Origin of the sequence: Kitasatospora sp. NPDC051914 (genome assembly GCF_040680995.1) — a bacterium.
Lineage (GTDB): Bacteria > Actinomycetota > Actinomycetes > Streptomycetales > Streptomycetaceae > Kitasatospora.
The window spans coordinates 113,336-169,623 of the sequence record NZ_JBFAXX010000006.1; the positions used below are offsets into that span (position 1 = coordinate 113,336).

General features: G+C 74.8%; 50 protein-coding genes and 1 riboswitch (2 of these 51 running past the window's edge). Of the genes, 29 read left to right on the forward strand and 21 right to left on the reverse strand.

Going from position 1 to position 56,288, the window contains the following annotated elements; all coding sequences use genetic code 11:
• The 7 genes from AB0M03_RS06450 to AB0M03_RS06480 form a co-directional block, all read left to right on the forward strand.
• A protein-coding gene (locus AB0M03_RS06450) for a hypothetical protein (RefSeq protein WP_363489062.1) crosses the window boundary here: on the forward strand, nt 1-568 show its final stretch. 806 nt of this gene lie to the left of the window's left edge; only the last 568 of its 1,374 coding nucleotides appear in the window; its start codon lies off the left edge, out of view; its stop codon occupies nt 566-568.
• Nucleotides 565-1,512: a glycosyltransferase family 2 protein gene (locus tag AB0M03_RS06455; protein WP_363489064.1), complete on the forward strand. Its 948-nt coding sequence runs from the start codon at nt 565-567 to the stop codon at nt 1,510-1,512. Before AB0M03_RS06450 ends, AB0M03_RS06455 begins: the two co-directional genes overlap by 4 nt.
• Entirely contained in the window at nt 1,509-2,321 is an 813-nt protein-coding gene (locus tag AB0M03_RS06460) for a polysaccharide deacetylase family protein (RefSeq protein ID WP_363489066.1), read from the forward strand. The genes AB0M03_RS06455 and AB0M03_RS06460 overlap by 4 nt, the downstream gene beginning before the upstream one ends.
• 54 nt (nt 2,322-2,375) lie before the next feature.
• A complete protein-coding gene (locus tag AB0M03_RS06465) occupies nt 2,376-4,289 on the forward strand; it encodes a glycosyltransferase (protein ID WP_363489068.1) in 1,914 nt (637 codons plus the stop codon).
• A complete protein-coding gene (locus AB0M03_RS06470; protein ID WP_363489070.1) occupies nt 4,289-5,560 on the forward strand; it encodes a glycoside hydrolase family 16 protein in 1,272 nt (423 codons plus the stop codon). The genes AB0M03_RS06465 and AB0M03_RS06470 overlap by 1 nt, the downstream gene beginning before the upstream one ends.
• Before the next feature lie 266 nt (nt 5,561-5,826).
• On the forward strand, nt 5,827-7,146 hold the full coding sequence (locus AB0M03_RS06475) for a hypothetical protein (protein ID WP_363489072.1): 1,320 nt from the start codon (nt 5,827-5,829) through the stop codon (nt 7,144-7,146).
• A gap of 260 nt (nt 7,147-7,406) precedes the next feature.
• Entirely contained in the window at nt 7,407-8,627 is a 1,221-nt protein-coding gene (locus AB0M03_RS06480; protein ID WP_363489074.1) for an ATP-grasp domain-containing protein, read from the forward strand.
• A 48-nt stretch (nt 8,628-8,675) separates the two neighbouring features.
• Here AB0M03_RS06480 and AB0M03_RS06485 read toward each other — a convergent pair whose 3' ends face one another.
• The 4 genes from AB0M03_RS06485 to ribA all read right to left on the reverse strand — a co-directional run bounded on the left by AB0M03_RS06485 (nt 8,676) and on the right by ribA (nt 12,768).
• Nucleotides 8,676-9,884 (reverse strand): NAD(P)-binding domain-containing protein, encoded by a 1,209-nt coding sequence (locus tag AB0M03_RS06485; RefSeq protein ID WP_363489076.1) that lies wholly within the window; start codon nt 9,882-9,884, stop codon nt 8,676-8,678.
• Between the two features lie 87 nt (nt 9,885-9,971).
• Nucleotides 9,972-10,646 carry an FxLYD domain-containing protein gene (locus AB0M03_RS06490; protein ID WP_363489078.1) on the reverse strand — a complete coding sequence of 225 codons (675 nt, stop codon included), beginning with the start codon at nt 10,644-10,646 and terminating at the stop codon, nt 9,972-9,974.
• A 198-nt stretch (nt 10,647-10,844) separates the two neighbouring features.
• Nucleotides 10,845-11,960 (reverse strand): chemotaxis protein, encoded by a 1,116-nt coding sequence (locus AB0M03_RS06495; RefSeq protein ID WP_363489080.1) that lies wholly within the window; start codon nt 11,958-11,960, stop codon nt 10,845-10,847.
• A 148-nt stretch (nt 11,961-12,108) separates the two neighbouring features.
• Nucleotides 12,109-12,768 (reverse strand): GTP cyclohydrolase II, encoded by a 660-nt coding sequence (gene ribA, locus AB0M03_RS06500; protein ID WP_363489082.1) that lies wholly within the window; start codon nt 12,766-12,768, stop codon nt 12,109-12,111.
• Nucleotides 12,769-12,959: 191 nt separating this feature from the next.
• Between ribA and AB0M03_RS06505 the strand changes: the two genes are divergently transcribed.
• Complete coding sequence (locus tag AB0M03_RS06505) at nt 12,960-13,871, forward strand: NADP-dependent oxidoreductase (protein WP_363489084.1); 912 nt, start codon at nt 12,960-12,962, stop codon at nt 13,869-13,871.
• On the forward strand, nt 13,871-14,638 hold the full coding sequence (locus tag AB0M03_RS06510; protein WP_363489086.1) for a VOC family protein: 768 nt from the start codon (nt 13,871-13,873) through the stop codon (nt 14,636-14,638). The genes AB0M03_RS06505 and AB0M03_RS06510 overlap by 1 nt, the downstream gene beginning before the upstream one ends.
• A gap of 6 nt (nt 14,639-14,644) precedes the next feature.
• Here the strand turns inward: AB0M03_RS06510 and lnt are convergent, their stop codons facing one another.
• From lnt to AB0M03_RS06525, 3 genes are all read right to left on the reverse strand, one after another.
• On the reverse strand, nt 14,645-16,213 hold the full coding sequence (gene lnt, locus AB0M03_RS06515; protein WP_363489088.1) for an apolipoprotein N-acyltransferase: 1,569 nt from the start codon (nt 16,211-16,213) through the stop codon (nt 14,645-14,647).
• A gap of 99 nt (nt 16,214-16,312) precedes the next feature.
• Nucleotides 16,313-19,921 (reverse strand): cobaltochelatase subunit CobN, encoded by a 3,609-nt coding sequence (gene cobN, locus AB0M03_RS06520; protein ID WP_363489090.1) that lies wholly within the window; start codon nt 19,919-19,921, stop codon nt 16,313-16,315.
• Nucleotides 19,918-20,118, reverse strand: coding sequence for a hypothetical protein (locus AB0M03_RS06525; protein WP_363489092.1), 201 nt, complete (start codon nt 20,116-20,118; stop codon nt 19,918-19,920). Before AB0M03_RS06525 ends, cobN begins: the two co-directional genes overlap by 4 nt.
• 50 nt (nt 20,119-20,168) lie before the next feature.
• Nucleotides 20,169-20,240, reverse strand: a riboswitch (cobalamin riboswitch).
• Nucleotides 20,241-20,380: 140 nt separating this feature from the next.
• Here AB0M03_RS06525 and AB0M03_RS06530 point away from each other — a divergent pair.
• Genes AB0M03_RS06530 through AB0M03_RS06540 form a run of 3 tightly spaced genes read left to right on the forward strand, consistent with a single transcriptional unit; the run spans nt 20,381 to nt 23,723 of the window.
• Nucleotides 20,381-21,598 (forward strand): hypothetical protein, encoded by a 1,218-nt coding sequence (locus AB0M03_RS06530; protein WP_363489094.1) that lies wholly within the window; start codon nt 20,381-20,383, stop codon nt 21,596-21,598.
• Nucleotides 21,595-22,221, forward strand: a complete 627-nt coding sequence (locus AB0M03_RS06535) for a precorrin-8X methylmutase (RefSeq protein WP_363489096.1) — start codon at nt 21,595-21,597, stop codon at nt 22,219-22,221. Before AB0M03_RS06530 ends, AB0M03_RS06535 begins: the two co-directional genes overlap by 4 nt.
• The gene (locus AB0M03_RS06540; RefSeq protein WP_363489098.1) at nt 22,218-23,723 is read left to right on the forward strand and encodes a precorrin-2 C(20)-methyltransferase; all 1,506 of its coding nucleotides are present in this window, start codon (nt 22,218-22,220) and stop codon (nt 23,721-23,723) included. The genes AB0M03_RS06535 and AB0M03_RS06540 overlap by 4 nt, the downstream gene beginning before the upstream one ends.
• A 167-nt stretch (nt 23,724-23,890) precedes the next feature.
• On the opposite strand, the gene thrS is transcribed toward AB0M03_RS06540, so the two are convergent.
• The 3 genes from thrS to AB0M03_RS06555 all read right to left on the reverse strand — a co-directional run bounded on the left by thrS (nt 23,891) and on the right by AB0M03_RS06555 (nt 26,800).
• A complete protein-coding gene (gene thrS / locus AB0M03_RS06545; RefSeq protein ID WP_363489100.1) occupies nt 23,891-25,111 on the reverse strand; it encodes a threonine--tRNA ligase in 1,221 nt (406 codons plus the stop codon).
• Between the two features lie 217 nt (nt 25,112-25,328).
• Entirely contained in the window at nt 25,329-26,168 is an 840-nt protein-coding gene (locus AB0M03_RS06550; protein ID WP_363489102.1) for an SDR family NAD(P)-dependent oxidoreductase, read from the reverse strand.
• 32 nt (nt 26,169-26,200) lie between these two features.
• Nucleotides 26,201-26,800 (reverse strand): TetR/AcrR family transcriptional regulator, encoded by a 600-nt coding sequence (locus AB0M03_RS06555; protein WP_363489104.1) that lies wholly within the window; start codon nt 26,798-26,800, stop codon nt 26,201-26,203.
• A gap of 57 nt (nt 26,801-26,857) precedes the next feature.
• On the opposite strand from AB0M03_RS06555, the gene polX reads away from it, so the two are divergent.
• Nucleotides 26,858-28,576 carry a DNA polymerase/3'-5' exonuclease PolX gene (gene polX, locus AB0M03_RS06560; protein ID WP_363489106.1) on the forward strand — a complete coding sequence of 573 codons (1,719 nt, stop codon included), beginning with the start codon at nt 26,858-26,860 and terminating at the stop codon, nt 28,574-28,576.
• A 28-nt stretch (nt 28,577-28,604) separates the two neighbouring features.
• Here polX and AB0M03_RS06565 read toward each other — a convergent pair whose 3' ends face one another.
• On the reverse strand, nt 28,605-29,351 hold the full coding sequence (locus tag AB0M03_RS06565; RefSeq protein WP_363489108.1) for a cobalt-precorrin-6A reductase: 747 nt from the start codon (nt 29,349-29,351) through the stop codon (nt 28,605-28,607).
• A gap of 20 nt (nt 29,352-29,371) precedes the next feature.
• Here AB0M03_RS06565 and AB0M03_RS06570 point away from each other — a divergent pair, with 20 nt between their 5' ends.
• Entirely contained in the window at nt 29,372-30,514 is a 1,143-nt protein-coding gene (locus AB0M03_RS06570) for a cobalt-precorrin-5B (C(1))-methyltransferase (RefSeq protein WP_363489110.1), read from the forward strand.
• A gap of 31 nt (nt 30,515-30,545) precedes the next feature.
• On the opposite strand, the gene AB0M03_RS06575 is transcribed toward AB0M03_RS06570, so the two are convergent.
• Genes AB0M03_RS06575 through AB0M03_RS06585 form a run of 3 tightly spaced genes read right to left on the reverse strand, consistent with a single transcriptional unit; the run spans nt 30,546 to nt 32,799 of the window.
• Nucleotides 30,546-30,953 (reverse strand): RidA family protein, encoded by a 408-nt coding sequence (locus AB0M03_RS06575; protein ID WP_363489112.1) that lies wholly within the window; start codon nt 30,951-30,953, stop codon nt 30,546-30,548.
• A gap of 35 nt (nt 30,954-30,988) precedes the next feature.
• Nucleotides 30,989-31,732, reverse strand: coding sequence for an IclR family transcriptional regulator (locus AB0M03_RS06580; RefSeq protein ID WP_363489114.1), 744 nt, complete (start codon nt 31,730-31,732; stop codon nt 30,989-30,991).
• Complete coding sequence (locus AB0M03_RS06585; RefSeq protein ID WP_363489116.1) at nt 31,729-32,799, reverse strand: sugar kinase; 1,071 nt, start codon at nt 32,797-32,799, stop codon at nt 31,729-31,731. The genes AB0M03_RS06580 and AB0M03_RS06585 overlap by 4 nt, the downstream gene beginning before the upstream one ends.
• A 142-nt stretch (nt 32,800-32,941) precedes the next feature.
• Here AB0M03_RS06585 and AB0M03_RS06590 point away from each other — a divergent pair, with 142 nt between their 5' ends.
• Nucleotides 32,942-34,543 (forward strand): D-aminoacylase, encoded by a 1,602-nt coding sequence (locus AB0M03_RS06590; protein WP_363489118.1) that lies wholly within the window; start codon nt 32,942-32,944, stop codon nt 34,541-34,543.
• Entirely contained in the window at nt 34,540-35,232 is a 693-nt protein-coding gene (locus AB0M03_RS06595) for a bifunctional 4-hydroxy-2-oxoglutarate aldolase/2-dehydro-3-deoxy-phosphogluconate aldolase (RefSeq protein WP_363489120.1), read from the forward strand. Before AB0M03_RS06590 ends, AB0M03_RS06595 begins: the two co-directional genes overlap by 4 nt.
• Nucleotides 35,233-35,249: 17 nt before the next feature.
• Here AB0M03_RS06595 and cobM read toward each other — a convergent pair whose 3' ends face one another.
• From cobM to AB0M03_RS06615, 4 genes are all read right to left on the reverse strand, one after another.
• Nucleotides 35,250-36,011, reverse strand: a complete 762-nt coding sequence (gene cobM, locus AB0M03_RS06600; RefSeq protein WP_363489122.1) for a precorrin-4 C(11)-methyltransferase — start codon at nt 36,009-36,011, stop codon at nt 35,250-35,252.
• Nucleotides 36,008-37,240 carry a precorrin-6y C5,15-methyltransferase (decarboxylating) subunit CbiE gene (gene cbiE / locus AB0M03_RS06605; RefSeq protein ID WP_363489124.1) on the reverse strand — a complete coding sequence of 411 codons (1,233 nt, stop codon included), beginning with the start codon at nt 37,238-37,240 and terminating at the stop codon, nt 36,008-36,010. The genes cobM and cbiE overlap by 4 nt, the downstream gene beginning before the upstream one ends.
• Nucleotides 37,241-37,372: 132 nt before the next feature.
• On the reverse strand, nt 37,373-38,743 hold the full coding sequence (locus AB0M03_RS06610) for an ABC transporter substrate-binding protein (RefSeq protein ID WP_363489126.1): 1,371 nt from the start codon (nt 38,741-38,743) through the stop codon (nt 37,373-37,375).
• On the reverse strand, nt 38,734-39,357 hold the full coding sequence (locus tag AB0M03_RS06615; RefSeq protein WP_363489128.1) for a hypothetical protein: 624 nt from the start codon (nt 39,355-39,357) through the stop codon (nt 38,734-38,736). The genes AB0M03_RS06610 and AB0M03_RS06615 overlap by 10 nt, the downstream gene beginning before the upstream one ends.
• Before the next feature lie 214 nt (nt 39,358-39,571).
• Between AB0M03_RS06615 and AB0M03_RS06620 the strand changes: the two genes are divergently transcribed.
• The 5 genes from AB0M03_RS06620 to AB0M03_RS06640 all read left to right on the forward strand — a co-directional run bounded on the left by AB0M03_RS06620 (nt 39,572) and on the right by AB0M03_RS06640 (nt 43,865).
• Nucleotides 39,572-40,105: a hypothetical protein gene (locus AB0M03_RS06620; RefSeq protein WP_363489130.1), complete on the forward strand. Its 534-nt coding sequence runs from the start codon at nt 39,572-39,574 to the stop codon at nt 40,103-40,105.
• Nucleotides 40,102-42,015, forward strand: coding sequence for an ABC transporter permease (locus tag AB0M03_RS06625; RefSeq protein WP_363489132.1), 1,914 nt, complete (start codon nt 40,102-40,104; stop codon nt 42,013-42,015). The genes AB0M03_RS06620 and AB0M03_RS06625 overlap by 4 nt, the downstream gene beginning before the upstream one ends.
• Before the next feature lie 127 nt (nt 42,016-42,142).
• Nucleotides 42,143-42,901, forward strand: a complete 759-nt coding sequence (locus AB0M03_RS06630) for an ABC transporter ATP-binding protein (protein ID WP_363489134.1) — start codon at nt 42,143-42,145, stop codon at nt 42,899-42,901.
• Nucleotides 42,898-43,557, forward strand: coding sequence for an ATP-binding cassette domain-containing protein (locus tag AB0M03_RS06635; RefSeq protein ID WP_363489136.1), 660 nt, complete (start codon nt 42,898-42,900; stop codon nt 43,555-43,557). Before AB0M03_RS06630 ends, AB0M03_RS06635 begins: the two co-directional genes overlap by 4 nt.
• A gap of 38 nt (nt 43,558-43,595) precedes the next feature.
• Nucleotides 43,596-43,865, forward strand: coding sequence for a hypothetical protein (locus tag AB0M03_RS06640; protein ID WP_363489138.1), 270 nt, complete (start codon nt 43,596-43,598; stop codon nt 43,863-43,865).
• Nucleotides 43,866-43,899: 34 nt separating this feature from the next.
• Here AB0M03_RS06640 and AB0M03_RS06645 read toward each other — a convergent pair whose 3' ends face one another.
• Together AB0M03_RS06645 and lpdA are read right to left on the reverse strand one after the other, a co-directional pair.
• Entirely contained in the window at nt 43,900-45,396 is a 1,497-nt protein-coding gene (locus tag AB0M03_RS06645; RefSeq protein WP_363489140.1) for a carboxyl transferase domain-containing protein, read from the reverse strand.
• Between the two features lie 128 nt (nt 45,397-45,524).
• On the reverse strand, nt 45,525-46,931 hold the full coding sequence (lpdA, locus tag AB0M03_RS06650; RefSeq protein ID WP_363489142.1) for a dihydrolipoyl dehydrogenase: 1,407 nt from the start codon (nt 46,929-46,931) through the stop codon (nt 45,525-45,527).
• Nucleotides 46,932-47,098: 167 nt separating this feature from the next.
• On the opposite strand from lpdA, the gene AB0M03_RS06655 reads away from it, so the two are divergent.
• Nucleotides 47,099-49,237 carry an MMPL family transporter gene (locus AB0M03_RS06655; RefSeq protein WP_363489144.1) on the forward strand — a complete coding sequence of 713 codons (2,139 nt, stop codon included), beginning with the start codon at nt 47,099-47,101 and terminating at the stop codon, nt 49,235-49,237.
• Between the two features lie 84 nt (nt 49,238-49,321).
• Here the strand turns inward: AB0M03_RS06655 and AB0M03_RS06660 are convergent, their stop codons facing one another.
• Nucleotides 49,322-50,944, reverse strand: a complete 1,623-nt coding sequence (locus AB0M03_RS06660; RefSeq protein WP_363489146.1) for an FAD-dependent monooxygenase — start codon at nt 50,942-50,944, stop codon at nt 49,322-49,324.
• A gap of 324 nt (nt 50,945-51,268) precedes the next feature.
• On the opposite strand from AB0M03_RS06660, the gene AB0M03_RS06665 reads away from it, so the two are divergent.
• The 7 genes from AB0M03_RS06665 to AB0M03_RS06695 all read left to right on the forward strand — a co-directional run.
• Nucleotides 51,269-52,366, forward strand: coding sequence for a SchA/CurD-like domain-containing protein (locus AB0M03_RS06665; protein ID WP_363489148.1), 1,098 nt, complete (start codon nt 51,269-51,271; stop codon nt 52,364-52,366).
• Nucleotides 52,367-52,442: 76 nt separating this feature from the next.
• Nucleotides 52,443-52,862, forward strand: a complete 420-nt coding sequence (locus AB0M03_RS06670) for a cupin domain-containing protein (RefSeq protein ID WP_363489150.1) — start codon at nt 52,443-52,445, stop codon at nt 52,860-52,862.
• Entirely contained in the window at nt 52,859-54,124 is a 1,266-nt protein-coding gene (locus tag AB0M03_RS06675; RefSeq protein ID WP_363489152.1) for a beta-ketoacyl-[acyl-carrier-protein] synthase family protein, read from the forward strand. Before AB0M03_RS06670 ends, AB0M03_RS06675 begins: the two co-directional genes overlap by 4 nt.
• The gene (locus AB0M03_RS06680) at nt 54,121-55,368 is read left to right on the forward strand and encodes a beta-ketoacyl synthase N-terminal-like domain-containing protein (RefSeq protein ID WP_363489154.1); all 1,248 of its coding nucleotides are present in this window, start codon (nt 54,121-54,123) and stop codon (nt 55,366-55,368) included. Before AB0M03_RS06675 ends, AB0M03_RS06680 begins: the two co-directional genes overlap by 4 nt.
• A gap of 30 nt (nt 55,369-55,398) precedes the next feature.
• Entirely contained in the window at nt 55,399-55,653 is a 255-nt protein-coding gene (locus AB0M03_RS06685) for an acyl carrier protein (protein WP_363489156.1), read from the forward strand.
• Nucleotides 55,654-55,657: 4 nt separating this feature from the next.
• Entirely contained in the window at nt 55,658-56,113 is a 456-nt protein-coding gene (locus AB0M03_RS06690) for an SRPBCC family protein (RefSeq protein WP_363489158.1), read from the forward strand.
• Nucleotides 56,110-56,288, forward strand: partial view of a TcmI family type II polyketide cyclase gene (locus AB0M03_RS06695; RefSeq protein ID WP_363489160.1) — the 5' portion only. Its footprint extends 160 nt past the window's final position; 179 of the gene's 339 nt are visible here — the first part of the coding sequence; its start codon is at nt 56,110-56,112; the stop codon falls past the right edge of the window. Before AB0M03_RS06690 ends, AB0M03_RS06695 begins: the two co-directional genes overlap by 4 nt.

The window sequence follows — 56,288 nt, forward strand, 5'->3', positions numbered from 1 at the left end:
CGGCATCACCACCTACACGGTGCTGCCGCTGACCGTGCTCGCCCACCTCGGCGCCGCCCAGAACGCGTACTACTCGCTGGCCTGGATCATCGCCGACACCTTCAACATCGCCGTGCTCAGCATGGGTTTCTCCCTCGTCGTCGAGGGCGCCCACGCTCCGGAGCGGCTCCCCGAGCTCGCCCGGCGGATGCTCCGCCACGCCGGGCTGCTGGTGCTCGCCGCCACCACCGTCGTGGTGGTCACGGCGCCGTGGATCCTCTCCCTCTTCGGCCCGGACTACGCCCGGTACGGCACCCCCGTCCTGCGGCTGATGGCCGTCGCCTCGCTGCCCACCGTCCTGATCATCGTCGCCATCGACGTCGCCCGGGTCCTGCGAGACCTCCGTCTGCTCATCGGTGTCCAGGCCGCCCAGTGCGTCCTGACCGTCGGCCTCACCTTCGTCCTGCTGCCGATGTACGGGCTCGCCGGCGTCGGTCTGGCCTGGCTGCTCGCCTGCTGCGCCGTCGCCGTGCCGTTGCTGCTCACTCTGCCACGCTGGATGAGGGCCCCTGAAGGGAGTCGGGCATGACCACCGCCCCGGACGCACGGACCAGCCTGTCGGTCGTCATCTGCGCCTACACCCTGGACCGGTGGGACGACCTGTGCGCCGCCGTGGACTCCGTCCGCGGCCAGTACCGGCCCCCGGAGGAACTGCTGCTGGTCGTCGACCACTGCCCCGAGCTCGCCCGCCGCGCCGAACGGCAGTGGCCCGGCGTCCGGGTCGTCCGCAACGAGCAGCGCCGCGGCCTGTCCGGGGCCCGCAACACCGGCGTCCGCGCCGCCCGCGGAGACGTCGTCGCCTTCCTCGACGACGACGCGGCGGCCGCGCCCGACTGGAGCAGCCGCCTGCTGGCCGGCTACCGCGACCCGGAGGTGCTCGGCGTCGGGGGGCTCGTCCGGCCGCGCTGGGAGACCGGCCGGCCCGGGTGGTTCCCCGGCGAGTTCGACTGGGTGGTCGGCTGCTCCTACCACGGCCTTCCCGAACGGCCGGCCGCGATCCGCAACTTCACCGGCGCCAACATGTCCTTCCGGCGCGCCGAGACGGTCTCCGCCGGCGGCTTCCGGCTCGACCTCGGCCGGATCGGCACCCGACCGGTGGGCTGCGAGGAGACCGAGTTCTGCCTGCGGCTGGCCGCCCGCCACCCCGAGGCGGTGCTGCGCTACGAACCGGCCGCCGTCGTCCACCACCACGTGCCGCCCGGTCGGGCCACCTGGGCCTACTTCCGGGCCCGCTGCTACGCCGAGGGCCGCTCCAAGGCCGTCGTCGCCCGGCACACCGGCCCGCGGCCCGCCCTGGCCTCCGAGCGCCGTTACCTGCGGCACACGCTGCCCTCGGCCGTGCTGCGCAGCCTGCGCCGGGCCGACCTCCGCTCCGCGGGTGCGCTCTGCGCCGGGACGGGGATCACCCTGCTGGGCTACACCGTGGGACGCGCCGCCCTGCTGCTGCCCCGGCCGGCGAGGAGCCAGCGATGAGAGCCGTCCCCGTCTTCCTGTACCACTCGGTCTCGGACGACCCGCCGGACTGGCTCGCGCCGTACACCGTCTCCCCGCGGATCTTCCGGGAACAGCTCGACCGGATCGCCGACGCCGGCCTGACCGTCGTCCCGCTGCGCCGGCTGGTCGCCGCCCTGCACGGCGGCCCGCCGCCGCCCCCGAACGCCGCGGTGCTCACCTTCGACGACGGCTACGCCGACTTCTACTGGACGGTCGCCCCGATCCTCACCGAACGCGGCCTGCCGGCCACCCTCTACGTGACCGTCGGTGCCGTCCACCCGCCCGGCGGCCGCCCCACCGGCAGCCTGCTGCCCGACACGCAGATGCTCAACTGGCGGCAGGTGGGCACCCTCGACGCGATCGGCGTGGAGATCGGCGGCCACTCCCAGACCCACGCCCAGCTCGACACGGTCTACGGCCAGCGGCGCACCGACGAGATCGTCGGCAGCAAGAAACGCCTGGAGGACGCGGTCGGGCACCCGGTGACCGCCTTCGCCTACCCGCACGGCTACTCCAGCCCCGCGGTGCGCCGCCAGGTCCGCGCTGCCGGCTGGACGTCCGCCACCGCCGTGGAGAACAAGTTCAGCTCCGCGACCGACGACCCGATGCGGATCTGCCGGCTGATGGTCCGCAGCGACACCCCGGAGAGCGTCTTCGACGACTGGACGGCCGGTCGCGGCAGCCGCATCGGCCCGATCCGGGAGAGCCTCTACACCCGCGGCTGGCGGGCCTACCGCCGGTTCACCCGTGCCATCGGCACCCCGGTCGGAGGTCCGCCCAAGGACTGACCACCGCCCGCGCCCACCACGCCACCGTGCCCACTGTCCGGAGAGGGCCCCTCGATGGTTGACCAGCAGATCGCCGGAGCCGCCGGCCCGGCCGCCCCGCCGGCCCGGCGCCGCCCGCCGTCGGCGCTGCTGGCCCGGGCGGTCGGCGGACGCGGCCCGGCGGCCTGGCTCACCGTCGGCGCGCTGCCCGCGGCGATCGTGTTGTGGGTGCTGGCCCTGCGCGGCGCCCGCCTCGACCGGATGGGCGACCTCGGGCTGCTCCAGGTCCTGCCGCCGTTCTACTGGGCGAGCTGCGCCCTGCTGTTCACCGGCTTCCTCGCGGTGCTCCACCGGCCGCGCGTCCCGCAGGCCTGGGCCGCGGCGTACGTGGTCGCGCTGATCACCGTGATCCACGCCACCCCGAGCGTGCTCTACCCCACCCTCCGCTACGCCTGGGCGTGGAAGCACGTCGCGGTCGTCGACGCGATGCTCCGGCACAACGGCACCGTGCCGGACGCCGGCGGGCTGGAGATCTACAACGAGTGGCCCGGCTTCTTCCAGCTCAACGTGTTCTTCCTGCGCGCCACCGGTCTGCACTCCGCGCTCGGCTACGCGTCCTGGTGGCCGCTGCTGACCAACCTGCTGCTGCTCGGCCCGCTGCTGCTGCTCTACCGCTCGCTCACCGACAGCCGGCGCCTCGTCTGGGGCGGCGTCTGGCTCTTCTACTCGATCTCCTGGGTGGGTCAGGACTACTTCGCGCCGCAGGCCTTCGCCTTCCTGCTGTTCGTGCTGCTGCTCGCCCTGGTGCTGGGACGGCTGGCAGAGGCCCGCCGGGCCGCCGAGGCCGCGGCCGAAGGGCGGCCGGCGGCCACCGCGCTCACCCCCCGGACACCCTGGCTCGGCTGGTACGCCATGGTCGTGGTGATGCTCGCGGGCATCGTCGTCTCGCACCCGCTGAGCCCGGTGATGACGATCAGCGTCCTCGCCATGCTCTGCCTGCCCCGCCGCAACCGCCGCACGGTGTGGCCGGTGCTGGCGGCCGCCGTCGGGATGACCTTCGCCTGGGACGTCACCGTCGCCCGCCCCTACCTGTCGGAGAACGTCGGCGACCTGATCGCCGGCCTCACCACGGCCGGCAGCAACGTCCGCCCGCCCGAGCAGCTGAAACTCGGTACCGTGGCGCCGGCCCAGGCGACGGTCGACCTGCTGTCCCTCGGCATGTCCGGTACCGTCGGCCTGCTCGCCCTGATCGCGCTGATCAGCCACCGGTGGGTGCGCCGCACCGGCCTGACGGCCGTGCTGTTCGGCCCGCTGCCGCTGCTGCTCGGCAACGGCTACGGCGGGGAGATGATCCTGCGCGCCTACCTCTTCGTGCTCCCGGCCACCGCCTTCCTGGCCGCCACGGTCCTCCTGCGCGACGGCCGGCGCCCCGTCCTGCACCGCGCCCTCGCCGTCGTCGCGGCCGTCGTGCTGACCCTCGGCATGTTCGTCAACTACTACAGCAAGGACGCGCTGAAGTACTTCACCCCGCAGGAGGTCGCGGCGCTGCGACTGGTCACCACGGACACCCCGCCGGGCAGCCGCATCGTCTTCGTCACCGGCGCCGCCCTTCCCGGAGGCGAAATGCACTACGACGACCGGATCCGGATCGCGCTCACCCAGCTCCCGGAGCAGGAGCAGCGCCGCATGCTGGCCGACCCGCTGCCGGTGCTGCGCCGGGAGCTGACCACCCCGGCGGTGCCCGGCCCCTCCTACCTCGTCCTGACCCGGGCCCAGATCGCCGCCTGCCGGCTCACCGGGGTGCTGCCCGAGGACACCGTCCGCCGGCTGGCCGACCTGGCGGCCGGTTCGCCGGAGTTCCGCGCCGTCTACACCAGCCCCGACGCGGTCGTCTACGAGTACGTGGAGCCGTCCGCCGCCGGTTCCACCACGGTCGCACCGGCCGAGAGCCCGGTGGACCGGTTCCGACCCGACGGGAGGCAGCCGTGATGGCCGGCCCCTACCTGCGCCTCGCGCTCCCCTTGCTCGCCTGGGCCGGGGTCGCCGCGACCGTCCTGCCCGCCGGACCGGTGCGGGTCGTCACCGCGGCCGTCGCCCTGCTGGCCGTGCCGGGCACCGCCCTGGTGCTGCGCTGCCGCTGGCCCGCCGACGCCCGGCGCGCTCCCGTGACCGCCGTGGTGCCCGCCTTCGCCTCCAGCGCGGTCCTCGGGGCGGTGGCCGCCGCCCCGATGCTGCTCACCCACACGTTCACCGCCCGCCGGGTGCTGGTGGTGCTCGCGGTCCTCACCACCCTGCTGGTACTGCCCCACGCGCGGCGGTGGCCGCCGCCCGACCCGGCGACCCCGTCCACCCGGCCGGCACCGCCCCCGCCGCCCGGCCGGAACGGCCGCCGGTCGCTGCGGGCCCGTGCACTGGCCGCGGCCTGCCTGCTGGCCGGGGCCGCCTCCTGCGCCGATCCGACCGCCCTGACCTCCCCGGCGTCGAACGCCCGGGCGGAGAGCGAGGGCACCGTGCGGGCGACCGAGCCGCCGGACCTGCCCGGCCCGTGGCACCTGGTCTTCCACGACGACTTCAGCGGCTCCGGTCTGAACACCCGGGACTGGGCCACCTGCTACGACTGGAACGTGGGCGGCTGCACCAACGCCGGCAACCACGAGCTGGAGTGGTACCTGCCCGGCCAGGTGTCCGTCGCCGACGGCGCCCTCACGCTCACCGCCGAGCGCCGGGAGACCCACGGCACCGACGGCAAGACCTACCCCTGGACCTCCGGCATGGTCACCACCGGCCGGGACCACTGGGAGGGCACCCCGCGGCACACCTTCACCTACGGCTACTACGCCGCCGCCATCAAGGTGCCCGCCGAGGCCGAGGGCATGTTCCCGGCCTTCTGGCTGATCCCCGCCGAGACCCGAGGCAGCCCGCCCGAGATCGACATCGCGGAGTTCATCAACACGGCGACCCACGTCTCCGCCAACCTGCACTGGCGCGCCCCCGACGGCAACGACACCCACATCGGCAAGGGCTACGGCCCCCGCGACTTCGCCGACGGGTACCACGTGTACGCCGTCGACTGGCAGCCCGACTCGGTCACCTGGTACGTCGACGGCGTCCAGCGCTTTCAGGTGACCGAGCCGGCCGCGATCCCGCACGTCGCCATGGAACTGGTGATCAACCTGGCGATCGGCTTCCAGGTCGCGCCGCCGCCCGGCGTCGACTCCGCCCGGCTGGACGTCGGCTGGGTCGCCGTCTGGCAGCGCTGATCCGCCCGGCCGAGCACCCCGTCCGACTGATCCGACGGCCCATCACGGCCAGGGCTGACGGGCCGTCGGAGAGGTTCGAGTGCAGACCGACCGGAGATCGGACAAAGGATGAGGAACATGACGAAACTCATGACTTCCGCCGAGCGGTCGACGGAGCGCGGAGTCACCGGTGCCGCTTCCGGCGTGACGCACCGGGCGTTGAAGCCGGCGCCGGAGAAGCGCCCGCGGGCACGCGTGTGCCCGTCGGCTCCGAGAGGCCGCCCGCGATGAGCACCACTCTGCCTGCGCACCCCCTCACCTTCCTGAGGGCCAGGATCAGGGCCGCCCGGCGCTCCGGTGCCGCCGAACCGCTGATCCGCAACGGCCACCTGCTGGCCGGCAGCGCGGTGCTCGCGGCGGTGCTCGGCGCAGCCTTCTGGATCTTCGCCACCCGGTGGTACAGCGTGGAGACCGTCGGACGCAGCTCCGCCGCGCTCTCGGTGGCCGGACTGCTGTCCGGGCTCGGCCGGTTCAACCTCGGCGACGTCCTGGTCCGGTTCGTCCCGGTCGCCGGGCGGCACACCCGCTGGCTGGTCCTGCGCTGCTACGGCGTCAGCGCAGGAGTCTCCGGCCTCGCGGCCGTCGGCTTCCTGCTGCTGGTCCCGTGGATCTCGCCCGAACTCGGCTTCCTGCGGAACCCGGTCCTGGCCGGCTCCTTCATCGTGGCGACGGCCGGTTACTCGATCTTCGTGCTCCAGGACGGCGCGCTCACCGGCCTCCGCCACCCCGGCTTCGTCCTGGGTGAGAACGCGCTGTTCAACGTGGTCAAGGCCGGCCTCCTGGCGGGCTGCGCCGCGCTCGCGATCGGCACCGGCATCCTGCTGTCCTGGTCCCTCGCCCTGATCGTCTCGATCGCCGTCACCAACCTGGTGCTGTTCCGCCGGGCCGTCCCGGCCCATCAACGGGCCGACACGGCCGGTGCGCCCCGGCCGCAGCGGGTGCTCCGCTACGCGACCGCCGACTACGTGGGCAAGGTCGCGGGCGTGGCCACCGGCACCGCCGTACCGCTGATCGTGCTCAACCGGCTCGGGGCCGAGCAGACCGCGTACTACTCACTGGCGTACATCATCGCCAGCACGTTCTACGTGGCCGTGGCGAGCATGGGCGGATCGCTGGTCGTGGAAGGCGCGCACCATCCCGAGCGGCTCGCCGAGCACGGACGCCGGATGCTCCGCCACGCCGGCCTGCTGGTGGCCGCCGCGACCGCGGTGGTGGTCGCGGCGGCGCCGTGGCTGCTCCTGCCGTTCGGCGCGGCCTACTCGGCGCAGGGCACCACGGTGCTCCGCCTGATGGCCCTCTCCGCCCTGCCCAACGTGGTGCTCGGCATCGCCATCGAGGTGGCCCGGGTCCGCCGGGAGCTGCGCCGGCTGGTCGCCCTCCAGATCGCCTTCTCCGTGCTGGTCGTCGTCCTGGTCGTCGGGCTGCTGCCCGTGCTCGGTCTGACGGGCGTCGGCCTGGCCTGGCTGATCGCCGCCTGTGCGCTGGCCGTGCCGCTGCTGGTGGGCCTGCCGCGCTGGCTGCCGGCACCGCAGGGGAGTCCGGCATGACCGTCCTTCCGCGCACGGCAGGCGAGTTCGGCACGGCGCGTGCAACGATGGTCGGGCGGACGGCCGGCGCTCCGGTACGTCGAGGGGCGGCCCGGGTCGGGGCGGCCGACACCACACGCATCCCGAGCGTCGCAACGAGGACCGTCCGCGAGTCCGCGGGGCCTTCGGCAGCCGCTGCCCCCGCCGTCGATCCGGCCCGGACGCGTGCGGACCGGGTCGCCGTCCGGCATCACCGGCCGACAGAACGGAGTGAACCGGTCATGACGCCAATCCTGCCCGACCTCGACCGGGAGGTCCCGGTGGTGATGGTACGGGTCGGCAAGTACCCGTTCTCCCACAGTCCCGTCGCGGCAGTCCGCTCCTTCGGCCGGCTCGGCGTCCCGGTGTACGCCATGGTCGAGGGCCGACACACCCCGACCGCCGCCTCGCACTACCTCAAGGGCGTCTTCGTCCGGCCGACCACCGGCAGCGAGCCGGCCGAACAACTGGTCGACGTGATCCGCGGCGTCGGCCGGCTGGTCGGCCGCCGCAGCGTCGCGGTGGCCACGGACGACGAGTCCGCGGTGCTGCTCGCCGAGCACGCCGAGGAACTCTCCCCGTACTTCCTCCTCTCCCCGGTACCCGCGGACCTGCCGCGGCGGCTCGCCGACAAGGGCGAGCTCTACCGAATCTGCCAGGACCACGACATCCCCGCGCCGCACACCGGCACGCCCGCCGACCACGACGAGCTGCTGGCGACCGGCCGCGCATGGGGCTACCCGCTGGTGCTGAAGAACCTCGCGCCGTTCACCCGGCTGGCCGAGCCCGTGGTCAGCCACAGCACGCTGGTGCGGGACGAGAAGGAGCTGCTGGCCCTCAACCCGCCGGACGGGCCGCTGTCGGTGCTCGCCCAGGAGTACCTGCCGTCGGAGCACGCAGAGGACTGGTTCACCCACCTCTGCTGCGGGCCGGGAGGCGAGCCGCTGGCCGTCTTCACCGGTCTGAAGGAGCGCGACTGGCCGCCCGGCGGCGGCTTCACCACCCTGGCGCGTGCGGTCGACAACCCGGAACTCGCCGACCTGGCAGCAGGGTTGTGCAAGAAGGTGGGCTTCAGTGGCATCGCCGACCTGGACTGGCGGCTGGACCTGCGGGACGGCAGGTACAAGCTGGTGGACTTCAACCCGCGGCAGGGAGCGCAGTTCCGGCTGTTCGAGACCGCGGACGGGGTGGACGTGGTGCGCGCCCTGCACCTCTCGCTCACCGGGCGGCCGGTCCCTCAGGGCCCGCAGCTGCCGCGGAACTTCCGGGCCGGACGGCTGGATCTGCTGTCCGCGCTGGTCACCGCCTGGTCCGAACGCCGGCTGCCGCACGACGTCCTGCCGCGCCGGGCGACCGAACGGGCCTGGCTCTGCCGCGACGACGCGCTGCCCCTCGTCGTCGAACTCGCCCGGACGGCCAAGACCGCCCCGCGCGAGCTGGCCCGCCTACTGCGCCACAAGTGACCACCGGGGTGCGGGGAACGCGCGGTTCCGCGCACCCCGGCGGTCGTCCTAGGCGGCGATGTGACGGCCGATCCGCCGGGCCGCGAAGCGGGTGCCGACGACGAACCGCATCACAGGGCCGAAGGTGTCCGCCGCCGCCAGCCCGGCGAAGTACAGGCCGGGGACGGAGGATTCGAAGCCCGAGGTCAGCCGCGGCGCCCCGGCCGCCGTCCGGCGTACGGCCCGCCGCAGACCCTCGTCCAGGAACTCCAGCCGTGCCACGTCCGCCCGGTAGCCGGTGGCCGCCAGGACGTGGTCCGCCTCCAGGAGTTCGGTCGGGCCTTCGAGGCTCAGCCGGACGGTGCCGTCGACCGCCTCGGCCGCCGCCAGCGGATGCCCGGTGAGCACCGGGAACCGCCCGTCCACCCGGTCCTGCAGCCACCAGGCGCCGGCCGGCCCCAGCACCCGGCGGACCCGGACGGCCCGTGCCTCGTCCGGCAGGAACCGGAAGGCCCACGGGATGTCGGAGTAGGCCCGCAGCCCCCACCCCGGGCCGAGCCCGCTGGACGGCTTGGCCACCCGGGCGGTGAGCGGGCGGGTGGACGGCAGGTCGGCGTCCGGCGTTTCACCGAACACCAGCCGGGGACCGCGCACCACCACGGTGGGGAAGGCCCCCGCCTCGTGCAGCAGGGCCGCGCTCTCCAGGGCCGACTGACCGGCCCCCACCACCGCCACCCGCTGCCCCGCGAACTTCGCCAGGTCGGCGTGCTCACTGGTGTGCGAGCACAGGTCCGTTCCCGCCAGGGCGGCGAGTTCCGGCGGCGTGTGGGCGAAGGGCCGCAGCCCTGCGGCCACCACCACCGAGCGGGCCGTCACCGTCTCGCCGCCCTCCAGGTACACCCGGAAACCGATCGGCGCGCCCTCGACCCCGGTGACCCGCGTCGGCTCCAGCTCGGGCACCCGCTGCCGCTGGAACCACTCGCCGTACTCGACGAACTCGTCCAGCGGGATCGGGTACGTGTCGCCGACCGGGCCTCGGCCGGAGCGGGTGCGGAAGTCGTTGAACCCGTACCGGCCCGACGGGTCGGAGATGCAGGAGGCCCGCGGCGTCGACTTGAGGAGCATCCCCGCGGGCATCCCCTCACGCCAGCCCGCCATCGGATCGCCGAACACGCGGAAGGGCACCCCGGCGCCCCGCAGGTGCGCCGCCGCCGCCAGCCCGTACGGGCCGGCGCCGATCACGACGGCCTCCAGGTCCCCAGTGCCTCGTCCCTGCATGAGTGGCCACCTCCGGCGTGGAAGAACCCCCCGATCCAGGATGCGGCGGGGCCGTCCGCCCGGCACCCCGGCCCGGAGACGGCCTGTTCAGTACCGCTGCGCCCGGGCGACCTTGGCGTTGGCCGCGTCGACCTTCTGGTCGCCGTGCGCCAGCACCGTGCGCCGCTCGCCGGGTGCGACCCCGGTGGTGCCGACCACGACCGTCTCCACGGTGGCGCCCGAGGAGTCGAGGAAGTCCACCTGGACGGCGTAGTTCGCCTTCTGCGAGGTCGAGTTGGTGATGGTGACGGTGGCGGCCGGATAGCCGTCGGTGGCCGTGGTCGGAATTCCGGTCAGTGTGACGTCGCCGATCGCGTTGCCGGTGCCCGGGACGCCGCTCAGGGCGGCGCTCGCGCTCTGCCGGGCGGCCGAGATCTGCGCCGACACCGAGGACTCGAAGGCCGCCGCCCGGGACTCCAGCGAGGCCGCGGCGGCCGAGGCGGAGGCGGCCCGGGCCGAGGCGGCCTGCGAGATCAGCGCGGCGGCGTTCGAGGCGGCGGAGGAGGCCTCCTCGCCCGCCAGTTCGGAGGCCTCGGCGGCCGCGGAGGCGGCGTGCCGGGAGGCCTCGGAGGCCGCCGAGACCACGGCCGGGCTGATCCCGCCCTTCGTCTTCTCCGAGCTGCAGGCCGCGGCCGTTGCGGTCAGCACGGCAGCCGCGGCGAGGATCGCGCCGGCCCTGGCGGTCGGCCCGGTGAGGGAGCGCAGACGGGAGTGCGGGGACATGGCTGCTCCTGGGGTGCTCTGCCGGAGGTCACGACTCGTAGGGGTCACAACTCGTGGGGATCACAACTCGTGGGGGTCACAACTCGTCCAGCCTCCGGCGCCGCCGGGCGCGCCGCGCGCAGGAATGCTCCGGCCGGGGAGTGGCGCGGCCCCCGGCACCGCTCGCGCGGGCCGGGGGCCGGACGGGGCGCGGGAGCGTCAGTAGCGGAGCACGGCGGCGATCCGGTCGTGCCCGCTGAGCTGCTCGTCGGGCAGGAACACCACCTCGGCGCCCTTGTCCAGGGCGGCCTCCACGAGCTCGTCCACGATGTCCTCGCGGACGCCCTCCTCCCAGCCGCCGGCCGATGCGTCCTCCACGGGGGAGAGGTGGCCGTCGGTGACCTTCACCGTCCGCTGGAAGTGCTCCTCGACCGCGACCATCTCGACCCGTCCCTCGCTGACCGCCTCCCAGACCTCGTCCAGGCCGGCCGCGAAGGCCTTGCGGCTGCGCGCCGCGTCCAGCGCGGTGCCCACCCGGTCGGACTCGTGGGCGGCGAACTGGGCCATGGCCGGGGCGAGTTCCTGGAGCAGCACGCGGTCGGGGCCGTCGGTGAGGCCGCCCTTGAGGACGGTCGCGACGGCGGTGCCGGCCGCGGTGCCGACCTCCTGCAGCACCGACACCGCCTGCGCCAGGCCCACCAGGAAGAGCGGCCGCCGGTCGGCGCCGAGGACGGTGCCGAGCGCGGTGTCCACCGTGCGCAGGAAGCGCAGCGTCTCCTCGTCGCGGAAGGTGCTGGGCGAGTCACCCACGCGCTCCTCGCGCTGGACGTCCCAGTCCACGCCCTCCGCCTCCATCGGGAAGCCGTCCGCCTCGTGCTCGTGCAGCGCCTGCCCGGCGCCGCTCCACAGCGTGGCCCGGCCGGCGGCCACCGCCAGCACCCAGTAGGGGCGTTCCTGGGCCTTGGCGGCGACCAGGTTGCGGGTCAGGAAGGTGTCGCTCAGCACGACCCGCTCGGGCACCTCGCGGGGCAGGTTCCAGACCTGGTGCTCGGCGGTGGTCGCGTACAGCACCAGGCCGTCCAGGGAGTGCCGCAGATCGACCTCGGCGACCGCCCGCTCCAGCTGCTTGTGCAGGTCGATGCGGTCCTGCCGGGAGGCCTCCGGGTCGGCGTCGATCCGCCGTTCGGCCTCGGCGAGGAGGTTTCTCAGCCGCACGGCGTCCTGGGCGTTGTCCGGCTCGCGGCGATGCGTCGGCATGGTCAGCGAGACGGCGGGGTACGGCCGGGCGCTGCGCAGGTCGCGCAGTGTGTCGGCGGTGAGGGAGTCGGTGTCCACGGGCGCTCTCCCGGGTCGGTCCGCGCCGGGTGGGGGACCCGGCGGGGCCGCGCGGCGGGGGTGCAGCGACGGATGGCGCGGCCCACCGCCCGACGCTTCCACGCCGCCCCGCCCGCCGCGCGCCCCCTGCGCCGATCGGGTGATGCGGTCAGGCGCCCAGCGACAGGAACTCGATGCCGTGCCCGAGCGTGCGGTCGGTGCCGTCGGCCTTGGTGCGGAGGTAGCGGACGTTGCTCTCGGAGAGGTGGACGCCGGTCGGCACCCGCTCGGCCACCTCGATGCCGAGCCGGGAGAGCTGGCCGGCCTTGTCCGGGTTGTTGCTCAGCAGCCGGATGCCGGTCGCGCCGAGGGTGGAGAGCATCTGGGCGGCGGCGGTGTAGTCCCGGCCGTCCTCGGGCAGGCCGAGCGCGGTGTTGGCCTGGTAGGTGTCGAGGCCGGAGTCCTGCAGTGCGTAGGCGTCCAGCTTGTTGTACAGGCCTATGCCGCGGCCCTCCTGGCGGAGGTACAGCAGGTAGCCGCCGGCCTCGGCGATCCGCTCCACCGACTCGCGCAGCTGCGGGCCGCAGTCGCAGCGGGCCGAGCCGAAGACGTCGCCGGTCAGGCACTCGGAGTGCAGCCGCACCAGCGGGGTGCCGCCGGGCTCGCCGAGGGCGAGGGCGAGGTGCTCGGCGCCGTCCTCCAGGCCGTGGAAGGTGAACACCTCGGCCTCGACCCGGTAGCCGTCCGGGAACGCCAGCGGGATGCGGACGCGGGAGCGGACGGTGGCGGGCCCGGGGAGCTGCGTCCGGGCGGTGTCGGTCTGCGGCATGGCCGGCCTCCGGCAGTGAGTGGTTCAAATTCGAACCGGGTGGTCGGCTCCGACCGTACCCCGTCGTTCCAATTTGAACAACCGGGTTCGCCTCCCTCACAACCCGGCCCGTTCGGCCCACCATTCCCGGCCGTCCCGGCCGTCCGCCCAGCAAGCTGGGCGGAGGGATGTCGCCGAGCCGAGGGAGCACCATGTCGAAGGCGTTCGGATTCCGGGCCTACGGAGGCCCGGAGAACCAGGAGTTCCTGGAGCGGCCCGTGCCCGTCGCCGGGCCGGGCCGGCTGCTGATCGCCGTACGGGCCGCGGGCATCAACCCGGCCGACTGGAAGATCCGCAACGGCTGGTTCGGCACCGACCAGCCGCTGCCCCGCGTACTCGGCGTCGAGGCGGCCGGCGTCGTCATGGAGACGGGCGCCGGCGTCGAGGGATTCGCCCCCGGCGACGAGGTGTTCGGCATCGCGGCGGCCGGAGGGTACGCCGAGCACACCCTGCTGGACGCCGGTGCCGCGGCCCGCAAGCCCTCCGGGGTGGGCTTCGCGGATGCGGCCGCCCTGCCGGTGGCCGCCGCCACCGCGTACGACGCCGTCGACCAGCTCGCCCCGGAACCCGGGCGCACCCTGCTCGTCCTCGGCATCGCGGGCGGCGTCGGCAGCGCCGCCGCGCAGATCGCCCGGGTCCGCGGCGTCAAGGTGGTCGGCACCGCCTCCGACCGCAACCGCGACTGGGTCGAGTCGTTCGGCGCCACCCAGGTGCGGTACGGCGAGGGCGTCGCCGACCGCATCCGCGCCGCCGCCCCCGACGGCGTCGACGCCCTGCTCGACCTGATCGGCGGGGAGGACCTGCGGGAGGCCGCCGCCGTCCTCGCCGACCGCAGCCGGCTGGTGTCCACCGCCGACCCCGACACGGCGGCCGCCCTCGGCGGCAGCCCCGTCGTCCGGCGCAGCCCCGTCGGCGACGTCCTCACCGCACTGGCCGCCCTGGTCGAGTCCGGTGCCCTCGACCCGCGGGTCACCGCGACCTACCCCCTCGCCCGCGCCGCCGAGGCGCTCGCCGAGGTGGAGTCCGGCCACGCCCGCGGCAAACTCGTCCTGGTGGTGGAGTGATGAGGATCGACAAGGCCGCGCTCGGCGCACCCTGCTGGGTGGAACTCTCCACCGTCGACCCGGAGGGCTCCAAGGCCTTCTACCGCGAAGCCTTCGGCTGGCGCAGCGAGGTCGACACCCGGCCCGAGGCCGGCGGGTACACCCTCATGATGCTGGGCACCGACCCGGTCGCCGGGCTCAGCCCCGTCCAGCGTTCCGGACAGCCCACCACCTGGACGGTCTCCTTCGCGGTCGCCGACGCCGACGCCGCCGCAACGGCCGTCCGCGGTGCCGGCGGGCGGATCACGACGGAGCCCGCCGACGCCCTGGACCTGGGCCGGTTCGCGGTCGCCGCCGACCCGTCCGGCGCCGCCTTCGGCATCTGGCAGGCCCGCTCCTTCGCCGGCACCACCCTGATCGACGAGCCCGGCTCGCTCGGCTGGGTCGAACTCGCCACCCGGGACACCCACGGCGCCAAGGAGTTCTACCCGCGGGTCTTCGGCTGGAGCGTCACCGTCGGCGAGATGTACACCCAGTGGGGCCTGCCGGGACGGGAGTTCGGCGGCATGGCCGACATGGCCGACCAGTTCCCGGCCGACGCCGGGCCCTACTGGATGCCCTACTTCGCGGTCGCCGACGTCGACACCACCACCGAACGGGCCGCCGTCCTCGGCGCCACCGTCGTCCTCCCGCCGACCGACGTGCCGGACGGCCCCCGGCTCGCCGTCCTGCACGACCCGCAGGGCGCGATCTTCGGCATCCACGTCGCCGGCGGCGCCACCGCCTGAGCGGGCTCAGCCGCGGCCCCGCGCCGCCGGCCGCTCCGCCCCTGCCCCCGCCTCCGCCGACGGCCCGTCGGCGGAGGCCGCACCACCGCTGCGGCCCCGCCGGGCCACCGCCACGGCCCCGGCCGCAACGGCCACCACCACCGACCCCAGCGGCACCCAGTCACCCAGCCGGTCGTACCAGGTCAGCGCCGACGGCTCGGCCAGCGGCAGCCGGACGACCAGCGCCCCCGTGCCGTCCGTGCCCAGCCCGGCCAGCCGACGGCCCTGCCGGTCGTACGCCACGGACTCGCCCGTCAGCGCCGCCTGCACCACCGGGCGGCCGGTCTCCGCCGCCCGCAGCGCCCCCAGTGAGGCGTGCTGCGCCGGCGCCCAGGTGTCCTGGAACGTCGACGTCGCCGACTGGTACACGATCAGCGGGGCGCCGTCCCGGGCGGCCTGCCGCGACATGTCCGGGAACGCCGACTCGAAGCAGATCAGCACCCCGACCGGCAGCGGGGCGCCGCCCCGGTCGGTCGCCGGCAGCAGCCGGAACCCGGCACCCGGCGCCCGGTTCTCGCCCGCGGCCTTGCTCACCCCGGCGATCCAGCCCAGCGCCGAACGGAACGGGATGTACTCGCCGAACGGCACCAGCCGGATCTTCCGGTAGCGGGCCTGGACACCCTCCGGGGTGACCAGCACCGCGTCCTTGGAGATCCGGCCGTCGGCCTTGCGCGCGTCCTCGCCCACCAGCAGGTCGGCACCCGTGCCCGCCGACAGTGCCCGCAGCTCGCCCAGCACCGCCGTGTCCCGGTCCAGATCGGCGGTCGTACTGCTCTCGCCCCACACCACCAGATCCACCGGCTGCCCCGCCAGACCACGGGTGATCCGCAGGCTCGCCGCCAGTCGGGACACCTCGTCCGGCGTCTGGCCCGGCTGTACCAGCGCCACCGTCGCCGTACCGCCCGGCGCGGGCGGCGGCAGCAGCGCGAACAGCACCGGGCCGACCGCCAGGCAGAGTGCCACCGCAACCACCGGCAGCACCCGCAACCGCGCCGAGCACAGCAGTACCACCGCCGTGTTGCACGCCACCACCACTGCGCTGACCAGCCACACCCCGCCGACCGAGGCCAGCGCCAGCACCGCCGGATGCTCCCACTGGCTCGCCCCCAGCAGCGCCCACGGTCCGCCCAGCGCATGCCACGACCGGGCGAACTCGCAGCACACCCACACCGCAGGCACCACCACCAGCGCCGCCGACGCCCGGCCCGGGCCGACCCCGCCGTGCAGCAGCCGCCACACCGCGAAGCCGAACGCCGCCTGCAGCACGCCGAACACCACCGCCAGCGGCAGCAGCGCGGGCCCGATCGACGGCACCAGCCAGTACATCCCGACCAGGATGAACCCGGCCCCGAACCACCAGCCCCGCACCGCCGCCTCGCGGCCGCCCGGCGCCCGCTGCATCAGCAGCATCCCCGGCACCAGCGCCACCCACGCCAGCCACGCCTGACCCGCCCCGGGGAACGCCAGCACCGGCAACCCGCCGGCCGCAAGGGAGTACCACCGGGCGGGTCGCGACAACGCCGAGCGCAACGTCATGCGGAGATCGTATGCACCGGCGGCCCCGCCGAACCCCGAACGCGCAGGGGCGACCACCGGGGTCCGTCCCGCGTGTCCGGTCGCCCCTGCGGGGCTGCCTCAGCTCTCGGCTTCGAGGTCGCCCTCGGTCTCGAGGTAGGCGGCGCGGAGCTCGTCGAGCAGGCGCTCGTCGGGCTCGGCCCACATACCGCGGTCGGCGGCCTCCAGCAGGCGCTCGCTGATGCCGTGCAGCGCCCACGGGTTGGCCTCGGAGAGGAACTCCCGGTTGACCGGGTCGAGGACGTACTCCTCGGTGAGCTTCTCGTACATCCAGTCGGCGACCACACCGGTGGTGGCGTCGTAGCCGAAGAGGTAGTCGACGGTGGCGGCCATCTCGAAGGCGCCCTTGTACCCGTGCCGCCGCATGGCCTCCATCCACCGCGGGTTGACCACCCGGGCGCGGAAGACCCGGGCCGCCTCCTCGGTCAGCGTCCGGGTGCGGACGGTCTCCGGCCGGGTGGAGTCGCCGATGTAGGCGGCCGGGTTCTTGCCGGTGAGGGCACGGACGGTGGCGACCATGCCTCCGTGGTACTGGAAGTAGTCGTCCGAGTCGGCGATGTCGTGCTCGCGGGTGTCGGTGTTCTTGGCGGCGACGGTGATCCGCCGGTAGGCGCTCTCCATCTCCTCCCGGGCCGGGCGCCCGTTGAGGTCGCGGCCGTAGGCGTAGCCGCCCCACACCGTGTAGACCTCGGCGAGGTCGGCGTCGGTGCGCCAGTCCCGGCTGTCGATGAGCTGGAGCAGACCGGCGCCGTAGGTGCCCGGGCGGGAGCCGAAGACCCGGACGGTGGCCCGCCGCTCGTCGCCGTGCTCGGCGAGGTCGGCCTGCACGTGGGCGCGGACGTAGTTGTCGGCGTCCGCCTCCTCCTGCTGCGCGGCGAGCCGCACCGCGTCGTCGAGCAGCGCGACCACGTGCGGGAAGGCGTCCCGGAAGAAGCCGGAGATCCGCAGCGTGACGTCGATCCGGGGGCGGCCGAGCTCCTCCAGCCCGATCGCCTCCAGGCCGGTGACCCGGCGCGAGGCGTCGTCCCAGACCGGGCGGATGCCGAGCAGGGCGAAGGCCTCGGCGATGTCGTCGCCGGCGGTCCGCATCGCGCTGGTGCCCCACAGCGAGAGGCCGACGGAGGGCGGGCAGGCGCCGTCGTTGTCGGCCCGGTACCGCTCGACCAGCGAGGCGGCGAGGGCCTGGCCGGTCTCCCAGGCGAGCCGGCTGGGGATGGCCTTGGGGTCGACGGAGTAGAAGTTGCGGCCGGTCGGCAGCACGTTGACCAGGCCGCGCAGCGGCGAGCCGGAGGGCCCGGCGGGGACGAAGCCGCCGTTCAGCGCGTGCAGCACGGAGTCCAGCTCGTCGGTGGTCGCGGTCAGCCGCGGCACCACCTGGGTGGCGGCGAAGGCGAGCACCTCGCGGACGGCGTCGGGGTGCCCGGCGGCGACCTTCTCGACCGCCTCGGGCGCCCAGTCCTCGGCCTCCATCGCCTCGACCAGGGCGCGGGCCTGCGCCTCGGCCGCGTCGGTGGCGCCGAGGGTGAGCGCGGCCTCGTCCAGGCCGAGCGCCTCGCGCAGGCCGGGGAGCGCGCTGACGCCGCCCCAGATCTGCCGGGCGCGCAGGATGGCGAGCACGATGTTGACCCGGTCGGTGCCGGCCGGCGCCTGGCCGAGGACGTGCAGGCCGTCGCGGATCTGCGCGTCCTTGACCTCGCAGAGCCAGCCGTCGACGTGCAGCAGGAAGTCGTCGAAGCCGTCGTCCTCGGGCCGCTCGTCGAGGCCGAGGTCGTGGTCGAGCCGGGCGGCCTGGATGAGCGTCCAGATCTGGGCACGGATCGCGGGCAGCTTCGCCGGGTCCATCGCGGCGATGGTGGAGTACTCGTCGAGCAGCTGCTCCAGGCGCGCGATGTCGCCGTACGAGTCGGCGCGGGCCATCGGCGGGACGAGGTGGTCGACCAGGGTGGCGTGGGCGCGGCGCTTGGCCTGGGTGCCCTCGCCCGGGTCGTTGACCAGGAAGGGGTAGATCAGCGGCAGGTCGCCGAGGACGGCGTCCGGGCCGCACTCGGCGGAGAGCGCGGCGGTCTTGCCGGGCAGCCACTCCAGGTTGCCGTGCTTGCCGAGGTGGATCACGGCGTGGGCGCCGAAGCCGCCGTCCTCCTGCGCGGCGGCGATCCAGCGGTACGCGGCCAGGTAGTGGTGGCTGGGCGGCAGGTCGGGGTCGTGGTAGATCGCGACCGGGTTCTCGCCGAAGCCGCGCGGCGGCTGGATGAGGACGAGGAGGTTCCCGGAGCGGATCGCGGCGAGCACGATGTCGCCGTCCGGGTTCTGCGAACGGTCGACGTACAGCTCGCCGGGCGCCGGCCCCCAGTGCTCCTCGACCTGCTCGCGCAGGCCCTGCGGCAGCGTCGCGTACCAGCGGCGGTAGTCGGCGGCCGGGATGCGGACGGGGTTGCGGGCGAGCTGGTCCTCCGTCAGCCAGTCCTGGTCGTAGCCACCGGCCGCGATCAGCGCGTGGATCAGCTCGTCGCCCTCGTGCGAGGCGGAGGCCGTGTCCAGGCCCGGCAGGTCGGTGCCCAGGTCCATGCCCTCCTCGCGGAGGCGGTGCAGCAGGCGCATCGCGCTGGCCGGGGTGTCCAGGCCGACCGCGTTGCCGACCCGGGCGTGCTTGGTCGGGTAGGCGGACAGCACCAGGGCGAGGCGGCGTTCGGCGGCCGGGGTGTGGCGCAGCCGGGCGTGCCGGACGGCGATGCCGGCGACCCGGGCGGCGCGCTCGGCGTCGGCGCGGTAGACGGTCAGGCCGTCCTCGTCCAGCTCCTTGAAGGAGAACGGCACGGTGATCAGGCGGCCGTCGAACTCGGGGACGGCGACCTGGGTGGCGGTGTCCAGCGGGGAGAGGCCGTCGTCGCTCGCCTCCCACTGCGAGCGCGACCAGGTCAGGCAGAGCGCCTGCAGGATCGGCCGGTCGAGGGCGGCGAGCGCGCCCGCGTCCCAGGCCTCCTCGTCACCGCCGGCCTGGGCGTCGGCCGGGCGGGTGCCGCCCGCGGCGAGCACGGTGGTGACAATGGCGTCGGCCCTGCCGAGTTCGGCGAGCAGTTCGGGCTCGGCGCCGCGCAGCGAGGAGCAGTACAGCGGCAGCGCGCGGCCGCCCTCGTCCTCGATCGCGCTGCACAGCGTCTCGACGAAGGCGGTGTTCCCGCTCATGTGGTGGGCGCGGTAGTAGAGCACGGCGACCAGCGGGCCGTCCGAGGTGCGGGCCCGACGCTCCAGCGGGCCCCAGGCCGGGGCCGAGGCGGGCGGGGCGAAGCCGTGGCCGGTGAGCAGCACGGTGTCGGAGAGGAAGGCGCCGAGTTCGGCGAGGTTGGCCGGGCCGCCGTGCGCGAGGTAGGCGTGGGCCTCGGCGGCGATGCCGGCCGGGACGGTGGACAGCTCCATCAGCTGGGCGTCCGGCGCCTGCTCGCCCGTCAGCACGACGACCGGGCGGGGGCCGGCGAGCAGCGCCTCCAGGCCGTCCTCCCAGGCGCGGCGGCCGCCGAGCAGGCGGACGACGACCAGGTCGGTGCCCTCGACGAGCGCGGGCAGGTCCTCGGCGGTGAGCCGGGCCGGGTTGCCGAGCCGGTAGCGGACGGGGCCCTGCGAGGCGCGGGCGCTCAGCAGGTCGGTGTCGGAGGTCGACAGCAGCAGGATCATGCGGAGGGCCTCCCGGCCTGGTCGGTGTTCCGGGGCGTGCTGCGGTGCACCAGGGCGGTGGACGGCAGCCCGGTGTGCGGGGCGGAGCGGTGTGCGGTGCGAGGGGTGCGGCGGCCCGCCGTCGTGGTCGACGGGACGGCGGGCGGCGACTCGGCGCGTCCGGGCGGGACGGCGGAGCCGGGCATGCGGCAGCGCACAGGTCGGGCCTTCCTCGGGGTCCGCGCCCCGGGCTGGTGGAGGACGGCGGGAGTTCCTGGCTCCACGGCGCTGAGCCGTGGTTACAGTGGCGGGACCGCACCGGATTTGCACCGGTTTCCTCCGCTTGCCGTCGCTGGCGTCGGGCGGGCCTCGCGGACCGCCCGGCAGCATCGTACGGGGTGGCGCGCGGCCGCGGGACAGCATGCGGACTGTGATCCGGACGACGGGGCGGGCGGTCGGACAATCTGTATGCTCGCCGCCATGCCACCGACACCCGACGCCACCGGGGCGGGCTCCGCCGTGCCCGACCGGGGCCGGTCGGACGCCTGTCCGGGGGCCCTTCGCCTGCACACCGCCGACGACGGCGGCCTCGCCCGCATCCGACTCCCCGGCGGCCTGCTGACGGGACGTCAGGCGCTCGCACTGGCCGAGGCCGCTGCGGCGCTCGGCGACGGCGAGCCGGAGATCACCTCGCGCGGCAACGTCCAACTGCGGGGCCTGGCTTCGGGCTGCGGCGCCGAACTCGCCGAGCGGCTGCGGGCCGTCGGGCTGCTGCCCTCCGACACCCACGAACGCGTCCGCAACATCGTCGCCTCGCCGGGCCCCTCCGACGGTCACGCCGACGTCCGGGCCTGGGCGCGCGAGCTGGACGCCGCGCTCTGCGCAAGCCCCTGGGCGACCGCCCTCTCCGGCAAGTTCCTCTTCGCCCTGGACGACGGGCGCGGCGACGTGGCCGCGCTGGACGCCGATGTGACATTGGTCGCAGGCCCGGACGGCACCGCCCTGCTGCGCCTCGGCCGGGCGGCGACCGCACGGCCCGTCCCGGCCGACCGGGCGGTGGCCGCCGCACTGGCCGCCGCCCGCGAGTTCCTGGACGCGCTGCGCGCCGCCGGCCGCAGCGCCTGGCACCTGCGGGAGGTGCCCGACCTGCTGCCGGCAGGCCCGGCGGAGCTGCCGGTCTTCGCCGCGGCGCCTCCGCAGCTCGGCTCGCTCCCCGGCGGTCTGGCGGTCGGCCTGCGCTTCGGCCGGGCCTCGCTCGCGCAGTGGCGGGTGCTGGCCGACGCCGCCGAGGGAGAGCTGCGGCTCACCCCGTGGCGCGGGGTCGTGCTGCCCGGTGCGTCCGCCGCGCGGCTGCCCGACCTGGAGGCCGCCGGCTTCCGGACCGCCGCCGGCACCGCCTGGGACGGCGCGAGCGCCTGCACCGGGCTGCCCGGCTGCGCCAAGTCGCTGGCCGACGTCCGGGCCGACGCGGCCCGGGCCCTGACTGCCGCCCCCGCCGCGGGACTGCGGGTGCACTGGTCGGGCTGCGAGCGGCGCTGCGGCCACCCCGCAGGCCGATGGGTGGATGTGCTCGCCACCGGGCAGGGCTACCGGGTGGCGCCGGTCGGGACACCGGCCCCGCCCACGGATGTGACGGCAGTGGATGTGACGACGGAAGAGATGGCCGAGGCAGTGGCCGAAGCCCGGAGGACCATGTGATCGAGTACGAGAAGGACGGCGCGGCCATCTACCGGCAGTCCTTTGCCACCATCCGGGCCGAGGCCGACCTGGCCGCCCTGCCCGCCGACGTCTCCCAGGTCGCGGTGCGGATGATCCACGCCTGCGGCATGACCGACCTGGTCGAGGACCTGCTGTACTCGCCCGGCGTGGTCGCCTCGGCCCGCAAGGCGCTGCACGCCGGTGCGCCGATCCTCTGCGACGTCAACATGGTGGCCAGTGGCGTCACCCGCAAGAGGCTGCCCGCCGACAACGAGGTGATCTGCACCCTCACCGACCCGTCGGTGCCGGAGCTCGCGCAGAAGACGGGCAACACCCGCAGCGCCGCCGCCATGGAGCTGTGGCTGCCCCGCCTCGAGGGCGCCGTGGTGGCCGTCGGCAACGCGCCCACCTCGCTGTTCCGGCTGCTGGAGATGATCGAGGCGGGCGCACCCCGCCCGGCCGCGGTGATCGGTGTGCCGGTCGGCTTCATCGGCGCCGCCGAGTCCAAGCAGGCCCTGGCCGAGCACCCGTCCGGCCTGGAGCACCTGGTGGTGCGCGGCCGGCGCGGCGGCAGCGCGATCGCCGCCGCCGCGATCAACGCGATTGCGAGTGAGGAAGAGTGACCGAGCAGCAGACCGGCCGGCTGTACGGCGTCGGCCTAGGCCCCGGCGACCCCTCGCTGGTCACCGTCCGCGCCGCCGAACTCATCGGCAAGGCCGACGTGGTGGCCTACCACAGCGCCCGGCACGGCCGTTCCATCGCCCGCTCGATCGCCGACCGGTACCTGACCGGCGGCCAGATCGAGGAGAAGCTGGTCTACCCGATCACCGTGGAGACCACCGACCACCCGGGCGGCTACCGCGGAGCCCTGGACGACTTCTACGAGGAGGCGTCCGCCCGGCTCGCCGCGCACCTGGACGCCGGCCGGAACGTCGTCGTGCTCGCCGAGGGCGACCCGCTGTTCTACGGCTCGTACCAGCACATGCACAAGCGCCTCGCGCACCGCTACCCGACCGAGGTGGTGCCCGGTGTGACCTCGGTCAGCGCCGCCGCGGCCCGGCTCGGCACCGCCCTGGTGGAGGCCGAGGAGACCCTGACGATCATCCCCGGCACCCTGCCGGAGGAGGAGCTGACCGCCAGGATCGCCGCCGCCGACTCCGCCGTGATCATGAAGCTCGGCCGGACCTTCCCCGCCGTCCGCCGCGCCCTGGAACGGGCCGGCCGGCTCGACGACGCGCAGTACGTCGAGCGCGCCTTCATGGACGGCGAGCGCACCGAGCCGCTCGCCGCGATCGAGGCCGACACCGTCCCGTACTTCTCGGTGGCCGTGCTGCCCAGCAAGGTCGCGCCGCTCGAACTCCCCGAGCCGACCGGGCCCGGCGAGGTCGTGGTCGTCGGCACCGGACCGGCCGGCCCGCTCTGGCTCACCCCGGAGGCCCGCGGCGCCCTCGCCGCCGCCACCGACCTGGTCGGCTACACCACCTACCTGGACCGGGTGCCCGTCCGCCCCGGCCAGGTCCGGCACGGCTCCGACAACAAGGTCGAGTCCGTGCGCGCCGAGTTCGCCCTCGACCTGGCCCGCCGCGGCCGCCGGGTCGCGGTCGTCTCCTCCGGCGACCCGGGCGTCTTCGCGATGGCCACCGCCGTCCTGGAGGCGGCCGGCGAGGACCCGTACCGCGAGGTGCCCGTCCGGGTGCTGCCCGGCATGACCGCCGCGCACGCCGCCGCCTCCCGCGCCGGCGCCCCGCTCGGCCACGACTACGCCGTGGTCTCGCTCTCCGACCGGCTCAAGCCCTGGGAGGTCATCGCCCGCCGGCTGCGCGCCGCCGCCGAGGCCGACCTGGTCCTGGCGCTGTACAACCCCGGCTCCAACTCCCGCACCACCCAGGTCGGCCGGGCCCGCGACCTGATGCTGGAGTACCGCGCCGCCGACACCCCGGTGGTGATGGCGCGCGACGTCGGCGGCCCCACCGAACGCGTCCGCACCGTCCGCCTGGCCGACCTCGACCCCGCCCAGGTCGACATGCGCACCCTGCTGCTCATCGGCTCCTCCCAGACCCGCCTGGTCCGCCGCGGCAACGACACCGAAGTCGTCTGGACCCCCCGCCGCTACCCGGAGGACTGACCGGAAGCAATCAGGGGCACGGGGGGCGAACCCAGGGGCGCGGGGAACTGCGCAATCCGGGAACGGGCGTCACAGCAGTACGGGCCAAGCCCTGGTCCGTCGGACGACCCGCATCCGAATTGCGCAGTTCTCCCCCGGCCTTCGGCCGGGAGGCGCCCCACGCGCCCCTAGTGATGACCCACCCGGGCCTCGTCCCCGATCAGCCGGAGGGCCTCCGCCTGCGGCAGCGGCCCCATCCGCCGGCCGTCCCGCAGCCGCAGTGACACCAGCCCGTCGGCGGCCTCCGCCGCGCCGATCACCGCCTGGAACGGCACCAGCCGCCCGGCCCGGACCCGCGCCCCGAGGGTGCCGGACTGCGGGTCGGAGAGCTCGGCCCGCAGCCCCTGTTCCACGGCCTCCCTGACCAGCGCCTCCGCCTGCGCCCGCTGCTCCTCGGCGACCGGCTGCACCAGCAGTTGGACGGGTGCCAGCCACGCCGGGAACGCCCCCTGGTGCACCTCGATCAGGTGCGCCACCGCCCGTTCCACACTGCCGATCACCGCCCGGTGCACCATCACCGGCCGGTGCCTGGCGCCGTCCGGGCCGGTGTAGCCGAGGTCGAACCGGGCCGGCTGGTGGAAGTCGACCTGCACGGTGGACAGGGTGGACTCCCGGCCCGCCCGGTCCACCACCTGGATGTCGATCTTGGGCCCGTAGAACGCGGCCTCGCCCACCTCCTCCTCGTACGGCACACCGGCCTCGTCCAGCGCCTCGGCGAGCAGCCGGCCGGCGCGTCGCCACATCTCCGGGTCGGCCACGTACTTGCCGCCCTCGGCGGGCAGCGAGAGCCGGTGCCGGGCCGGTTCGATGCCGAGCGCCCGGTACGCCCGGTGGATCAGTGCCAGTGCCGACCGGACCTCCTCGGCGACCTGGTCGGGCCGGCAGAAGATGTGGGCGTCGTTCAGCTGGATCGCCCGGACCCGGGTGAGGCCGCCGAGCACGCCCGAGAGTTCGGAGCGGAACATCCCGCCGAGTTCGGCCATCCGCAGCGGCAGGTCGCGGTGGCTGCGCGGCCGGGAACGGTAGATCACCGCGTGGTGGGGGCAGAGGCTCGGCCGCAGGACGACCTCCTCGCCGCCGAGCCGCATCGGCGGGAACATGTCCTCGCTGTAGTGCGCCCAGTGCCCGGAGATCTCGTACAGCTCGCGTTTGCCGAGCACCGGCGAGTGGACGTGCCGGTAGCCGGCCCGCCGCTCCATCTCGTGGACGTACTCCTCCAGGGCGTGCCGCACCGCGGCGCCGTCGGGCAGCCAGTACGGCAGGCCGGCGCCGATCAGCCGGTCGGTGTCGAACAGGTCCAGCTCGCGGCCGAGCCGGCGGTGGTCCTTCGCGTCGGTGCTCTCGTTCATGTCGGTCTCCCTCGGGTGTGCCGGGACGGGTGACCGGGAACAGCACGAAGCCCCGGGGCACTCGCCCCGGGGCTTCGGACAGCAGGTGTCAGCGCGCCGGGACTCTCTCCGGCGTCGTGGTCGCGGCAGCGCGCTGGTGCTTCATACCGCCGAGGCTAGTGCGTCGGGCGGGCCGACCGCGAGCGGATTTCCCGCAGTCGTCGCAGCAGCCGTGCCGTCAGGCGGCCTTCGGCAGCGGGAAGGAGGCCCGCATCACCGCGTCGAAGGCCGCGTCCGGCAGCAGCCGCTTGGCGATCATCGTGCCGCGGGCCATCGCGCCGATCGCGTAGCGGGCCCGCGGCCGCCGTACGGTCGCCGCCCGGACGATCACCTTGGTCGCCGCCTCCGCCGTCACGGCGCCGCTGCGCCTGGTGAAGGCCTTGTTGGCGTACATGTCGGCGAGTGCGGCGCTGAACGCACCGTACGGGCCGGAGTCGCCGGGCATGGTGGCGACCGCGGTGCCGCCGAACTCGGTGATCGTCGGGCCGGGCTGGACGACCACGACCTGGACGCCGAACGGCGCCACCTCCAGCCGCAGCGAGTCGCTGATCGCCTCCACGGCATGCTTGGTCGCGTGGTAGAAGGCGCCGCCGGGCGGGGAGAAGCGGCCGCCCATCGACGAGATGTTGACGATCCGTCCGCCGCCGGCCCGGCGCATTCCGGGCAGCACCAGCTGCGCCATCCGCACCAGGCCGAAGACATTGGTGTCGAACTGCGCGCGGACGTCCTCGGGCGCGGCCAGCTCGACCGGCTGGTGCAGGCCGTAGGCGGCGTTGTTGACCAGGATGTCGACGTGCCCGTGCAGTTCCTCGGTGCGGGCCACCGCCGCGGTCATCGACCGCTCGTCGGTGACGTCCAGGGCGAGCGTCTCCATGCCGAGGGCGGCCAGGTCGGCGAGGGTCTCGGGGCGGCGCGCGGTGGCGACCACGCGGTGGCCGAGCCGGTGCAGGGCGAGGGCGGCCTCCCGGCCCATGCCGGAGGAGCAGCCGGTGATCAGGACGGTCTTCGGGGCGGACATCGGGGCCTGCCTTTCGGTGGCGTGAAGGGCTGTCAGGTGCGGGCGTCGGGGCGGTGCAGCAAGTCCCAGACCGCCTCCTCGGCGGCGTCCAGCTCGGCCGGGGTCAGCGCGCCCAGGCCCTCGGGCCGGTGCAGCTTGACCAGCCCGGTGAAGGCGCCGACGCCCAGGGCGACCAGCTGGGCGGCGTCGCCCTCGCGGATCGCGCCGGCCTGCTGGCCGCGCTCGATGAAGTCGGCGGCGATCCGGTCGATCTCGGCGGCGAGCGTCAGGCTCTCCGGGGCGAGGAAGGTGTCGTGCTGCTGGTGCTCCAGGAAGACGAAGGCCTCCGGGCGGGCGGTGGCGTAGCGGGTGAAGCCGCGCCAGAAGCGGCCGAACTCCTCGCGGATCGAGGAGGCCGGGCCGCCCTCGGCCATCGTCGCGGCGAGCTCGTCGAGCAGGGCCCGCTTGGCGTGCTGGAAGGCGGCGTTGCCGAGCGCCTCCTTGCTCGGGAAGTACCGGTAGATGCTGCCCACACCCACCCCGGCCCGCTGTGCGACGGCGGGCATCTGGGTGCCCTCGTAGGTCCGTTCGGCGAAGAGGGCGATGGCGGCGTCGATCAGCTGCCGGGCGAGGTCGGGCTTGCGCGAGGTCACGGAATGAATATTCATTCCGCATGGGTGGGGTTGTCAAGGGCGACCTAGACTGAGGCCATGGCGCGGCTCAACGACGAGGTCGGCGCGCTGCTGCAGGAGTACTCCGACCTGCTCCTGCTCACCGGCGGTGACGCCTACCGGGCACGGTCCTACGAGAAGGCCGCCCGGTCCGTCGGCGGCCACCCCGAGGACCTCGCCCGGCTCGACGCCAAGGGCCTCCGGGCCATCCCCGCCGTCGGGAGGTCCACCGCCGAGAAGATCGCCGAGTACCTGTCCACCGGCCGGGTCGCCGCCGTCGACGAGCTCCGCGCCCAGGTGCCGCCCGGCGTCCGCGAGATCATGGCGATCCCGACCGTCGGCCCCAAGAAGGCCGCCCTCGTCCACCGCGAACTCGGCGTCTCCACCGTCGACGAACTGCTCGACGCCGCCCGCGCCGGGCGGCTCGACACCCTCCCCGGCCTCGGCGCCCGCACCGCCGAGAACATCGTCCACGGCATCGAGGTGCTCCGGCAGGGCGGTGGCCGCGTCCTGCTCCCCACGGCCCTCGCCCTCGCCGAGGAGATCACCGCCGCGGTGAGCGCCGCCCCCGGCTGCGAGCGCTGCACGTACGCCGGGTCGCTGCGCCGGATGCGCGAGACCGTCGGCGACGTCGACGTGCTCGCCGCCGCAGCCGACTCGGCCCCGCTGATGGCCGCCCTCACCGCCCACCCGCTCACCGCCGAGGTGCTGGGCAGCGGCACCACCAAGACCTCGGTCCGCACCGAGCGGGGGATGCAGGTCGACCTGCGGGTCGTCCCCGCGGAGGACTGGGGCGCCGCGTTCGTCTACTTCACCGGCTCCAAGGCGCACAACATCAAGCTCCGCGCCCGGGCCGTCCGGGCCGGTCTCAAGCTCTCCGAGTACGGCCTGTTCGAGGCCGACGGCGGCCGCAAACCGGTCTCCCGCACCGAGGAGGAGGTCTACGGGGCCCTCGGCCTCCCGTGGATCCCGCCCACCCTGCGCGAGGACCGCGGCGAGATCGAGGACGCGCTGGACGGGGAACTCCCCGCCCCCGTCACCGAGCAGGACGTCCGCGGCGACCTGCACATCCACACCGACCTCACCGACGGACTCGCCCCGCTGGAGGAGATGCTCGCCGCCGCCCACCGCCGCCGCCGGTCCTACGTCGCGGTCACCGACCACGCCCCGAACCTCGCCATGCAGCGGATGACCGACGAGAAGATGCTGGCCCAGCGCGAACGCGTCCGGGCCCTGCAGGGCTCCTACGGCCGGATGCGCGTCCTGCACGGCACCGAGCTCAACATCGACCCGGACGGCGGCGTCGACTGGCCGCCCGAGTTCCTGGCCGGCTTCGACCTGTGCGTGGCCTCGATCCACTCCGCCTTCACGCTCGACCGCGACGCCCAGACCCGCCGCCTGGTCCGCGCCTGCGAGAACCCGTACGTCCACGTCATCGGCCACCCCACCACCCGGCTGCTCGGCCGCCGCGCACCGATCGACGCCGACTTCGACGCCGTCTTCGCGGCCTGCGCCCGCACCGGCACCGCCCTGGAGGTCAACGCCTCACCGGAACGCCTCGACCTCGGCGACGAACTGATCCTCGCCGCCCGCCGCCACGGCGTCCGCTTCGCGATCGACACCGACGCCCACGCCACCCCGCACCTGGACAACCTCCGCTTCGGCGTCGCCACCGCCCAACGCGGCCGCCTCACCCCCGACGAGGTGATCAACACCTGGCCGCTCCGGAAACTCCGCCGCTTCCTGCGGAAGGCCTAGCAGCAATCAGGGGCGCGTGGGGGGCACCTCAGTGGTGCACCCGAAGGGCATCCAGCCAGGCGACCGCCGTCGGGACGTCTTCGGCGACGGGGATACCGGCGGGGGGCTCGGGGCGGCGGACGATCACGACCGGCAGGCCCAGTTCGCGGGCGACGGCCAGTTTGGGGGCGGTGGCGGCGCCGCCGCTGTCCTTGGTGACCAGGACGTCGATCCGGTGCTCGCGGAAGACCGTGCGCTCGCCGTCCGGGGTGAACGGCCCGCGGTCGAGCAGCACCTCCAGCCGCGGCGGCAGCGGCCGCCCGGGTGCGTCCACGGAGCGGGCCAGGAAGAAGGTGTCCTTCAGGTGCGCGAAGGCGGCCAGGCCCTGCCGGCCGGTGGTGAGGAAGACCCGGCGGCCGAGGCCCGGCAGTGCGTCGGCGGCCTCGGCCAGGGAGTCCACCCGGTGCCAGCGGTCGCCGTCGACCGGCACCCAGCTGGGACGCCGCAGGGCGAGCAGGGGAACATGGACCTCGGCGGCCGCAGCGGCCGCGTTCCGGCTGATCCGTTCGGCGAAGGGGTGGGTGGCGTCGATGACCGCGTCCGCGCGCTCCTCCCGCAGCCACTCGGCCAGCCCGGACGCGCCGCCGAACCCGCCGATCCGCACCTCGCCCGCGGGCAGCCGCGGCTCGGCGACCCGGCCGGCCAGCGAGCTGGTCACCCGCAGCGCGGGGTCGTCGGCGAGGGCGGCGGCCAGTCGGCGGCCCTCGGTGGTGCCGCCGAGGATCAGGACGTGCATCGGAACTCCAGGAGGCGGACGTGGCTGAGTCGGGCGGCCGGGCGGCGCAGCTGAAGAGTAGCGGGCTGCGGCACGGCTGGACGACGGGCGCGTGCGCCACGGCGGCCACCACCGCCGCGTACACCGCGCTGCTCACCGGCGAGTTCCCCGACCCGGTGGAGATCACCCTGCCGAAGGGGCAGCGGCCCTCGTTCGCCCTGGCGGCGGAGGAGCTGGGCGGCGGCCGGGCGATGGCCGGGGTGGTGAAGGACGCCGGCGACGACCCGGACGTCACCCACGGCGCGCTGATCCGCGCCACCGTCACCGCGGGCGACACGGGGACGGGAGTGGTGTTCCGGGCGGGCCCGGGCGTCGGCACGGTCACCAAGGCCGGGCTGCCGCTGCCGGTCGGCGAGCCGGCGATCAACCCGGTGCCCCGGCAGATGATCCGGGACACCGTGGCGGAGGTCGCGGCGCGGCACGGCGGCAGCGGCGACGTGGTGGTGGAGATCTCCGTCGACCACGGCGAGGAGATCGCCCGCTCCACCTGGAACCCGCGCCTCGGCATCCTGGGCGGCCTGTCCATCCTCGGCACCACCGGCATCGTGGTGCCGTACTCCTGCTCGGCCTGGATCGACTCGATCCGGCGCGGCGTGGACGTGGCCCGCGCCGCCGGCCGCACCCATGTCGCCGGGTGCACCGGCTCGACCTCGGAGAAGGTCGCGGTGGCGGTGCACGGCCTGCCGGAGGACGCCCTGCTGGACATGGGCGACTTCGCGGGGGCGGTGCTCAAGTACCTCAAGCGCCACCCGGTGCCGCGGCTGACCGTCGCCGGCGGTTTCGCCAAGCTGTCCAAGCTGGCGGCCGGCCACCTCGACCTGCACTCGGCCCGCTCGCAGGTCGACAAGGGCTACCTGGCGGAGCTGGCCCGCCGCGGCGGCGCCTCCCCGGAGCTGGCGGAGGCGGTGGCCGCCGCCAACACCGGTCTGGAGGCGGTGCAGTTGTGCTCGGCGGCCGGGGTGCCGCTCGGCGACCTGGTGGCCGAGGCGGCCCGGGCCACCGCGCTCGGCGTGCTGAGCCCGGCACCGGTCGCGGTGGACGTCATCTGCATCGACCGGGCCGGCACGATCGTCGGCCGGGCCGAGCCGCTGGGCCCGCCGGCCCGGGCACGGTCCGGCCGCTGACGTACGCAGTCCGGCCGCCGGCGAACGCCGGTCAGCCGATGACGGCCTGGGCGTCGATCTCCACCAGCATCGGCTCCTGCGGCAGCTCGACCATGACGGTCGTCCGGCACGGCTTGACCCCGCCCTCGGGGATGTTCTCCGCGATGAAGGCGGCGTAGGCCTCGTTCATCGCGGCGAAGTCGGCGCGCTTCGTCAGGTAGACGCGGAACATCACCACGTCCTCGACCGTGCCGCCGCCGGCCTCGACGATCGCCTTGACGTTCTCCAGCGTCCGCCGGGTCTGGGCCCGCACGTCGCCCGGGTACAGGTAGGCGCCGGTCGCCGGGTCCTGCGGGCCCTGGCCGGAGACCTGCAGGACCGGGCCCTTGCGCACGCCCTGGGAGAACATCCAGGCGGGTGCGGGCGCGCCGTCCGTGCGGATCTCGGTCTTCTCGGTCATGCGGGGTGCTTCCTCTCGGGGTGTGCGGGTGCGGGTCAGGCGGTGGCGCCGGCGTCCGCGGAGACCGCCCGGGCGGTGGCCAGCAGCTGCGGCAGCAGCTCCAGCACCTGCTCGTACGGCAGCACCACGTCCGGCACCGAGATCGACACCGCGGCGACGACCCGGCCGGAGGCGTCCCGGACGGGCGCGGCCACGCAGTTGATGAACGCCTCGTGCTCGGCGTGGTCCTGCGCCCAGCCCTGGGCGGCGACCTGCTCCAGCTCGGCCAGCAGCTCCTTGGGCCCGGTGATGGTGTTGGCGGTGTGCGGGGTGTACTCGATCCCGGCCGCCACCTTGCGCCGCCCGGCCGGCGGCAGGTCGGCGAGCAGCACCTTCGCCACGGCGGTGCAGTGCAGCGAGGCCCGCAGCCCGATCCGGGAGTACATCCGCACCGGCTGCCGGGAGTCGTACTTGTCGATGTAGACCACCTCGCCGCCCTCGTACGCGGCCAGGTGCACGGTCTGCCCGGTCGCCGCGTTCAGCTCCGCCAGGTGCGGTGCGGCGGTACGGCGGATGCCGCGCTGCTCCAGCGCCAGGCTGGACAGTGCGAACAGCCCGGCCCCCAGGTGGTAGCGGTAGTTGGCGTCGCGGTGGACGAAGCGCCCCTCCTCCAGGCTCTGCAGCAGCCGCAGCACCGTCGTCTTGTGCACGCCGAGGGCTTCCGCCAGCTGGTCGAGGGAGCGCTCGCCCTCGCCGAGCTCGGCGAGCAGGCGCAGGGCGCGGGTGACGGTCTGGCTCATGGGGTGGGTGCTCCGATACGCGCGGCCGGCCGGGTCAGTACCGGGGACACGATGCCATCCGCGCCCACCCGGGTCGCCGCCCACTCCCGTGCGGAGGCGCCGAGCAGCGCCGCCACGGCCTCCGGCGCGGGCACGCCGCCGCGGTCGCCCGGGGAGGTCAGCGCGCACGCCGCGGCCAGGTGCCCGAGGCGCAGCCGGCGGAGCCCGTCCAGGCCGCGCAGCACACCGGCCAGGTAGCCGGCGGCGAAGGCGTCACCGGCGCCGGTGGGCTCCAGCACGTCGACGGCCAGCGCCCGTTCGCCGACCGCCGTGCCCGCCCGGTCGAGGGCGGTGGCCCGGTGCTCGGCGTCCTTGACCACCAGGACGGCGGGCGAGGGGAGGGCGGCCCGCAGCGCATGCGGGTCGCCGGTGCCGAAGGCCGCCTCGGCCTCGTCGGCGCCCAGCAGGACGATGTCGGCGGCGTCCAGCAGGGCCGGCAGGACGCCTGCGTCCCGGCCGCGCCACAGGCCGGGGCGCCAGTTGAGGTCGAAGGAGACCAGCTGCCCGGGCCGGGGCCGCCCGAGCAGAGTGCGGACCAGGGCGAGGCAGCTGTCGGAGAGCGCCGCCGTGATGCCGGTCAGGTGCAGCAGTCGGGCGCCGCCGAGCAGCCGGGCGGCGGCCGGGTCGGTGAGCAGGGCGGGGGAGAGGGCGGAGGCGGCGGAGCCCGTCCGGTAGTAGTGCAGCCGGCTGCGGCCGGCGCCCAGGTCGTGCGGCAGGCCGGAGCCGCCGGTCTCCTTGACGTACAGGCCGGTCGGGCGCTGCGGGTCGACGGCGACGGCGGAGACGTCCACGCCGCGGGCGGCGAGGTCGGCGGTCAGCAGCCGCCCGAAGCCGTCGTCGCCGACCCGGCCGATCCAGGCGCTCGGCACGCCGAGCGCCGCCAGCGCGCACGCCGTGTTGGACTCGGCGCCGCCCACCGAGGGCCGGAAGCCGCCGACGGCCTCCAGCGGGCCTGTGCGGTCCGGCAGCAGCACCGCCATCGACTCGCCGAGGCACACGGCCCACGGGCCCGCCGTCCGCTCCGCCATCCGCCCCGCTCCTCGCTGCCGCCCGGCCGCCGCGGCGGCCCGGTGTCGTTGACCTCTGTTCGGCGTGAATGTTAGAACCGTCGTGGCGATATGCGCAACGGCAGTTGCAAATAACGCAACTTCGCAGATGAGGGGTGGTTCGGTGGCTGATCTGCTGTTCCGTGGGGCCACCGTCGTGGACGGCACCGGTGCCCCGCGCCGCACGGCCGACGTCACCGTCACCGGCGGCCTGATCGACGGCATCGGCCACGGCCTGACCGGCCGCCGGGTGATCGACGCGGACGGGCTCGTCCTCGCCCCCGGCTTCATCGACATGCACGCCCACTCCGACCTGCGGCTGCTCGTCGAACCCGGCCACCCCTCCCGGACCACCCAGGGCGTCACCTGCGAGGTCCTCGGCCAGGACGGCCTCTCCTACGCCCCCGTCGACGACACCACCCTCCCCGCGCTGCGCCGCCAGCTCGCCGGCTGGAACGGCGACCCGGACGGCTTCGACTGGAACTGGCGCACCGTCGGCGGCTACCTCGACCGGCTCGACGGCGGCGCGGCCGTCAACACCTGCTACCTGGTGCCGCACGGCTCCGTCCGGATGCTCGCCATGGGCTGGGACGACCGCCCGCCGGCCCCGGCCGAGCTCGACCGGATGCGCGAAACCGTCGCCCGGGGGCTGGCCGAGGGCGCCGTCGGCCTCTCCAGCGGGCTCAGCTACCCGCCCGGCATGTACGCCGGGACGGCCGAACTCGTCGCGCTGTGCGAGGTCGTCGCGGCGGCGGGCGGCTTCCACGCCCCCCACCAGCGCTCCTACGGCGCCGGGGCACTGGAGGGCTACGCCGAGATGATCGCGATCGCCCGCGCCTCCGGCTGCCCGCTGCACCTCACCCACGCCACCATGAACTTCGACGTCAACCGGGGCCGGGCCGGTGAACTCCTCGCCCTGGTCGACCGGGCGATCGCCGAGGGCATCGACATCACCCTCGACAGCTATCCCTACCTCCCCGGCTCCACCACCCTCGCCGCCCTGCTGCCCGGCTGGGCCGCCGTCGGCGGCCCCGGGGCCGCCCTCGCCAGACTCGCCGACCCGGCCGCCCGCGAACGCATCCGCACCGACATGGAGGAGAAGGGCAGCGACGGCTGCCACGGCGTCGTCGCCGACTGGGCCACCGTCCAGATCTCCGGCACCGGCGACCCGGCGCTGGCCGGCCTGGTCGGACGGACGGTCGCCGACGTCGCCGCCGAACGCGGCACCACCGGCACCACGGTCTTCCTCGACCTGCTGCAGGCCGACCGGCTCGCCACCACGATCCTCCAGCACGTCGGCCACGAGGAGAACGTCCGGACCGTCATGCGGCACCCCGCACACACCGCCGGCAGCGACGGCCTGCTCGTCGGTGACCGCCCGCACCCCCGCGCGTGGGGCACCTTCGCCCGCTACCTCGGCCACTACGCACGCGACGAGGGCGTCCTCACCCTGGAAGGCGCGATCGCCCGGATGACCGGGCGCCCCGCCCGTCGCCTGCGCCTGGACCGCCGCGGCCTGGTCCGCCCCGGCCACCACGCCGACCTGGTCCTCCTGGACCCGCTGACCGTCCGCGACACCGCCGACTACGACCACCCGCGCCGCCCCGCGGCCGGCATCGAGCACGTCTACGTCAACGGCACGGCCGTCCTGGCCGAGGGCCGCCCCACCGGCGCCCTCCCCGGCCGCGCCCTGCGCCGCACCGACCGAGGAACGAGGGCCCTGTGACCGTCACCGCCACCGCCTCCACCGCCCTGCGGGCCGAACTCGCCGCCGAACGGGTCGTCGCCGTCGTCCGCGCGCCCCGCATCCCGGACGCCGCCGACCTGTGCGCGGCCCTCGCCGCCGGCGGCATCGGCCTGGTGGAACTCACCTTCACCACCCCGGAGGTGACCACCCATCTGCGGCGGGCCGCCGGCGCCGGGCACCGGGTCGGCGCCGGCACCGTGCTCACCGCCGAACAGGCCCACCGGGCGGTGGACGCCGGCGCGGCCTTCCTGGTCACGCCGGGCTGCCGCCCCGAGGTCGCCGCCGCGGCCGACCGGGCCGGCGTGCCGGTCGTCCTGGGCGCCCTGACCCCGACGGAGGTCGCCCGGGCCGTCGACCTCGGCGCCGCCGCGGTGAAGATCTTCCCCGCCCGCACGTTCGGCCCCGGCTACTTCGCCGACCTCCGCGGCCCCTACCCGGACGTCCCCCTGGTGGCCTCCGGCGGCGTCAACACCGCCAACGCGGCCGCCTTCCTCACCCACGGCGCCCTCGCCGTCTGCGCCGGCACCGACGTCGTCCCGCCCGCCGCCGTCACCGCCGCCGCCTGGCCCGACATCACCCACCGGGCCCGAACCTTCACCGCGGCCCTGGGCCGGCCAACAGGGGTGACCCCAGGGGGCGTTGGCGGCCTGCCCGATCGATCCGTCTGATCGATCGGCCTGATCGATCAGGCCCCGCAGGGCTCGTGCGGCCGGTCGCGGTCCGGGGAGTAGAGGTGGCTGTCGCGGAACTGCTCGGCGCCGAGCGTCCGGCCGACCAGGATGACCGCCGTGCGCAGGACACCGGCCGCCTTCACCTGGTCGGCGATGTCGCCGAGCGTCCCCCGCAGGACGAGTTCGTCGGGCCGGCTGGCCATGGCGACCACCGCGGCCGGGCAGTCGGCGCCGTAGTGGGGGAGGAGCTCCTCGACCACGCTGTCGACGTACCGGGCGGCCAGGTGCAGCACCAGCAGGGCACCGCTGCGCCCCAGCGTGGCGAGGTCCTCGCCCTCGGGCATCGGGGTGGCCTGCCGGGCGACCCGGGTGAGGATGACGGTCTGACCGACCGTCGGCACGGTCAGCTCCCGCTTGAGCGCCGCTGCCGCGGCGGCGAAGGCGGGTACGCCGGGTACCACCTCGTACGGGATGCCCAGGGCGTCGAGCCGCCGCATCTGCTCGGCGACGGCGCTGAACACGGACGGGTCGCCGGAGTGCAGGCGTGCCACGTCGTGCCCCTCCTCGTGGGCGCGGACGATCTCGGCGACGATCCGGTCCAGGTCCAGGTTGGCGGTGTCCACCAGGCGGGCGTCCGGCGGGCATTCGGCGAGCAGTTCGCGCGGCACCAGGCTGCCGGCGTACAGGCACACCCCGCAGGCCGCCAGCGTGCGCTGGCCGCGGACGGTGATGAGATCGGCGGCGCCCGGGCCGGCCCCGATGAAGTGGACGGTCACTGCTGTTCCTCCTCGACTGCCTTGACGGCGGACCACTGGGTGACCGGCATCGCCTGCCGCCAGCCGGTGAACCCGCCGACGGGTACGGCGTGTGCCACGGCCAGCTTCACCAGCTCCCCGCCGTGCCGGCGGTACCACTGCGTCAGCAGCGCCTCGGACTCCAGGGTCACGGTGTTGGCGACGAGCCGTCCGCCGGCCGGGAGGGCGTCCCAGCAGGCCCGGAGCAGTCCGGGCGCGGTCAGGCCGCCGCCGATGAACACGGCGTCCGGTGCGGGCAGCCCGGCCAGCGCTTCCGGCGCCCGGCCGGTCACCACCCGGAGCCGCGGCACGCCCAGTGCGCCGGCGTTGCGGCGGATGCGGTCGGCCCGCACCGTGTCGCGCTCCACGCTGACGGCCCGGCAGCTGCGGTGCGCCCGCAGCCATTCGATCGCGATGGAGCCGGAGCCGCCGCCGATGTCCCACAGCAGTTCGCCGGGGGACGGCGCGAGCGCGGCCAGGGTGGCGGCCCGGACGTGGCGCTTGGTCAGCTGCCCGTCGTGCTCGTACGCGTCGTCCGGCAGGCCGGGGACGAGCTGCGCCCCGGGGCCCTCGCACTCGACGGCGACGATGTTCAGCGGGTCGCCGGCGGGGTGCGGCCAGGCCTCGGCGGTGCCGTCGGCGATGCGCTCCCGCTCGGCGCCGAGCCGTTCCAGGAGGTGCATCCGGCTGGCGCCGTAGCCACGGGCGGTGAGCAGGGCGGCGACCTCGGCGGGGGTGTCGGCGCCGGCGCTCAGCACCAGCAGCCGGCGCCCGCCGGACAGCACCGCGTTCAGGGTCTCCGGGGGCCGGCCGACCAGACTGACGACCTCGGTGTCCTCCAGCGGCCAGCCGAGGCGGGCGCAGGCGTACGACACGGAGGAGGGGTGCGGCAGGATGCGCAGCCGTCCGGCGCCGGCGGTCTCGGCGAGGGCCCGGCCGATGCCGAAGAACATCGGGTCGCCGCTGGCCAGGACGCACAGGCGCCGGCCGGCGTGTTCGGCGAGCAGCCGCGGCACGGCGGGGCGCAGCGGCGAGGGCCAGGCCACCCGTTCGGCGGTGACGGTGTCCGGCAGCAGGTCGAGTTGGCGCGGCCCGCCGATCACGACCTCGGCGGCCAGCAGCGCCTCGCGTGCGGTGGGCGCGAGTCCGTCCCATCCGTCCGCACCGACCCCGACGACGGTGGTCACGGACTCGGGCACGGCGGCGGCCAACGGGACTCCTTGCAGCTCGGACGGGGCAGCGGCAGCCTACCGGCCGCTCCGCGCCGAGTCGCCGGGCCGAGGGGCAAACCCGGGCCCGATCACCTGCGACGTTCGCCACACCGCCGGGCCGGTCACGGCCGGTCAGGGCCGGTACGGCAGCTGCGGCACGTCGTAGCAGGTGGTCGTCATGTCGGGCACCTGGGTGACCCACCCGCCGTGGCCGGAGCCGGCGGAGTCCTCCCAGCGGGCGGCGTTCAGGCAGGCGCGCAGCGGTCCGCTCGGCCGCGGGGCACGTTTGAACGAGGCGGGCAGCAGCAGCCCGTTGGCGTCGTACGGGGTGCCGCTGTTCATGAAGGCCTCCACGCACCGCCGGGTGAGGTCGGCGCCGCAGGAGTCCATCGCGTCGGTGAGCCACCGGGCGGCCGCCCATCCCTCCAACTCCCAGGCGGAGAGCAGTCCTTCGCGCTCGGGGAAGTACTCGGCCATGGCGCTGCGGAAGGCCTGCACCTCCGGGTACCGGGTGTCCTCGTAGTTGAGGCTGGAGGAGGTGGCCCACAGGACGGACCGGCAGCCGGGGGAGTCCCGGTAGTCGGCGCCGGCGGTGGCCGTCCAGTTCTGCACGTTGGTCACCTTGGCCTTCAGCCGCACCCCGGCCGCGTCGAGGGCCTGGCAGAGGGCGGCGTTGCCGCGGGTGTCCATGGCGTCGAAGAGGAGTTCGGTGCCGTCGGCCTTCATGGCGGCCGCGACCGCCTGGAAGCCGGGGAGCGCCAGGTCGACGGTCTGGTTGAGCACCCGGTACCCCTCGGCCCGCAGCCCTTCCTCCAACTGGCGGGCGTAGCGTGCGGAGTCGGCCTGGTCGTAGGAGACCACGGCGGCGCTGCGCGCGCCGAGCTTCTCCTTGAAGTACCGGTAGATCTCGGTGCTCTGGTAGAGGGTGCCGTCCCAGCCGACCGACCGCCCGTCGCGCGGGGCGCTGCTCCCGTAGATGCCGTACAGGTCCGGCCACTGCTCGTAGGCGGTGCCGATGGGCTGCCCGCCGATGTCGGGCACGCCCTTGGAACTGACGTAGGGGGCGCCCGCGTAGACGAGGACGCTGCCGGCGACGAGGGCGAAGACCTTCTCCCGGTCGATCAGCCGGTGCACGCAGTCCTGGTTGCCGATGCCGCTGCCGCCGTCGTCGCAGGTCACGACCTGGACGGTGCGCCCGTTCAGCCCTCCGGCGGCGTTGAGGGCCCGGAAGAAGGCCTGCGCGCCGTAGCGCGGTCCGGCGAAGGTCTCCGAACCGACCGGGCTGGTCAGCGAGGTGATGATGCCGACCTTCACGCTGTCGGCGTTCGCCCCGGTGTCGGTGGAGCGGCCGGTGCTGCCCGCCGGAGGGGCGCCGAAGGCGCTCTCCGGCAGGCGGCTGCCGCAGCCGGCGACGGTCAGCAGCAGGGCGGCCGAGGCCGCGAGCACGGTGGTGCGGGCGGCCGCGGCGTGCCGGGCCGCCCGCCGGGACCGTGTCAGCTGCATCCCGGGATCGTCGAGCCGCCGGCCTGCGTGATCAGGCCGCACAGGGTGCTGGTCGACACCTTCCAGGTGCCGTTGTCCAGGACGGCCTGCCCGGTCGCGGCCGGTTCGACGACCTGGCCCGACAGCGACAGCGCGTAGGTCACCGTGGCGGTCGTGGCGGAGGTGAACTGCACGTCGCTCACGTCGGCCTTGACCTGGCCGACCCGCGGGTCGTTCGCGAAGCCCTGCAGGGCCGGCTGGAGCGCCTCGCCGTTCTGCAGCAGGGCGGCCTTGTCGGCGATCGGCGTCGCCGGGTCGAAGAACTTCTCCCAGTTGGTCGTGATCGCGGTCTTGGCCGCTTCCGCGTCGGCGGGGGCCGAGCCGCCGGGCGACTCCGACACCGTGGGCGACTCCGACACCGTGGGCGAGGCCGGCGCCGTGGGCGACGGGGAGGAGGAACCGGAGGATCCGTCGCTGCTGCAGGCGGCCGCGAACAGCAGGGCCAGGACGGCCAGTACGGCTGCGGCGAGCCGGCCGGCCGCGCCTGCCCGGCGGGCTGCGGGGGTGCGGCCGTCCGAGTGGTCGGCGGGGCCGGGCCCGGCCCGGTGGATCGACTCGCTGGGGGTGGTACGCATGGGTGCTCACCGCGTTCTTCCCGACCTGCGGGCCGCCCTCCCGCCGGTGGCCCCGGTCACTCGTGTCGTGGCTGCTCCGGGTCGGAGCTGTGGTCCGTGCTGCGGCGCCGTATGCCGCAAGTGACACTATGAAGGCCGATAGGCTGACGAACCGCAAGAGGAGCTGACAGAACAGTAGAATATCGAGAAATCTGGACAGTACGGAGAAATCTGGATGAACCGGATTCCCCGGCCGAGCGCCGCCGGGCTGCTGCGGGCACTGCGCGAGTGGCCCGGCTGGTTCACGCTCGCGGCCGGCGCCGTGCTGTGCGTCCTCGGGTGGTACGGCGTCTCCGGGGAGGAGTTCGCGGCGCGTCAGCTGCCCTACATCGCCTCCGCGACCGCCCCCGGCGCGGCCCTGATCGTGGCCGGCGCCGTCCTGATCGCCGTCCGCCGCCCCGGTGCCGGGCCCGGCGAGCAGACCGACCGGCGGCTGGAGCAGCTGTACGCCCTGCTGGTGACCGAGACCCCGGCTGCCGCACCCGAGGAGGACGGCGGTGGCCCGCCGGTCGGCCTGCCCGACGGCACCCTCTACCACCGCCGGGACTGCCCCCTGGTGTCGGGCAAGACCGGCGCCGAACCCGTCGACGCCCGGGCCGTCCGCGACCGCGGCCTCACCCCCTGCCCGGTCTGCGACCCCGGACCGCCCGCCGGGGCCGCCGAGCCCGGCCCCGAGCCGCCCGGCGGGCCCGGAACGGCCGACGGGTGAGCGACAGCCTCGGCCTGACCGCCGACCTCGCCCTCGCCGGCCTCTCGGTCGGCAGTGCCGCCGCGCTGAGCGGCGTCGGCCTGGTCGTCACCCACCGCGCCACCGGGGTGCTCAACCTCGCCCAGGGCGCCCAGGCCGCCGCCACCGCCTACCTGCTGCGCGAACTCGTCGTCGTCCGCGGCTGGCCGCTGCTGCCCGCCGCCGCCTTCTGCCTGCTGATCGCCGCCCCCGCCTTCGGCGTCCTGCTCGACGCCGCCGTCTTCCGCCCCCTCCAGCGGCGCGGCGCCGGGGCCGGCGAGACGATGGTCGCCGGCATCGGCGTCTTCGTCCTGCTCATCGGCACCGTCATCCTGCTGTGGGGCACCGCCCCGCTCGCCGACGCACCAGCCCTCGTCCAGCCCCGGCACCTCGCCGACCTGGGCGGGCACGTGCTCCGCCTGGACACCGCCGTCCAGCTCGCCGCCCTGCTCGCGGTCGCCGGCGGCGTCGGCCTGGTCACCCGGTACACCGCCTTCGGCACCCGGCTGCGTGCCGTCGTCGACAACCGCGGCCTCGCCGAACTCGCCGGCATCGACGCCGACCGGATCTCCGCCGCCGGCTGGGCCTTCGGCTCGTTCACCGCCGGACTCGTCGGCATCCTGCTGGCGCCGTCCCTGCTGCTCGACCCGTACGGCCTGCCACTGCTGGTCATGGAGACCATGGCCGTCGCCGTCGCCGCCCGGCTGCGCAGCCTTCCCGTGGCCGTGGTCACCGGACTCGCGCTCGGCGTCGCGCAGAGCGAACTCACCCGGCTGCGCCCCGCCGGGCAACTGCTGCCGCTCGCCCAGGCCGTGCAGGCGAACCTGTTCACCGTCGCCCTGCTGGTCGCCGCCCTGCTGCCCTGGCGCGGAGCCGTCGACGACACCGGCCTCGCCCCGGCCGGCGCACCGCGCATCGAACGCGGCTCGGCCGCCGTCAAGGCCGTCTGCACGGTCCTCCTGCTGCTGCCGCTCGGCTTTCGCAGCGAGGACCTGCGCCACGCCCTGGTGGTGCCCGCCCTCGCCCTCGTCCTGCTGTCGATCGTCGTGGTCACCGGCTACGGCGGGCAGGTCTCGCTCGGCCAGGCCGGGTACGCGGGCCTCGGCGGGCTCGGCACCGCCCTGCTGATGTCGGGCCGGGTCCCCGGCGTGCCGCCGCTGCCCGCCGTCCCGGCGCTGCTGCTGGCGGTCGCCGTCGTCGTCCCGCTCGGCGTGCTCACCGGCTGGCCCGCCATCCGCCGCCGCGGCCTCGCCCTGGCCCTGGTCACCTTCGCGGTCGGCACCGCGCTCAGCCGCCTGGTCTTCAACCAGCCGTACGCCACCACCGGCCTGGTCGTGGAGCGCCCGGAGTTCCTCGCCGGGGACGGCGCCTTCTACACCGCCGAACTGGTGCTGCTCGGCCTCGGCCTGCTGCTCGTGCGCAACCTGCACCGGGGGCGGCTCGGCCGCGCGCTCACCGCGATGCGCGACCACCAGGCCGGCGCCTCGGCCGCCGGGGTGGACGTGCCCCGGCTGAAACTGCTGGTCTTCATGGCCGGCGCCGGGCTGGCCGCACTCGGCGGCGGCCTGCTGACCCTGGCCGGGCGAGCCTTCTCCGCCGCCGCCTTCGACCCGATCCAGGGCCTGCTGTGGTTCGCCACCGTGGTCGTGGTCGGCGCCGACAGCGCGGTCGGCGCCGTCTTCGCCGCGGCCCTGCTGGTCGGCCTGGACACCGGCACCGTCCCCGGCATCTCCGCCGTCGTCGTCGGCGGCCTCGCCACCGCCCTCGGCCGCATGCCCGGCGGCCTGGCCGGCCTCGCCCGCCGCCTCGCCGTCCGCCCCGCCCCCGCCCCTCCCCGCCTCAGCCCCCTCGGCGAATCCCTCCGCCACCGCCTCGAGGACCGCCCCCGGTGACCGCCGACCTCCTCAGCGGCGGCGCAGGGCTGACGCAGCCAGGGGCGCTGGGGGCACCTCCCGGCCGGAGGCCGGGGGCGAACTGCGCAACCCCGGTCCGGTCACCCGTACGAACCAAGGCCCACCCATGTCCTCCCTCCCAACCGGCCTCACCGCTCAAGGCCTCGTCCGCCGCTTCGGCGGCATCGCCGCCGTCGACGGAGTCGACCTGGAGGTCCCTCCCGGCCGCATCACCGCCCTCGTCGGTCCGAACGGCGCCGGCAAGAGCACCCTCTTCGACTGCCTGTCCGGGGCCGCCCGCCCCGATGCGGGCCGCGTCCTCCTGGCGGGCCGCGACGTCACCCGGCTGCCGGACCACGCCCGCGCCCGCCTCGGCCTGGCCCGGACGTTCCAGCAGATCGCCGTCTTCCCCGGCCTGACGGTCGGCGAGAACGCCCGCCTCGGCGCCGAGCAGGGCCCCGGCGGCACCGTCCGCGGCCTCCTCGGCCTGCCCGCCCGCGGCGGAGGGGCCGCCCGCGAGGCCACCGACCGGGCGCTGCGGCTGTTCGGCCTGGACGCCGTCCGGGACTGGCCGGCGGACCGGCTGCCGACCGGTGCGCTGAGGCTGCTGGAGCTGGCCCGGGCGCTGGCGGGCGCGCCGAGCGTGCTGCTGCTGGACGAGCCCGCCGCGGGCCTGGACCTGTCGCAGGCGGCCCGGCTGGGCTCGGTGCTGCGGGCGCTCGCGGCGGAGGGCGTGGCGCTGCTGCTGGTGGAGCACGACGTGCAGCTGGTCGGGCGGCTCGCGGACACGGTCTGTGTGATGGCGCAGGGCCGGGTGCTGGCGAGCGGCCCGACGGCGGAGGTGCTGGCCGACCCGCGGGTCGCCGGTGCGTGGGGCGAGGCATGAGCGTCGAGGTGCAGCTGCGTGCGGTCCGGGTGCGGTACGGGCTGCTGGAGGCGTTGCACGGGGTCGACCTGGCGTGTCCGGCGGGCCGGGTGACGGTTCTGCTGGGACGCAACGGCGCCGGCCGGACGACTGCGCTGCACACGCTGGCCGGTGCGGTGCGGCCGGCGGCCGGGCGGGTGCTGTGGGCGGGCCGGGACGTGACCGCGCTGTCGGCGTACCGCCGTGCGCGGCAGGGGCTGGCGCTGGTGCCGGCGGAGCGGGCGGTGTTCGCGAGCCTCACGGTGGCGGAGAACCTGGGCCCGCGGGCGGCCGCGGTCGAGGCGTACTTCCCGGAGCTGGTGCCGCTGCTGCCACGCCGGGCGGGCACGCTCTCGGGCGGCCAGCAGCAGATGGTGGCGCTCGGCCGGGCGCTGCTGGCCGGGCCGCGGCTGCTGTTGCTGGACGAGCCGGACCGCGGGCTGGCGCCGTCGGTGGCGGCCAGGTTGCACGGGCAGCTGCTGGAGGCGGCGGACGAGGGACTGACGGTGGTGCTGGCGGCCCAGTCGCTGCCGGGGACGCTGGCCGGTGCGGGGGTGGTGCACGTGCTGCGGCGCGGGCAGGTGGTGTTCAGCGGCGAACCGAGCGAACTCCTGTCCGGTCCGGTCGGTCTAAGCTGACCGTCGAACAGGAGTGTTCCGAACGACGGGGGTTGACGATGGGAATCCTGGACGGGATCGGCCGGCTGCTCGCCGACGCCGAGCTCGCCGAGCTGGGCGAGGAGCTGGAGGCGCTGGCCGCGGAGGTCGGCCGGATCGCCGAGGAGCTGGACCGCGCCCGGCACTCCGTCCACTGGACGGGCTCGGCCGCCGACGCCTTCCAGGAGCACGCCACCAAGCGGATCAAGGACCTGCACGGGGTGGTCCGCGAGCTCGAGGGCGCGGCCTCCGCGTCCAAGGCCGTCGCCACCCTCGGCGGACTGCTCTGACCGCTTCCCGCGCCTGACGTGCACCCGGCGCCCGTCAGCCGTCCGAGGCCCGCCGGTCGCCGAGCCGCCGGTTCCTGGCCGCCCGCGCGGCGAGCCGCTGCTCGACCGGGACGTCGGCCAGCGCGCCCAGCGCCAGTGCGACGGCCCGGCCGATGCGGGCGCCGAAGGGCGCGGGCTCGTCGGCGGCGTCGGGGTGCTCGGGGACGACCTCGTCGACCAGGCCGACCGCCGCCAGGTCGTAGGCGCCGATCCCCTGCGCGCGGGCCAGGTCGGCGGCGTGGTCGCCGTCCCGGTGGACGATCGCGGAGGCGCCCTCGGGCGGCAGCGGCGCCAGCCAGGAGTGCTCGGCGGCGATCACCCGGTCCGCGGGCAGCAGTGCCAGCGCCCCGCCGCCGGAGCCCTGGCCGAGCAGCACCGCCAGCACCGGTGTGCGCAGCGAGGTCAGGGTGCTGAGGCAGTGCGCGATCTCGATGGCGATGCCGTCGAGTTCGGCCTGGACGGACAGCTCCGCGCCGGCCGTGTCCACCACGGTCACCAATGGCAGGCCCAGCTGCTGGGCCGTCCGCGCCGTCCGCCGGACGGCCCGCAGGTCGGCCGCGGTGAACGGGCGGTCCCCGCCGCGCTGCTGCCCGACCACCACGGCCGGGCTGCGCCCGAACACGGCCAGTGCCCGGACGAGTGCCCCGCTCTCGCCGCCGGGCGCGCCCAGCAGCACGTACTCGTCGGTGGCGGCGTCCAGCAGCTCGCGCGCGCCCGGCCGGTCGGCGCGGCGGGTGCGGCGGACGGAGTCCCAGGCGTCGGCGGTGGTGCCCGCCGGGCGGTCGGCGGCCGGCTGCGGCTGGCGGACGGGCCGGGAGCCGAGCGCGGACAGCACGCGCAGCACCCGTTCGCGCAGCTCCTCGGGCGGCAGGACGGCATCGACCAGGCCGCGGGCGGCGAGGGTCTCCGAGCGCTGGACGCCGGGCGGCAGCTGGACGCCGCGCAGCTCCTCGTAGACGCGCGGGCCGAGGAAGCCCAGCCGGGCGCCGGACTCGGCGAGCACGACGTGGCCGAGCGTGCCCCAGGAGGCGAACACCCCGCCCATGGTGGGGTTGCGCAGGTAGGTGAGGTACGGCAGGCCCGCCGCCTGGTGGGCCTGGACGGCCGCGGTGACGCGGACCATGCACAGGAAGGCCGCGGAGCCTTCCTGCATCCGGGTGCCGCCGGAGACCGGGAGGGCGAGCACGGGCAGGCGCTCCTCGGTGGCCCGTTCCACCGCGCGGGTGATCCGTTCGGCGGTGGCCACCCCGATGGAGCCGCCGAGGAAGCCGAACTCGGAGGCGACCAGGGCCACCGGCACGCCGTCCAGCAGCGCCCGGCCGGTGGTGACCGCCTCGTCCAGGCCGGTGCGGGCCGCGGCCTTCGCCAGGGAGGCCTCGTACGCGTCGTCCGCGCCCGGGTGGGCGACCGGTTCGTCCCAGCAGCGGAAACTGCCCGGGTCGGCCAGCAGCTCGACCAGCTCGCCGGCGGTCAGACCCCGTTCGTCGCCCACGCGCACCCCCGTGTCCTGCGGGCGCGGCGGGCACCCGTCCGCGCCCAGGGTACGGGCTGCGCCGGCGGCCGGCGGTGGCGGCCCGGTGGACCGTCACCGCCGGCCGCGGAGAGTGCCGCGGCGGTCGATCAGAAGTTGATCATGTGTCCGGCCAGGCCGTGCACGGCCTCCTTGACCGCCTCGCCGAGCGTCGGGTGGGCGTGCACGTTGCGCGCCACCTCGTGCACCGTCAGGTCCCACTGCTGGGCCAGCGTCAGCTCCGGCAGCAGCTCGGTGACCTCGGGGCCGATCAGGTGGGCGCCGAGCAGCTCGCCGTGCTTGTTGTCGCTGATCAGCTTGACGAAGCCGGCCGCGTCGCCGAGGCCGTGCGCCTTGCCGTTCGCGGTGAAGGGGAACTTCACCACCTTGACGTCGTAGCCCTGCTCGCGGGCCTGCGCCTCCGTCCAGCCGAAGCTGGCGATCTGCGGCTGGCAGTACGTCGCCCGCGGGATCATCACGAAGTCCAGCTCCATGGTCTCCGCGCCGGCGATGGTCTCCGCCGCGATGACGCCCATGGACTCGGCCGCGTGCGCCAGCATCAGCTTGGCCGTGACGTCGCCGATCGCGTAGATGTGCGGCACATTGGTGCGGCTGCGGCCGTCCACGGCGATCGCACCGCGCTCGGTCAGCTTCACCCCCGTGCTCTCCAGGCCGTAGCCCTGGGTGCGCGGCGCGAAGCCGATCGCCTGGAGCACCTTGTCGGCCTCCAGCACCTTCTGCACGCCGTTCTGCGTGACGGTCACCCGCACCTTGGCGTTCGGGTCGGAGTCGTCGATCGCGTCCACCCGGGTCGACGTCAGCACCTCGATGCCGAGCCGCTTGTACCGCTTCGCCAGCTCCGCCGAGACCTCCGCGTCCTCCAGCGGCACCACCCGGTCGAGGAACTCGACGATCGTCACCTTCACGCCGTAGTTGTGCAGCACGTACGCGAACTCGACGCCGATCGCGCCGGCGCCCGCGATGATGATGCTCTCCGGCAGGGTGTCGCTGAGGATCTGCTCCTCGTACGTGACGACCCGCTCGCTCAGCGAGGTGCCCGGCAGCAGCCGGGTGGTGGCGCCCGCCGCGATGATGCAGTGGTCGAAGGTCACCGTCTCGACGCCGCCCGCGGTCAGCGAGACCTGCAGGGTGTGGTCGTCGACGAAGGTGCCCCAGCCGTCGAACTCGGTGATGCCGTTCTTCTTCGTCAGGTAGTGGATGCCCGCCACCCGGCCCTCCGCGACCTTGCGGCTGCGCAGGAACGCCTCGCGGTAGTCGAAGCTGACCGTGCCCTCGACCTTGATGCCGAAGGTCTTGGCCTCCTTGGTGAAGATGTGCGCCAGCTCGGCGTTGCGCAGCAGGGCCTTGGACGGGATGCAGCCGACGTTCAGGCAGACGCCGCCCCAGTACTTGGTCTCGATGACCGCCGTGCGAAGCCCGAGCTGCGCGGACCGGACCGCGGCGGTGTATCCGCCCGGGCCCGCACCCAGGACCACGACGTCGAAGTGTGAGCTCATGAGCCACACGATAGACCTCGCCGGCGCTCGGCGGGCGTACCGGTGCCGGCCGCCCGATCCGTCACCGACCGCGCGCCGGTGGCATGCTGGGAGAGGCCGTGCGCCCCGCACGCCGGGGCACCGGGTGCGGCCGAGGGAGCAGCCGAGGGCCCGCAAGGGGGTACCCGATGAGCCCGTCCGCAAGGCTTGCCGCACTGCCGTGCGGCAGGCGCGCCAAGTGGGTGGTGCTGGCGTTCTGGCTGGTACTGCTGGTCGTCGCCTTCCCGCTGGCCGGCAAGCTCACCGACGCGGAGGACAACGAGGCCAGCAGCTGGCTGCCCGGCAACGCCGAGTCCACCCAGGTGCTGAACGAGCAGCGCGTCTTCTTCCCCGTCGACATCGCCCAGGCCGTGGTCGTCTACCAGCGCGACAGCGGCATCACCCCGGCCGACCGGGCCGAGGCGGCCGAGGACGCCGCGGCCTTCGCCGGCGCCCCGCACGTGCGCGGACCCGTCATCGGCCCGCAGGTCTCCGCCGACGGGAAGGCCATGCAGACCGTGGTGCCGGTCGACATCGGCACCGGCGGCTGGCGCGACCTGCCGTCCGCGGTCGACAGCTTGCGCGAAACCGCCGCCGAGAACAGCAACGGCATGTCCACCCACGTCACCGGCCCGGCCGGCATCGGCGCCGACCAGTCCGAGGCCTTCGAGGGCATCGACAGCACCCTGCTGTTCGCCACCGTGACCGTGGTGATCGTGCTGCTGCTGCTCACCTACCGCAGCCCGGTGCTGTGGCTGCTGCCGCTGCTGTCGGCCGCGGCCGCCCTGTTCGTCGCCGAGGCCGTCATCTACCTGCTGGCCGCACACGCCGGCCTGACCGTCAACGCGCAGAGCGCCGGCATCCTGATCGTCCTCGTCCTGGGCGCGGGCACCGACTACGCCCTGCTGCTCACCGCCCGTTACCGGGAGGAACTGCGCAGACACGAGGACCGGCACGAGGCGATGGCCTTCGCCCTGCACCGGGCCGGTCCGGCGATCCTGGCCAGCTCGGCGACCGTGGTCGCCTCCATGCTGTGCCTGATGGTCGCCGAGATGAACTCCACCAGCGGCCTCGGCCCGGTCTGCGCGATCGGCGTCCTGGTGGCACTGGCCGCCATGCTCACCCTGCTGCCGGCCTCGCTGGTGATCGTCGGCCGCTGGGTCTTCTGGCCGGTGCGCCCCGCGTACGGCACCCCCGAACCCACCCGCACCGGCCGCTGGGCGCACATCGGCACCTGGATCGACCGCCGCCCCCGCCAGGTGTGGATCGGCACCGCGGTGGCACTCGCCATCTGCAGCATCGGCCTGGTCTCGCTGAACGCCACCGGCCTGAGCACCGCCGGCACCTTCACCGGCAAGCCCGACTCGGTGGTCGGCCAGCAGGTCCTCGCCGAGCACTTCCCGGGCGGCACCGGCGCCCCGCTCACCGTGATCAGCAAGGCCGCCGACGCCCAACAGGTCAGAACCGTCACCACCGCCACCGAGGGCGTCGCCGGCGCCACCCCCTACCTGGTCAAGGGCGACCAGGCGCTCTTCCAGGCCACCCTCGACGACCCGCCGGACAGCCAGGCCGCGAAGGACACCGTCGACCGCGTCCGGGCCAATGTCCACGCCCTGCCCCAGGCCGACGCCCAGGTCGGCGGCAACACCGCCGTCGTCCTCGACGCCGGGCGCGCAGCCGGGGACGACAACCGCATGATCATCCCGATCGTGCTGGCCGTGGTGCTGGCCGTCCTTGCGGTACTGCTGCGCGCCGTCGTCGCCCCACTGGTGCTGATCGCCACCGTGGTCCTCTCGTACACCGCCGCGCTCGGCATCAGCGCCTTCGTCTTCACCCACGGCTTCCACTTCGAGGGCGAGGACAACGCCTTCCCGCTGTTCGTCTTCGTCTTCCTGGTGGCCCTGGGCATCGACTACAACATCTTCCTGATGACCCGGGTCCGGGAGGAGTCGCTGCACCGCGGCACCAGAGCCGGCGCGGTCGCCGGCCTGGCCGCCACCGGCGGCGTGATCACCTCGGCCGGCCTGATCCTCGCCGCCACCTTCGGCGTCCTCGGCACCCTGCCGATCGTGGGCTTCGCCGAGATCGGCTTCGCGGTCGCCCTCGGCGTCCTGCTGGACACCCTCGTCGTCCGCTCCGTCCTCGTCACCGCCCTCACCATGGACCTCGACCGCCACATGTGGTGGCCCAGCCATCTCAGCCGAAGACCGGCTGTGCCACCGGGGGCCACGACATCAGGGGGCAGCACGTCAGGGGCGCGGGGAACTGCGCAATCCGGAGGCGGGTGACCGTACGAACCAGGGTTCGCCCCGAGTCCGTACGGTGGCCTGCTCCCGAACCGCGCAGTTCTCCGCGCCCCTACGGATTGCCCGTCAGCCCAGGGACAGCACTTCCTTCAGCACCGCCGTCAGGACGGCCTCCGGGGCGCCCGTGGTGCCCGCCGAGCGCCAGGCCACGAAGCCGTCCGGGCGGACCAGCACGGCGCCGTCCGCACCGACGCCGTACGTGCCGGCCCAGTCGGCGCCCTCCTCGGGCTCCAACTCCAGCTCCGCACCGACCCGGTAGCCCGCCAGCGGAACCCCCAGCCGCTTCGCGGCCAGTTCGCCCGCCTCGTGCCAGGCATCGGCGGCCGGCCCGGCCAGCAGCACCGGCACCTTCTCGAACAGGTCCAGGGTGGAGATCCGCACCCCGCCCCGCCGCAGCCACACGTGCGGCGCCCGGCTGCCCGGGGAGCCGTCCGCCGCCAGCCGCTCCGGCACCGCCGGGCCGTCCGCGTCGGCACCGACCACCGCGCCCAGCGGGTAGCGGTAACCCAGCACCACCGACAGCACGTTGCTCTGCCGCCCGCTGCCCGGCGTCACGTCGTACCCGGGGTGCTTGTGCTCCGCCGAACGCGCCGTGGCCCGGGCACTGGTCGCCTCCGCGACCGGTCGGCGCTCCCGCCCGTACGACTCCAGCAGCCCCGGGCCGGCCCAGCCGCCGAGCACCGCCGCCAGCTTCCACGCCAGGTTGTGGGCGTCCTGGATGCCGGTGTTGGAGCCGAACGCGCCCGTCGGCGACATCTCGTGGGCGGAGTCGCCGGCCAGGAACACCCGGCCCACCGAGTACCGCTCCGCGACCCGCTGCGCCGCGTGCCACGGCGCCCGGCCGGTGACCTCCACGTCCAGGTCCGGCACGCCGGCGGCGGCCCGGATGGCCGCGGCGCACCGCGCGTCGGTGAACTCTTCCAGCGCCTCGCCGTTCTCCGGGTGCCACGGAGCGTGGAACACCCAGTGCTCCCGGTTGTCCACCGGCAGCAGGGCGCCCGCGCCCCGAGGGTCGGTCAGGTAGCAGGCGATGAAGCGCCGTTCGCCCACCACGTCGGCCATCCCCTTCGACCGGAAGGTGATGCTGACGTTGTGGAACAGGTCGCCGGGGCCGGTCTGCCCGATCCCCAGCTGCTCACGGATCGGGCTGCGCGGCCCGTCCGCCGCGACCAGGTACTGCGCCCGGACAGTCTCCTCCTCGCCGGTCTCCCGGTTGCGGAGCACCGCCGTCACCCCGTCGGCGTCCTGCTCGAAGGAGACCATCCGGGTGCCGAAGCGGATGTCGCCGGTCATCGTGCGGGCGTGCTGGAGCAGCACCGGCTCCAGGTCGTTCTGGCTGCACAGGCACCAGCCGGTGGGGCTGAACTTCTTCAGCGCGCCGCCCGGGTCGATCTCCTTGAACAGCCATTCCTGGTCGTCGCCGGAGAGGGTGTCGGCCTGCAGGATGCCGTGGTTCTCCGCCAGCACCGAGGCGGCCTCCTTGATGGCGGACTCCACGCCCGCCACCCGGAACAGCTCCATCGTCCGCACGTTGTTGCCGCGTCCGCGGGGGTGGTGCGAGGTGGCGGCGTGCTTCTCCACCAGCAGGTGCCGCACCCCCAGCCTTCCGAGGAACAGCGAGGTGGACAGCCCCACCAGGGAGCCGCCCACGATCAGGACGGGCAGCCGGCCGTCGGCGGTTGGGTTCATCTGTGACTCCAGTCGTTCGAAGGGCCCGGCTTCCAATGTCCCCGCCACCCGTGCGTGCCCGCGCGGCCGGTTGCGCCCATGGCCGCGCCTTTTCGCTCGGATGGGTTCCTGCCCTCGCACGATCGGTGACGGACCGCCACGATCGAGCTCAGTCCTCGTGACCGGACCACGTCCGGGCCCGCTGTCACCGACACCGGGCCGGGCGAGCGACCGAACCGGCCGGAGCCCCGCCGAGGGGCGGCCGTCCGATCCCCCACACCCGCGGCCGGCCGCCGCTGCACCGCGGCCGCGCAGCGACCCCTTCCTTCGAGCAGACGAGTGATGATGACGACCCTCACCGAACCCCTGACCGACGCCCACCCTGCCGCGCTCGCCGTCCCGCGCCTGCGCGTCGTCCTCATGTGCGACGTCATGGACGGCGCCCAGGAACGCTTCCTGACGGCCTATGAGCAGCTCCGCCACCAGGTCGCCGCCGTTCCCGGCCACGTCAGCGACCAGCTCTGCCAGTCCATCGAGGACCCGTCCCAGTGGCTGATCACCAGCGAGTGGGAGAGCGCCCAGCCCTTCCTCTCCTGGGTCGACAGCGAGGCGCACCGCGAGATGGTGAAGCCGCTGCACGGCTGCGTCCGCGACACCCGCTCGCTGCGCTTCAGCATCATGCGGGAGACCGCCGGCGACCACACCTACGACTTCGCCGCACCGGTCTCCGACGGCGTCGTCCGACACGCCCTCACCTTCACGGTCAAGCCCGGCAGCGAGAAGAAGGTCGCCGGGATCCTCTCCGGCTACACCTCGCCCAAGGCCCAGGTCGACGAGCGGACGCGGCTGCTGCGCACCTCGCTCTTCATGCAGGGCAACCGGGTCGTCCGCGCCGTCGAGGTCGCCGGCGACCTCGGTGCCGCGCTGCGCCACGTCGCCCAGCAGCCCGAGGTCCGCGCGGTCGAGGAGGCCATCAACCCGTATCTGGAGGAGGCCCGCGACCTCGGCAACCCCGAGTCCGCCCGCGCCTTCTTCATGCGGGCCGCGCTGCCCGCCGTGCACCGCGTCGCCTCCCCGGACGCACCGACCGCCCCCGTCCAGCGGTACGCGCTGCGCTACCCGGTGAAGTCCGGCTGCGGCGCCTCGGTGGTCGGCCTGCTGGCCCGTCAGGACCGCCAGGCGGTCGACGAGGGCTCGCGCCTCGTGGCGAGCACCATCTTCCACCGCGACGACGTGGTCGTCCGGGTGCTCGACTTCGCCGGCCCGGCCGACGTCGACCCCGCGGCCGCCCTCGGCATCGCGGGCCCGCGCGCCGCCGGGGTGCTCGCCCGCCTGCTGGAGCTCGAGGAGCAGCACGACCTGCGGTCCGCGGCGGGCATCGGCCGGCTGCTCGCCGACTGCACCATGCAGGCGGTCACCGACCGCTCCTCCCAGAGCGTCTGACCGGCGCCGACGGGCCGGCAGCGGCGCCGCACGCCCCTCAACTCCCATCCCTGCAAAGCCCTCTGGAGAAGCAACCATGACCACCAAGTTCCCACGCATCGTGCACGTCGACGACGCGCCGCCGAACACCCGACGCGGCGGCGACCTGCGCGCCATGCTCACCCCGACGACGGTGGGTGCCACGAGCGGCTTCATGGGGCTGGCGATCGTGCAGCCGGGCGACCGGATCGCCGAGCACTACCACCCCTACTCCGAGGAGTTCGTCCTCGTCGTCCAGGGCGAGCTGGAGGTCGACCTCGACGGCGAGCCCTTCCGGCTCAGCCCCGACCACGGCCTGCTGATCCCGATGAACATGAAGCACCGGTTCCGCAACGTCGGCTCCACCGAGGCCCGCCTGGTCTTCCACCTCGGCCCGCTCGCACCGCGGCCCGAGCTCGGCCACGTCGACACCGAGGAGGCCCCGGCGCCGCCGGAACCGGCCGAGGCCGTTTCATGACCCGGCGGGTGGTGGTCACCGGGCTAGGCGTCGTCGCCCCCGGAGGGGTGGGCGTTCCCGCGTTCTGGGAGCTCCTCACCGCCGGACGCACCGCGACCCGCGGCATCACCTTCTTCGACCCGGCGGGATTCCGCTCCCGGATCGCCGGCGAGTGCGACTTCGACCCGTACGCCGCGGGCCTGGACGCCGAGGAGGTGGCCCGCTGCGACCGGTACATCCAGTTCGCGCTGGCCGCCGCCGCGGAGGCCGTCCGCGACGCCGGGCTCGACCTCGCCGCCGAGGACCCCTGGCGGATCGGGGTGTCGCTCGGCACCGCGGTGGGTGGCACCACCCGGCTGGAACACGACTACGTGGGCGTCAGCTCCAAGGGCGCCCGCTGGGACGTCGACCACCGCGGCGCCGGGCCGCACCTGCACCGGGCCTTCACGCCCGCCACGCTCGCCTCGGCCGTCGCCGAACAGGCCGGCGCGCACGGCCCGGTGCAGACCGTCTCCACCGGCTGCACCTCCGGGCTCGACGCCGTCGGCTACGCCCTGCAGGCCGTCGAGGACGGGCGGGTCGACGTCTGCATCGCCGGCGCCTCGGACTCGCCGATCTCCCCGATCACCGTCGCCTGCTTCGACGCGATCAAGGCGACCTCGGCGCGCAACGACGACCCGGAGCACGCCTCCAGGCCGTTCGACGCCACCAGGGACGGCTTCGTCCTCGGCGAGGGCGGCGCCGTGCTCCTGCTGGAGGAGTACGAGCACGCCCGGCGCCGCGGCGCCCGCATCATCTGCGAGATCGGCGGCTTCGCCACCTTCGGCAACGCCTACCACATGACCGGCCTCACCCAGGAGGGCCGGGAGATGTCGGAGGCGATCGACAAGGCGCTCGCCCATGCCCGGGTGAACGCCGACGACGTCGACTACGTCAACGCGCACGGCTCCGGCACCAAGCAGAACGACAGGCACGAGACGGCCGCCGTCAAGCGCTCGCTCGGCGCCCACGCGTACGGAACGCCGATGAGCTCCATCAAGTCGATGGTCGGCCACTCGCTCGGCGCCATCGGCGCCATCGAACTGGTCGCCTGCGCCCTGGCGCTGAAGCACGGCGTGGTGCCGCCCACCGCCAACTACGAGACCCCGGACCCGGAGTGCGACCTGGACTACGTGCCGAAGACCGCCCGTGAGCTGCCGCTGCGGCACGTGCTCTCGGTCGGCAGCGGCTTCGGAGGCTTCCAGTCCGCGGTCGTCCTCAGCAGAGAGGGGGCACGGACATGACCTCCGACCCGCCCGACCGGCGGACGGTGGTGACCGGCATCGGGGTGGTCGCGCCCAACGGTGTCGGCGCCGACGACTTCTGGAAGGCCACCCGTGAGGGTGCCAGTGTCATCGGCCCGATCACCCGCGAGGGCTGCGGGCAGCTGCCGCTGCGCGTCGCCGGCGAGGTCCGCGGCTTCGACGCGGAGGCCGCCGTCGAGGGCCGCTACCTCGTCCAGACCGACCGGTTCACCCACTACGCCATGGCCGCCGCCGACCTCGCCCTCGAGGACGCGCGGCTGCGGCCCGACGAGAACTCGCCGTTCGCCACCGGCGTCGTCACCGCGGCCGGCTCCGGCGGCGGCGAGTTCGGCCAGCGCGAGCTGCAGAACCTGTGGGGCGACGGCCCCCGGTTCGTCGGCCCGTACCAGTCGATCGCCTGGTTCTACGCCGCCAGCACCGGCCAGATCTCCATCCGCGGCGGCTTCAAGGGGCCCTGCGCCGTGGTGGCCAGTGACGAGGCCGGCGGCCTGGATGCGCTGGCGCACGCGGCGCGCACCATATCCAGGGGCGCCGACGCGGTCGTCGTCGGCGGCGCCGAGGCACCACTGGCCCCGTACTCGATGGTCTGCCAGCTCGGCTACCCCGAGCTCAGCCTCGACGACGACCCCGCCACCGCCTACCTCCCGTTCACCGGGCGGGCGTGCGGCTTCGTCCCCGCCGAGGGCGGCGCCATGTTCGTCCTGGAGGACGAACGGGCCGCCCGCCGCCGCGGCGCCCGCATCCGGGCCGAACTCGCCGGGCACGCCGCCACCTTCACCGGGGCGTCGCGCTGGGCCGAGTCCCGGGAGGGCCTCGCCCACGCCATCCGGGCCGCACTCGAACAGGCCCGCTGCGCCCCCGACGAGGTCGACGTGGTCTTCGCCGACGCCCTGGGCGTCCCGGAGGCCGACCTCGCCGAGGCCCGGGCCATCGCCGACGTCCTCGGCGGCCACGCGGCACGGGTGCCCGTCACGGCGCCCAAGACCGGCACCGGCCGCGCCTACTGCGGCGCCCCGCTGCTGGACGCCGCCGCGGCCGTCCTGGCCATGGAGCAGGGCTTCGTCCCGCCCACGCCCAACGTCACCGAGGTGGCGTACGACCTCGACCTGGTCCGCGGCCGGGGTCGCACCGCGGAGCTGCGCACCGCCCTGGTGCTCAGCCGCGGGCTGATGGGCTCGAACGCGGCCCTGGTGCTGCGCGCCGGCGCTGCCCGGCCGTCCTGACCGGCCCTTCCCCGAACACAGGAGAACCCGATGACCCACGCCCTCACCCACGGCGAACTGGCCGCGCTCATCAAGGGCCGGGCCGGCATCAGCGTCGACCCGGTCGACCTGGAGCGGCCCGGCGCCACCTTCGAGGAGTTCGGCGTCGACTCCCTCGCGCTGCTCGGCATCGTCGGCGAGCTCGAGAACAAGTACGCCCTGCCCATCACCCCCGGCGCGGAGATGTCCAAGACCCCGCAGGACTTCCTCGACGCCGTCAACGCCTCTGCCACGACGGGAGCCTGACACCATGCCCGGCCACACGGACAACGAGATCCTCATCAACGCCCCGATCGACCTCGTCTGGGACGTCACCAACGACCTGGAGGGCTGGCCGCAGCTGTTCAGCGAGTACGCCTCCGTCGAGGTGATCGACCGCGAGGGCCCGAAGACGACCTTCCGGCTGACCATGCACCCCGACGAGAACGGCACCGTCTGGAGCTGGGTCTCCGAGCGGGAGACCGACCGCCAGGGGCTGACCGTCAGGGCACGCCGGGTGGAGCCCGGCCCGTTCGAGTTCATGAACATCCGGTGGGAGTACTCCGAGCGGCCCGGCGGCACGCTGATGCGCTGGGTCCAGGACTTCGCGATGAAGCCCACCGCGCCGGTCGACGACCACGGCATGACCAACCACATCAACCGCAACTCGCGGATCCAGATGGAGCTCATCAAGGAGAAGGTCGAACTGCGGGCGGGCGTGCGGTGAGCGGGACGTACCGCTCGCTCATCGTCGCCCGGATGCGGCCCGGCTCCGGCGACGACATCGCGGGCATCTTCGCCGACTCCGACCGCGGCGAACTGCCGCACCTGATCGGCGTCACCGGCCGCAGCCTGTTCCAGTTCGAGGACCTCTACCTGCACCTCATCGAGGCGGACCGGCC

Coding starts and splice junctions, on each gene's coding strand:
- AB0M03_RS06455 (WP_363489064.1), top strand. CDS start 565: ATGACCACCGCCCCGGACGCACGGACCAGCCTGTCGGTCGTCATCTGC.
- AB0M03_RS06460 (WP_363489066.1), top strand. CDS start 1,509: ATGAGAGCCGTCCCCGTCTTCCTGTACCACTCGGTCTCGGACGACCCG.
- AB0M03_RS06465 (WP_363489068.1), top strand. CDS start 2,376: ATGGTTGACCAGCAGATCGCCGGAGCCGCCGGCCCGGCCGCCCCGCCG.
- AB0M03_RS06470 (WP_363489070.1), top strand. CDS start 4,289: ATGGCCGGCCCCTACCTGCGCCTCGCGCTCCCCTTGCTCGCCTGGGCC.
- AB0M03_RS06475 (WP_363489072.1), top strand. CDS start 5,827: ATGAGCACCACTCTGCCTGCGCACCCCCTCACCTTCCTGAGGGCCAGG.
- AB0M03_RS06480 (WP_363489074.1), top strand. CDS start 7,407: ATGACGCCAATCCTGCCCGACCTCGACCGGGAGGTCCCGGTGGTGATG.
- AB0M03_RS06485 (WP_363489076.1), bottom strand. CDS start 9,884: ATGCAGGGACGAGGCACTGGGGACCTGGAGGCCGTCGTGATCGGCGCC.
- AB0M03_RS06490 (WP_363489078.1), bottom strand. CDS start 10,646: ATGTCCCCGCACTCCCGTCTGCGCTCCCTCACCGGGCCGACCGCCAGG.
- ribA (WP_363489082.1), bottom strand. CDS start 12,768: ATGCCGCAGACCGACACCGCCCGGACGCAGCTCCCCGGGCCCGCCACC.
- AB0M03_RS06505 (WP_363489084.1), top strand. CDS start 12,960: ATGTCGAAGGCGTTCGGATTCCGGGCCTACGGAGGCCCGGAGAACCAG.
- AB0M03_RS06510 (WP_363489086.1), top strand. CDS start 13,871: ATGAGGATCGACAAGGCCGCGCTCGGCGCACCCTGCTGGGTGGAACTC.
- lnt (WP_363489088.1), bottom strand. CDS start 16,213: ATGACGTTGCGCTCGGCGTTGTCGCGACCCGCCCGGTGGTACTCCCTT.
- cobN (WP_363489090.1), bottom strand. CDS start 19,921: ATGATCCTGCTGCTGTCGACCTCCGACACCGACCTGCTGAGCGCCCGC.
- AB0M03_RS06530 (WP_363489094.1), top strand. CDS start 20,381: ATGCCACCGACACCCGACGCCACCGGGGCGGGCTCCGCCGTGCCCGAC.
- thrS (WP_363489100.1), bottom strand. CDS start 25,111: ATGAACGAGAGCACCGACGCGAAGGACCACCGCCGGCTCGGCCGCGAG.
- AB0M03_RS06550 (WP_363489102.1), bottom strand. CDS start 26,168: ATGTCCGCCCCGAAGACCGTCCTGATCACCGGCTGCTCCTCCGGCATG.
- polX (WP_363489106.1), top strand. CDS start 26,858: ATGGCGCGGCTCAACGACGAGGTCGGCGCGCTGCTGCAGGAGTACTCC.
- AB0M03_RS06565 (WP_363489108.1), bottom strand. CDS start 29,351: ATGCACGTCCTGATCCTCGGCGGCACCACCGAGGGCCGCCGACTGGCC.
- AB0M03_RS06575 (WP_363489112.1), bottom strand. CDS start 30,953: ATGACCGAGAAGACCGAGATCCGCACGGACGGCGCGCCCGCACCCGCC.
- AB0M03_RS06580 (WP_363489114.1), bottom strand. CDS start 31,732: ATGAGCCAGACCGTCACCCGCGCCCTGCGCCTGCTCGCCGAGCTCGGC.
- AB0M03_RS06585 (WP_363489116.1), bottom strand. CDS start 32,799: ATGGCGGAGCGGACGGCGGGCCCGTGGGCCGTGTGCCTCGGCGAGTCG.
- AB0M03_RS06610 (WP_363489126.1), bottom strand. CDS start 38,743: ATGCAGCTGACACGGTCCCGGCGGGCGGCCCGGCACGCCGCGGCCGCC.
- AB0M03_RS06615 (WP_363489128.1), bottom strand. CDS start 39,357: ATGCGTACCACCCCCAGCGAGTCGATCCACCGGGCCGGGCCCGGCCCC.
- AB0M03_RS06620 (WP_363489130.1), top strand. CDS start 39,572: ATGAACCGGATTCCCCGGCCGAGCGCCGCCGGGCTGCTGCGGGCACTG.
- AB0M03_RS06630 (WP_363489134.1), top strand. CDS start 42,143: ATGTCCTCCCTCCCAACCGGCCTCACCGCTCAAGGCCTCGTCCGCCGC.
- AB0M03_RS06635 (WP_363489136.1), top strand. CDS start 42,898: ATGAGCGTCGAGGTGCAGCTGCGTGCGGTCCGGGTGCGGTACGGGCTG.
- AB0M03_RS06640 (WP_363489138.1), top strand. CDS start 43,596: ATGGGAATCCTGGACGGGATCGGCCGGCTGCTCGCCGACGCCGAGCTC.
- lpdA (WP_363489142.1), bottom strand. CDS start 46,931: ATGAGCTCACACTTCGACGTCGTGGTCCTGGGTGCGGGCCCGGGCGGA.
- AB0M03_RS06655 (WP_363489144.1), top strand. CDS start 47,099: ATGAGCCCGTCCGCAAGGCTTGCCGCACTGCCGTGCGGCAGGCGCGCC.
- AB0M03_RS06660 (WP_363489146.1), bottom strand. CDS start 50,944: ATGAACCCAACCGCCGACGGCCGGCTGCCCGTCCTGATCGTGGGCGGC.
- AB0M03_RS06665 (WP_363489148.1), top strand. CDS start 51,269: ATGACGACCCTCACCGAACCCCTGACCGACGCCCACCCTGCCGCGCTC.
- AB0M03_RS06670 (WP_363489150.1), top strand. CDS start 52,443: ATGACCACCAAGTTCCCACGCATCGTGCACGTCGACGACGCGCCGCCG.
- AB0M03_RS06675 (WP_363489152.1), top strand. CDS start 52,859: ATGACCCGGCGGGTGGTGGTCACCGGGCTAGGCGTCGTCGCCCCCGGA.
- AB0M03_RS06680 (WP_363489154.1), top strand. CDS start 54,121: ATGACCTCCGACCCGCCCGACCGGCGGACGGTGGTGACCGGCATCGGG.
- AB0M03_RS06685 (WP_363489156.1), top strand. CDS start 55,399: ATGACCCACGCCCTCACCCACGGCGAACTGGCCGCGCTCATCAAGGGC.
- AB0M03_RS06690 (WP_363489158.1), top strand. CDS start 55,658: ATGCCCGGCCACACGGACAACGAGATCCTCATCAACGCCCCGATCGAC.